This is a genomic window from Rhodocaloribacter sp. (assembly GCF_056451265.1).
The window spans coordinates 1-51,828 of the sequence record NZ_JBWOPL010000005.1; the positions used below are offsets into that span (position 1 = coordinate 1).

45 protein-coding genes, 1 tRNA gene and 1 pseudogene are annotated in these 51,828 nt (G+C 65.7%); 22 read left to right on the forward strand and 25 right to left on the reverse strand.

Annotation, left to right across the window (positions count from 1 at the left end):
- The 7 genes from AC1HIY_RS00275 to AC1HIY_RS00305 form a co-directional block, all read right to left on the reverse strand.
- On the reverse strand, positions 1-695 hold a 695-nt coding region (locus AC1HIY_RS00275; RefSeq protein ID WP_479574701.1), incomplete at its 3' end, for a four helix bundle protein.
- Between the two features lie 22 nt (positions 696-717).
- The gene (locus tag AC1HIY_RS00280) at positions 718-1,563 is read right to left on the reverse strand and encodes a purine-nucleoside phosphorylase (protein ID WP_479574743.1); all 846 of its coding nucleotides are present in this window, start codon (positions 1,561-1,563) and stop codon (positions 718-720) included.
- A 55-nt stretch (positions 1,564-1,618) separates the two neighbouring features.
- Entirely contained in the window at positions 1,619-2,581 is a 963-nt protein-coding gene (locus AC1HIY_RS00285) for a DivIVA domain-containing protein (RefSeq protein WP_479574702.1), read from the reverse strand.
- Between the two features lie 39 nt (positions 2,582-2,620).
- Positions 2,621-2,896, reverse strand: coding sequence for a hypothetical protein (locus tag AC1HIY_RS00290; protein ID WP_479574703.1), 276 nt, complete (start codon positions 2,894-2,896; stop codon positions 2,621-2,623).
- Between the two features lie 62 nt (positions 2,897-2,958).
- A complete protein-coding gene (locus AC1HIY_RS00295) occupies positions 2,959-3,720 on the reverse strand; it encodes a YggS family pyridoxal phosphate-dependent enzyme (protein ID WP_479574704.1) in 762 nt (253 codons plus the stop codon).
- A gap of 122 nt (positions 3,721-3,842) precedes the next feature.
- Complete coding sequence (locus tag AC1HIY_RS00300; protein WP_479574705.1) at positions 3,843-6,380, reverse strand: ABC transporter permease; 2,538 nt, start codon at positions 6,378-6,380, stop codon at positions 3,843-3,845.
- Entirely contained in the window at positions 6,377-7,096 is a 720-nt protein-coding gene (locus AC1HIY_RS00305; RefSeq protein ID WP_479574706.1) for an ABC transporter ATP-binding protein, read from the reverse strand. Before AC1HIY_RS00305 ends, AC1HIY_RS00300 begins: the two co-directional genes overlap by 4 nt.
- Before the next feature lie 165 nt (positions 7,097-7,261).
- On the opposite strand from AC1HIY_RS00305, the gene AC1HIY_RS00310 reads away from it, so the two are divergent.
- Positions 7,262-7,966: an arylesterase gene (locus AC1HIY_RS00310; RefSeq protein ID WP_479574707.1), complete on the forward strand. Its 705-nt coding sequence runs from the start codon at positions 7,262-7,264 to the stop codon at positions 7,964-7,966.
- Between the two features lie 311 nt (positions 7,967-8,277).
- Here the strand turns inward: AC1HIY_RS00310 and AC1HIY_RS00315 are convergent, their stop codons facing one another.
- From AC1HIY_RS00315 to AC1HIY_RS00340, 6 genes are all read right to left on the reverse strand, one after another.
- Positions 8,278-9,738, reverse strand: coding sequence for an NAD(P)(+) transhydrogenase (Re/Si-specific) subunit beta (locus AC1HIY_RS00315; RefSeq protein WP_479574708.1), 1,461 nt, complete (start codon positions 9,736-9,738; stop codon positions 8,278-8,280).
- A gap of 107 nt (positions 9,739-9,845) precedes the next feature.
- Positions 9,846-10,118, reverse strand: a complete 273-nt coding sequence (locus AC1HIY_RS00320; RefSeq protein ID WP_479574709.1) for an NAD(P) transhydrogenase subunit alpha part 2 — start codon at positions 10,116-10,118, stop codon at positions 9,846-9,848.
- 68 nt (positions 10,119-10,186) lie between these two features.
- Entirely contained in the window at positions 10,187-11,323 is a 1,137-nt protein-coding gene (locus tag AC1HIY_RS00325; RefSeq protein WP_479574710.1) for a Re/Si-specific NAD(P)(+) transhydrogenase subunit alpha, read from the reverse strand.
- A gap of 91 nt (positions 11,324-11,414) precedes the next feature.
- Positions 11,415-12,530, reverse strand: coding sequence for a 3-phosphoserine/phosphohydroxythreonine transaminase (gene serC, locus AC1HIY_RS00330; RefSeq protein ID WP_479574711.1), 1,116 nt, complete (start codon positions 12,528-12,530; stop codon positions 11,415-11,417).
- Positions 12,531-12,605: 75 nt separating this feature from the next.
- On the reverse strand, positions 12,606-13,808 hold the full coding sequence (locus AC1HIY_RS00335) for a 3-phosphoglycerate dehydrogenase family protein (RefSeq protein ID WP_479574712.1): 1,203 nt from the start codon (positions 13,806-13,808) through the stop codon (positions 12,606-12,608).
- A 164-nt stretch (positions 13,809-13,972) separates the two neighbouring features.
- Complete coding sequence (locus AC1HIY_RS00340; protein WP_479574713.1) at positions 13,973-15,187, reverse strand: DUF1015 domain-containing protein; 1,215 nt, start codon at positions 15,185-15,187, stop codon at positions 13,973-13,975.
- Between the two features lie 368 nt (positions 15,188-15,555).
- Here AC1HIY_RS00340 and AC1HIY_RS00345 point away from each other — a divergent pair.
- Positions 15,556-15,628, forward strand: a tRNA-Met gene (locus AC1HIY_RS00345).
- 159 nt (positions 15,629-15,787) lie between these two features.
- Here AC1HIY_RS00345 and AC1HIY_RS00350 read toward each other — a convergent pair.
- The 3 genes from AC1HIY_RS00350 to AC1HIY_RS00360 form a co-directional block, all read right to left on the reverse strand.
- Entirely contained in the window at positions 15,788-16,888 is a 1,101-nt protein-coding gene (locus AC1HIY_RS00350) for a hypothetical protein (RefSeq protein ID WP_479574714.1), read from the reverse strand.
- A 78-nt stretch (positions 16,889-16,966) separates the two neighbouring features.
- A complete protein-coding gene (locus tag AC1HIY_RS00355) occupies positions 16,967-18,454 on the reverse strand; it encodes a hypothetical protein (protein ID WP_479574715.1) in 1,488 nt (495 codons plus the stop codon).
- A 440-nt stretch (positions 18,455-18,894) separates the two neighbouring features.
- A complete protein-coding gene (locus AC1HIY_RS00360; protein ID WP_479574716.1) occupies positions 18,895-19,446 on the reverse strand; it encodes a GbsR/MarR family transcriptional regulator in 552 nt (183 codons plus the stop codon).
- A 316-nt stretch (positions 19,447-19,762) separates the two neighbouring features.
- Between AC1HIY_RS00360 and AC1HIY_RS00365 the strand changes: the two genes are divergently transcribed.
- Together AC1HIY_RS00365 and AC1HIY_RS00370 are read left to right on the forward strand one after the other, a co-directional pair.
- Positions 19,763-20,566 carry an SAM hydrolase/SAM-dependent halogenase family protein gene (locus AC1HIY_RS00365; RefSeq protein ID WP_479574717.1) on the forward strand — a complete coding sequence of 268 codons (804 nt, stop codon included), beginning with the start codon at positions 19,763-19,765 and terminating at the stop codon, positions 20,564-20,566.
- A 53-nt stretch (positions 20,567-20,619) separates the two neighbouring features.
- Positions 20,620-21,882 carry an RNA polymerase sigma factor gene (locus AC1HIY_RS00370; RefSeq protein ID WP_479574718.1) on the forward strand — a complete coding sequence of 421 codons (1,263 nt, stop codon included), beginning with the start codon at positions 20,620-20,622 and terminating at the stop codon, positions 21,880-21,882.
- Positions 21,883-21,895: 13 nt separating this feature from the next.
- Here the strand turns inward: AC1HIY_RS00370 and AC1HIY_RS00375 are convergent, their stop codons facing one another.
- The 6 genes from AC1HIY_RS00375 to AC1HIY_RS00400 all read right to left on the reverse strand — a co-directional run bounded on the left by AC1HIY_RS00375 (position 21,896) and on the right by AC1HIY_RS00400 (position 28,925).
- Positions 21,896-23,368, reverse strand: a complete 1,473-nt coding sequence (locus AC1HIY_RS00375; RefSeq protein WP_479574719.1) for a sensor histidine kinase — start codon at positions 23,366-23,368, stop codon at positions 21,896-21,898.
- Between the two features lie 12 nt (positions 23,369-23,380).
- Entirely contained in the window at positions 23,381-24,658 is a 1,278-nt protein-coding gene (locus AC1HIY_RS00380; protein WP_479574720.1) for an adenylosuccinate synthase, read from the reverse strand.
- Between the two features lie 207 nt (positions 24,659-24,865).
- Entirely contained in the window at positions 24,866-25,213 is a 348-nt protein-coding gene (locus AC1HIY_RS00385) for an STAS domain-containing protein (RefSeq protein ID WP_479574721.1), read from the reverse strand.
- Between the two features lie 113 nt (positions 25,214-25,326).
- On the reverse strand, positions 25,327-26,241 hold the full coding sequence (gene secF / locus AC1HIY_RS00390) for a protein translocase subunit SecF (protein ID WP_479574722.1): 915 nt from the start codon (positions 26,239-26,241) through the stop codon (positions 25,327-25,329).
- Positions 26,242-26,319: 78 nt separating this feature from the next.
- Positions 26,320-28,185, reverse strand: a complete 1,866-nt coding sequence (gene secD, locus AC1HIY_RS00395) for a protein translocase subunit SecD (protein ID WP_479574723.1) — start codon at positions 28,183-28,185, stop codon at positions 26,320-26,322.
- Positions 28,186-28,394: 209 nt separating this feature from the next.
- Positions 28,395-28,925 carry a hypothetical protein gene (locus AC1HIY_RS00400; RefSeq protein WP_479574724.1) on the reverse strand — a complete coding sequence of 177 codons (531 nt, stop codon included), beginning with the start codon at positions 28,923-28,925 and terminating at the stop codon, positions 28,395-28,397.
- Between the two features lie 211 nt (positions 28,926-29,136).
- Here AC1HIY_RS00400 and AC1HIY_RS00405 point away from each other — a divergent pair, with 211 nt between their 5' ends.
- The 8 genes from AC1HIY_RS00405 (at position 29,137) to rlmN (ending at position 37,230) form a co-directional block, all read left to right on the forward strand.
- Positions 29,137-30,150, forward strand: coding sequence for a glycosyltransferase family 2 protein (locus AC1HIY_RS00405; RefSeq protein ID WP_479574725.1), 1,014 nt, complete (start codon positions 29,137-29,139; stop codon positions 30,148-30,150).
- Between the two features lie 25 nt (positions 30,151-30,175).
- Positions 30,176-31,726 (forward strand): hypothetical protein, encoded by a 1,551-nt coding sequence (locus tag AC1HIY_RS00410; protein ID WP_479574726.1) that lies wholly within the window; start codon positions 30,176-30,178, stop codon positions 31,724-31,726.
- A 101-nt stretch (positions 31,727-31,827) separates the two neighbouring features.
- The gene (locus AC1HIY_RS00415; protein ID WP_479574727.1) at positions 31,828-32,034 is read left to right on the forward strand and encodes a hypothetical protein; all 207 of its coding nucleotides are present in this window, start codon (positions 31,828-31,830) and stop codon (positions 32,032-32,034) included.
- A gap of 207 nt (positions 32,035-32,241) precedes the next feature.
- Positions 32,242-33,198 (forward strand): COX15/CtaA family protein, encoded by a 957-nt coding sequence (locus AC1HIY_RS00420; protein ID WP_479574744.1) that lies wholly within the window; start codon positions 32,242-32,244, stop codon positions 33,196-33,198.
- 64 nt (positions 33,199-33,262) lie between these two features.
- A complete protein-coding gene (cyoE, locus tag AC1HIY_RS00425) occupies positions 33,263-34,219 on the forward strand; it encodes a heme o synthase (protein ID WP_479574728.1) in 957 nt (318 codons plus the stop codon).
- A gap of 99 nt (positions 34,220-34,318) precedes the next feature.
- Complete coding sequence (locus tag AC1HIY_RS00430; protein ID WP_479574729.1) at positions 34,319-35,269, forward strand: ABC transporter ATP-binding protein; 951 nt, start codon at positions 34,319-34,321, stop codon at positions 35,267-35,269.
- A 33-nt stretch (positions 35,270-35,302) separates the two neighbouring features.
- On the forward strand, positions 35,303-36,079 hold the full coding sequence (locus tag AC1HIY_RS00435; RefSeq protein WP_479574730.1) for an ABC transporter permease: 777 nt from the start codon (positions 35,303-35,305) through the stop codon (positions 36,077-36,079).
- 62 nt (positions 36,080-36,141) lie between these two features.
- Entirely contained in the window at positions 36,142-37,230 is a 1,089-nt protein-coding gene (rlmN, locus tag AC1HIY_RS00440; RefSeq protein ID WP_479574731.1) for a dual-specificity RNA methyltransferase RlmN, read from the forward strand.
- Between the two features lie 12 nt (positions 37,231-37,242).
- Here the strand turns inward: rlmN and AC1HIY_RS00445 are convergent, their stop codons facing one another.
- Positions 37,243-37,686, reverse strand: coding sequence for a DUF1569 domain-containing protein (locus AC1HIY_RS00445; protein ID WP_479574732.1), 444 nt, complete (start codon positions 37,684-37,686; stop codon positions 37,243-37,245).
- 268 nt (positions 37,687-37,954) lie between these two features.
- Between AC1HIY_RS00445 and AC1HIY_RS00450 the strand changes: the two genes are divergently transcribed.
- Positions 37,955-38,815 carry a DUF547 domain-containing protein gene (locus tag AC1HIY_RS00450; RefSeq protein WP_479574733.1) on the forward strand — a complete coding sequence of 287 codons (861 nt, stop codon included), beginning with the start codon at positions 37,955-37,957 and terminating at the stop codon, positions 38,813-38,815.
- A gap of 144 nt (positions 38,816-38,959) precedes the next feature.
- Entirely contained in the window at positions 38,960-39,364 is a 405-nt protein-coding gene (locus AC1HIY_RS00455; protein WP_479574734.1) for a hypothetical protein, read from the forward strand.
- Between the two features lie 17 nt (positions 39,365-39,381).
- On the opposite strand, the gene AC1HIY_RS00460 is transcribed toward AC1HIY_RS00455, so the two are convergent.
- Positions 39,382-41,355: a CBS domain-containing protein gene (locus AC1HIY_RS00460; RefSeq protein WP_479574735.1), complete on the reverse strand. Its 1,974-nt coding sequence runs from the start codon at positions 41,353-41,355 to the stop codon at positions 39,382-39,384.
- Between the two features lie 273 nt (positions 41,356-41,628).
- On the opposite strand from AC1HIY_RS00460, the gene AC1HIY_RS00465 reads away from it, so the two are divergent.
- The 7 genes from AC1HIY_RS00465 (at position 41,629) to AC1HIY_RS00495 (ending at position 50,097) form a co-directional block, all read left to right on the forward strand.
- Positions 41,629-43,347: a tetratricopeptide repeat protein gene (locus tag AC1HIY_RS00465; protein ID WP_479574736.1), complete on the forward strand. Its 1,719-nt coding sequence runs from the start codon at positions 41,629-41,631 to the stop codon at positions 43,345-43,347.
- An 83-nt stretch (positions 43,348-43,430) separates the two neighbouring features.
- Positions 43,431-44,228 (forward strand): lipoprotein insertase outer membrane protein LolB1, encoded by a 798-nt coding sequence (gene lolB1, locus AC1HIY_RS00470; protein WP_479574737.1) that lies wholly within the window; start codon positions 43,431-43,433, stop codon positions 44,226-44,228.
- 8 nt (positions 44,229-44,236) lie between these two features.
- The gene (locus AC1HIY_RS00475) at positions 44,237-45,436 is read left to right on the forward strand and encodes a murein hydrolase activator EnvC family protein (RefSeq protein WP_479574738.1); all 1,200 of its coding nucleotides are present in this window, start codon (positions 44,237-44,239) and stop codon (positions 45,434-45,436) included.
- A gap of 79 nt (positions 45,437-45,515) precedes the next feature.
- A complete protein-coding gene (rpiB, locus tag AC1HIY_RS00480; RefSeq protein ID WP_479574739.1) occupies positions 45,516-46,187 on the forward strand; it encodes a ribose 5-phosphate isomerase B in 672 nt (223 codons plus the stop codon).
- Between the two features lie 141 nt (positions 46,188-46,328).
- Entirely contained in the window at positions 46,329-47,747 is a 1,419-nt protein-coding gene (lpdA, locus tag AC1HIY_RS00485; protein WP_479574740.1) for a dihydrolipoyl dehydrogenase, read from the forward strand.
- Between the two features lie 300 nt (positions 47,748-48,047).
- On the forward strand, positions 48,048-49,400 hold the full coding sequence (locus tag AC1HIY_RS00490; RefSeq protein WP_479574741.1) for a sialidase family protein: 1,353 nt from the start codon (positions 48,048-48,050) through the stop codon (positions 49,398-49,400).
- Positions 49,401-49,626: 226 nt separating this feature from the next.
- On the forward strand, positions 49,627-50,097 hold the full coding sequence (locus AC1HIY_RS00495) for a RidA family protein (protein WP_479574742.1): 471 nt from the start codon (positions 49,627-49,629) through the stop codon (positions 50,095-50,097).
- A 114-nt stretch (positions 50,098-50,211) separates the two neighbouring features.
- On the opposite strand, the pseudogene AC1HIY_RS00500 reads toward AC1HIY_RS00495, so the two are convergent.
- A pseudogene (locus AC1HIY_RS00500) lies at positions 50,212-50,415 on the reverse strand (hypothetical protein); the annotation flags it as partial.
- On the opposite strand from AC1HIY_RS00500, the gene AC1HIY_RS00505 reads away from it, so the two are divergent.
- Positions 50,415-51,788, forward strand: coding sequence for a multicopper oxidase family protein (locus tag AC1HIY_RS00505; protein WP_479574745.1), 1,374 nt, complete (start codon positions 50,415-50,417; stop codon positions 51,786-51,788). The pseudogene AC1HIY_RS00500 and the gene AC1HIY_RS00505 overlap by 1 nt on opposite strands.
- Positions 51,789-51,828: the final 40 nt, after the last annotated feature.

A 51,828-nucleotide genomic window follows, 5' to 3' on the forward strand; every position in this document is an offset into this window, starting at 1 on the left:
CCGAGGTCGAAGCGGCGGCGGAGGTCCTGAACGTAGAGGCCGAGTTCGTTGCGCACCTCGAAGGCCTGTTCGTAGAGCCGCCGGTACACGTCCTCCGGGAGGTACGGGACGTGCTTCATCTCACGGAGGAGGTCGAGCGCCTGGTTGGCCGCCTTCAGCCCGCGCTTGGCGCAGGCGATGTTGCCGCCGAGCATGTCGCGCTCGAAGCCGATGCCGTATCCCTTGGCGATGTTCGCCGGGATCTGCGTGACGTACGTGCAAAACTGCACGAGCGTGCTGTCCTTGGTGTCGCCGGGGAGCGCATGGGCCCAGTCGAGCACGTCGTTGGCCAGGGCGAAAGCGCGCTGATAGACCGGCAGTTCGCGAAAGCCGTCGAGGTCCTCGTCGAAGAAGTCCTCGTCGTCTTCGTAGGCGTCGGCGCCGAGCGAGAACCACTCGGGCGCGTCGTCGTCCGGCTCTTCCTCGTCGTCGAAGAGAAAGGCGATGGCCTGATCTTCGGGTAAATAGCCCTGCCCGTCGAGGAACCTCCGGAGGCTCTCTTCCCACGCATTGCGGGCGGCGGCGTCCTCCTCTTCGGGCAACGGGTGATCGGCGAGAAACGTGAAAAGCAGGTCCATGAAGCGATCCACGCGTCTGTCATTTTCGCGGAGAAAGGCTTCCCACCGGTCCTCATCCCAGATTTCATCGTCGTACATAAGCCGGCACGTCCGTTCCTTGTTAAGCTGATCCCGCCACCGGGGCGCCGACCGTTTCCACGACGGCTTTCATGAGGGCCGTCAGGTTGGGTTCGGCTTCGGCGGCGGCGGCGAGCACCTCCTCGATCGTCACCGGTTCGAGGGCGTCGGGGAAGCACTCGTCCGTGATGACGGAGACGGCCATCACCCGGAGGTCCATGTGGCGCGCGGCGATCACCTCGGGCACGGTGCTCATGCCCACCACGTCGGCGCCGATCTGCCGGAGGAACCGGTACTCGGCGCGCGTTTCGAGGTTCGGCCCCACCACGGCGGCATACACGCCCTGTTGCAGCTTGATCCCGCGTTCGAGCGCCCGTTCCTCGGCGATGCGCCGGAGTTCGAGGTCGTACGGCTCGCTCATGTCGGGGAAGCGTGGTCCCCATGCGTCGACGTTCGGACCTTCGAGGGGGTTGTGTCCCTGAAGGTTGATGTGGTCGGTCAGGAGCATGAGGTCGCCGCGCCGGAAGTGGGGGTTCATGCCGCCCGCCGCATTCGAGATCAGGAGGGTGTCGATGCCGAGCACGCCCATGACCCTGACGGGAAAGACCACCTCGTGGGCGGAATAGCCCTCATACAGGTGGAAGCGCCCCTGCATGGCGAGCACCGGCACGCCGGCGAGCGTCCCGGCGAGCAACCGCCCGTGATGCGACTCCACCGTGGAGAGGGGGAAGTGCGGGAGGTCGTCGTACGGGATCGAGACGGCCACGTCGATCTCGTCGGCGAGCGCGCCGAGGCCGGTGCCGAGGATGATCCCGAGGCGGGGCGCGAACGGGAGCTTTTTCCGCACTTCGGCGGCCGCTTCGTCTACGCGCGCCCGGTAGGCTGTCATGTCAATCATCGTGGAAAATCAGGTTGCTTCCGTGGCAGGGGAACGAGCGCCGGACTCATTCGAGGTCGTCGAGGATGCGGCGTATCTTGGCGATCTCGTCGGCGGGGATGTGCTTGCTTTCGACGTGCGAGGCCTCCTCGCTCGCGTCGTCGGTCCCACCTTCGGGCGAGACGAGCGGGCGGACGACCCACGGACGCTCATACGACGGCGCTCCGTGCTCGGCCTCGAACGGTTCGGACGCCGGCGCCTCCACGTCTTCTCCGGCAGGCGCGTGCAGCTCCTCGAACGGCGGCGACGTTTCCGCTTCGCGAGCGCCCTCCGCTTCGGGCAAGGCCTCTTCCCCGCTCTCGGCCTCCGCCTCCCCGGCGATGTCTCCGGCGTCTTCTGCTCCGCCCATCGTCGGTTCGAGCGAGGCGATCTCGTCGGCGAGTTCTTTGAGCACGTCGTCCTCCTCATAGGCCACCCCGGCCTCGGGCGCCTCCTCGAGGGTCGGCGCGGACTCCGCGAGCATCCGTCCGCTCGTCGCCTCGCGGCTCTCGCCGGGCAACAGCTTGATGAAGCCGATGGGGTCGTCGCCCTCATAATGGGCCAACAGTTCCATCTCGGACATGAGGAAGGCCCGGAGCCGCGCCACGATCTCATGCCGTCGGCCGGTGATCTTCGCGGCTTCGCGTTTGATCTGATGGCGCTCCTCCTCCGCCTCCCGCTTGATGTCTTCGGCGCGCGCCTCCGCCTCTTCGATCATCATCCGCGCCTTCCGCTCGGCGTTCTCGATGGCCTGCCGCGAACTCTCGCGAGCCGTCTGGAGCGCCTGTTCGAGCGCCTCCTCCACCTTCATGTAATGCTGGAGCTTCATCTCCTGCTCCCGCATCTTTTCCTCCAGCCGGGCCTTCTCGTCCACGAGCTCCTGCCACTGGTTCGAGAGCATCTGAAGGAACGCGTGCACCTCGTCCCTGTCGTAGCCGCGAAAAGCGCGACTGAACTCCTGCTTGCGGATGTCGAGTGAGGATAATTTCATACCGGTCTCGCGGGCATCGAGTGGATAAGCGATGGAAGGTCAGGGGCGGACGGGGGGGCGTCTTCCGGAAGATACGGAATCCGGTTCACCGACGACGCGCTCGGGTTCTTCGGGCAAAACGGGCGGCAGCTCCTCGTCGGCGGCCGCGATGGCTTCGAGGGCCTGCACCCGCAAGCGCAGCTGATCGAGCTCTTCGCGCAGGGCGGTCACCTGTTCGAGCGCCGCCGTCGCACTCTCATGTTCGTACTTCCGCAAGGTCGAAAGCAGCCAGGCCAGTATCGCCGTCGCCGCGAGTACGAAGGCCATCCAGATCATAGTCGGCAGGGGATTGGGCTTGAAGGAACGGTTGAGCGCGTTTGCGGCGGGAAAAGGAGCATTCAACCCCGGTGATCCGTGGAGGTCGCGGCCGCGCGCCTCGGGCCGAAGATCGCGCTTCCGACCCGCACGTGGGTGGCGCCCTCCTCGACGGCGACCTCGAAGTCGCCGCTCATGCCCATCGAGAGCGTCCGGAGGCGCGCCGTCGGATGGGCGCGGGCATCGTACGTCTCCATGAGCCGCCGGAGCAGACGGAACTGCGGGCGCACGTCTTCGGGATGATCGGCGGGCGCCGCCAGGGTCATTAGCCCTTCGATGCGCAAATGCTCGAAACGCGCCAGCGCGTCGAGGAACGGGTGTACGGCGTCGGGGTCGAGGCCGAACTTGGTCGCCTCGCCGGAGACGTTGACCTGCACGAGGCACGGCAACACACGCCCCGCCGCCTCGGCGCGCCGCTCGAGCGCTTCCGCCAGCCGGAGCCGGTCGAGCGCGTGGAACAGGTCGGCGTGGGCGACGACCTCCTTCGCCTTGTTCCGCTGAAGATGCCCGATCATGTGCCACCGCACCGCACCGCCCTCGTGACGCCCGGGCATCCGCCCCGCCTTCGCGACGAGTTCCTGCACCTTGTTCTCCCCGAAATCACGCAGCCCCTCCGAAAAGGCCGCTTCCACCACTTCGACCGGGAACGTTTTCGTCACGCCGATGAGGGTCACTTCTTCGGGCGAGCGCCCGCTTCTCCGGCACGCCGCCTCGATCCTCGCGCGCACGGCGGCCAACCGTTCGGCGAGCGTCCGCACGTCTACCTGCGTCTCCATTTCAGTCATCGGGAAGGCTGCGTTTCGGTTCGCGCGGAAAGATACGCCTCATGCACAGGTTAATCACCTCACCCGCGCTTTTGATCCGATCTTTTATACAAGCCCGCTTTGACGACGAGCACCACGAGCCGTCACCCCTCGGCCCGGAGCACTTCGAGGGCCGGGCGTTCGTACACGCCCCGGCTGTTGAGCAGCCCGATGCCCAGCGTCAGCCCGGTGACGACGGCGAGCGCCAGAAGCAAAGCAACGGGCGAGACCACGAGCGGCGTGTCGAAGACGAAGAACGCCAGCGCCCAGCTTCCGAGCACGGCAAGCGTCAGCCCCGTGATCGTGGCAAAGAGACCGAGGAACAGGTATTCGACGGCGACGATGCGAAGCACCTGCCGCCGCGACGCCCCAAGCGTCTTGAGCAGCACCGTCTCTTCGATGCGCTGAAACCGGCTCACGATGACCGCGCCCGCGAGCACGATGAGGCCGGTGAGGATGCTGAAAAGCGCCATGAACCGCACGACGAACGCAATCCTCCCGAAAATCGCTTCGAACACGCTGAGGATGAGCGAGAGGTCGATGGCGGAGACGTTCGGGAAAGCATGCACGACGGCGGCCTGCACCGCGCCGGAAGCGTCGTCGTCGGGCGCGCGCGTGAGCACCACGTCGAACTGAGGCGCGTCTTCGAGCACGCCCGTCGGGAACGTGAAGAAGAAGTTCGTCTGCATCCGCCGCCAGTCCACCGCTCGCACGCTCGCGATGCGGGTGGGCATCGGCACGCCCTGCACGTCGAAGACGACGGTGTCTCCGAGCGCCACGCCGAGGTCCCGCGCGATGTCTCGTTCCACCGACACCGGCACGACGTCCTCGTTCTCGGGCATCACGCCGATATACGCCCCTTCGACGAGCGTCTCGGCATCGGTCAGGTGGTCGCGGTACGTCGAGCGGTATTCACGCGTGTGCGCCCATGTGAGGCGGGCCGTCGAGTCGGCGCGCAGGTCTTCGATGGAACGCCCCTTGAGCGCGGCGATCCGCATGGTCACGATGGGGACGCGGTCGATCACGGGGAGGCCGTTCGCCCGGATGATGCCGGTGACGCCCTCGACCTGATCGGGCTGAATGTCGAAGAAGACGAGGTTGGGCCGCCCCGCGCCTCCCGAGAGCTCGACCTGCCGGATGAGCGTCCGTTGCACGAGGAAGAGCGTCATGATGAGGAACGCGCCGAGGCCGAGCGCGAGCATGAGGATGAGCGTCTGATTGTTCGGGCGGTACAGGTTCGCCAGCCCCTGCCGCCACACGTACGGCCACGACGACGGGAAGTACGTTCGCGCGAGCGTCATGATGAGTTTTGCCACGGCGGCCAGGAGCCCGAAGACGACGGCGAGCCCCACGGCATAGCCTACGCCGACGAGAGGGCGCGGCGCCTGCACCACGGCGAGAAGAGTGACGCCTCCGGCGAGCAAGCCGTAGAGCGCCCACCGCAACGGATCCCGCCGCTTCTCACGCTCCGGCTCGTAGGACGAGCGAAGCGCGCGAAGCGGCGACACCTTCCGCACACCGATGAGGGGGAGGAGCGCGAAGAGCACCGTCACCCCGAGCCCGATGCCGACGCCGAGCGCGACCGACCCCCACGACACCGAAAAGGCCACGTCTACGGGAAGGAAGTCGGCAAGGAGACGGGGAATGAGCACCTGAACGCCGAGGCCGAGGAGACTGCCTGCGAAAGCGCCGAAGAGCCCCATGCTCACCGCCTGCGTGAGATACACGCCGAACGTGGGCCACGCGCGCGCACCGAAGCACCGCAGCACCGCCACCGTCTCCACACGCTGCCGCACGTAGACGTGGACGGCGCTCGCCACACCGACGCTCCCGAGCAAAAGCGACATGAAACCGACGAGACTGAGAAAACGGTACAGGTTCGTCAACCCCTCGTCCCAGTTGTCCCGCACCTCTCCGACGGTGTCCAGGCCGACGTCCATCCGGCGCAGGCGGGGGCGGAGCGATTCGCCGAGCGCTTCCACGTCGCGGCCGTCGTCAAACTTGAAATAGACTTCGAAATCGGCGCGGCTGCCCCGGCTGAGCAGCGTCGAGTCGAGCCCGGCGATGGGCAGGTAGATGCGGGGGCTGAAGAGCATGGCCGCGTCGGCCTCACGAGGCGTCTTGAGCAGCTGCCCGGCAATGCGATACATGCGCCGCCCGATGCGAACGGAGTCGCCTACCTGTACGCCGAACTGCCGCATGAGCGTGCGGTCGACGAGGGCGTTCGGGCCGTCGAGGTACGTTTTCGCCGCTTCGGGCGGATCCGTTTCGACGGCGCCGTAATAGGGGTAGTCGCCCTCATGGGCCCGCACGGTGACGAGCCGAAGCCCTTTCGTTCGGGGGAAGTAGGCCATCGAGGCGAACGAGATCCGCCGCGACTGCCGCCCTCCGAGCGAGTCGATGAGGGCTTCGACCTCCGGCGGGAATGCCGCGTCCGCTTCGAGGCTGAGGTCGGCTCCGAGGAGCGTGCGCGCCTCTTCGTCCACGGCGCGCCGGAGGTTGACGCCGAAGGAGTTGATCGCCACGAGCGCCGCCACGCCGAGGACCATCGCCGAGACGAAGAGGAGCAACCTGCGACGGCTGCCCCGGCTGTCGCGCCACGCCATGCTCAGAATCCAGCCGATGCCTCCGCCCGTTTTCATGCGCCTGCCTCCTTCTCCACGGCCGTCGGCTCGGACCGGAGGCGCTCGTCGGAAGCCACCTCGCCCCCGCGCAGGCGAAGGATGCGCCCCGTCCGCCGGGCCAGTTCGTGATCGTGCGTGACGAGCACGAGCGTCGTGCCGGAAGAGGCGTTGAGCTCGAAGAGCAGACGGATGATCTTCTCGCCCGTCTCCGTGTCGAGGTTGCCCGTCGGCTCGTCGGCAAAGAGGATGCGGGGACGGTTGATGAAGGCGCGGGCAAGCGCGACGCGCTGTTTCTCACCGCCGGAGAGTTGCGCCGGATAGTGCGTGAGCCGGTCGCCGAGGCCGACCTGACCGAGGAGATCCACTGCATGCGCCCGCGCCCCCCGGTTGCCCCGGAGCTCGGCGGGGACCATCACGTTCTCGAGCGCCGTCAGCGTCGGGATAAGGCGAAACGACTGAAAGACGAAGCCGACGTACTGGTTTCGCACCTGCGCGCGGGCGTCCTCGTCGAGCGCGCCCAGATCCACGCCGCACAGCCGGACGCGGCCCGAGGAGGGACTGTCGAGCCCGGCGCAGAGGCCGAGAAGCGTCGTCTTCCCGCTCCCGGACGGCCCCACTACGGCGCACGTGTCCCCGTCTTCGAGCATAAACGTCACGTCCCGGAGCACCGTGAGCGCCCGCCCCGCGCTCGGGTACGCCTTCGTGAGTCGATCCACTTCTAATACTTCCGGCATGTGCAAGGTCTTTCCGGCTTAAAAAAAACGCAGGGGCTCCTACGCGCTCCCGCGTCGTTCGGAGCGTTGGCATGGGACCTCTTTCCCGGCAAAGCCCTCGCCGCGCCCCGGAAACCTCGGGAAGCGTTCACCGGTAGAGAAGCGATCCACTCAGCCCCCTCGCCGATGCGCGCCTGCCCGCTATACCCGCTGCCCCTCCTCTGTGTTCTTCTCTTCGCAGCCTGCGCTTCGGAGCCTTCGCGTCCCGCGCCCCGGGCCGTCGAGCGCGCGGCCCCTGCCGAGACGCCCGCGCCGGAGCGCCGCACGATCCTCTTCCTCGGCAACAGCCTCACGGCGGGCCTCGGCCTCGATCCGAAACAGGCGTTCCCGGCCCTCATTCAGGACAAGATCGACGCCCTCGGGTGGCGCTTCGAGGTCGTCAATGCGGGCCTCAGCGGAGAGACGACCGCCGGCGGCCTCCGCCGCATCGACTGGCTCCTCCGCCGTCCCGTGGACGTGCTCGTGCTCGAACTCGGCGGCAACGACGGGCTACGCGGGATCCCGCCGGAGGTTACGAAAGCCAACCTCCTGGCGATCATCGACAAGGCGCGGGCGCAGAACCCGAACCTTCGCATCATCCTCGCGGGCATGCAGGCTCCGCCGAATCTGGGAGAAGCATTCACCGGTCCGTTTCGGAACCTCTTCCCCGAAATCGTCCGCGAACGGGACGTCGCCCTCATCCCTTTCCTGCTCGAAGGCGTCGGCGGCGTGCCGGAGCTGAACCAGCCCGACGGCATCCACCCGACCGCCGAGGGCCACCGGATCATCGCCGAGACGGTGTGGCAGACGCTTCGCCCCATCCTCGCCGCCATGAACGAGACGGCGGAGTAATACCGGCTCAGTCTGGGAATGTCCGTATTGCGAGGACGTACATCGTCGCGCGCCGGGAATCTCTGCCGGTCCTTCCCGCTCCCTTCTTCAGGTTTTTCCGAGTCCGATTGCTCCTCCCCCGCAAGCTGAAGCATGCGGCTGCATCTTCTTTACAAACCCTCACAAAGCCGCAGCCTTCAGGCGGCGCAGGCGATAGCGCCGAGCCCCCCTCCGGCTAAAGGTTGAACATCACACCTCCCTCACGCGCTACGAAAGACGTACCCGATCGGAGGACCGTCCCGAGCCAAACCGGCACAACCTCGCTTTCCGCCTCAGAGCGCCTTCACCTCGGAGATGAGTTTCGTGAGAGAATCTTTCGCGTCGCCGAAGAGCATCCGCGTGTTCTCGTTGAAGAAGAGTTCGTTCTGGATGCCGGCATATCCCGGGCGCATGCTTCGTTTGAGGACGATCACCGTCTTGGCGTGGTCCACGTTGAGGATCGGCATCCCGTAGATCGGGCTGTTCTTGTCGTGCCGCGCCGCCGGGTTGACGACGTCGTTCGCACCGATGACGAGGGCCACGTCCGTATTCTCGAACTCCCCGTTGATCTCGTCCATCTCATAGAGCTGGTCGTACGGCACGTTGGCCTCGGCCAGCAGCACGTTCATGTGCCCCGGCATACGCCCGGCCACGGGGTGGATGGCGAACTTGACGGTGACGCCCTTTTCCTGAAGCAGGTCGGAGAGCTCGCGGACCTGATGCTGTGCCTGCGCCACGGCCATCCCGTAGCCCGGCACGATGATCACCTGCCGGGCATAGCTGAGCAGGATCGCCGCGTCTTCGGGCGAGGTGGTGTTGACCGTCCGGCCCTCGATGGCGCCCGCCGGCCCGCCGCTGTCGAGCGAGGACTCCCCACCGAAGCCGCCGAGGAGCACGTTGAAGAGCGACCGGTTCATCGCCACGCACATGATGTTCGTCAGGATCAGCCCCGAGGCGCCGACGAGTGCGCCGCTGATGATGAGCGCCGTGTTGTCGAGCACGAAGCCCGTGGCCGAGGCGGCCAGCCCCGAATACGAGTTGAGCAGCGCCACCACCACCGGCATGTCCGCCCCGCCGATGGGGATGACGAGCAGAATACCGAGGAAGAAGGCGCACACCGAGAGCGCGATGACGCCATAAACGACCGGGTCCGCCACCTGAGGAAACTCCGGCGCGCCGATCATCATGTAGATAATCCCGGCCAGCGAGCCCAGCGCGAAGAGCAGCGTCAGCAGGCGCATGCCGGGGAACGAGACGGGGTTGCCGGTGATGCGTCCCGAGAGCTTGCCGAAGGCGACGAAGCTGCCGGTGAAGGTCACCATGCCGATGAGCACGCTCAGCCCGATGGTGAGCGCCAGCACCATGTCGAACGTTTCCGAGACGCCCGCCATCTGCGCGGCCGGCCCGGCCTCATTGCCGCTGAGCGTGATGAACTTCGCCACCTCGGCCGTGGCCACGACGGCCGAAGCCAGACCGCCGAAACCGTTGAAGGCCGCCACCAGCTCCGGCATCCCGGTCATCTCCACCCGCCGCGCCAGCACCGCCCCGATGACGCTGCCGATGAGCAACCCGCCCACCATTTCGGCAGGCGTCAGAATCTTGTGCGTGAAGAGCGTCGCCACGACGGCGATCAACATACCGATGGCGGCAAGCTGGTTTCCGGCACGCGCCGTTGCCGGCGACTGGAGCCGTTTCAGTCCGTAGATGAACAGCACGGCGGCGAGCAGGTACGCGAGTTCGATAACTGTCTGCATGATCGATTGCGGATTGCGAAAGGCAAAATGGTGAGCGCGTCGTCACGCGGCGGCCGTCTCCTCACGACCTCTCCGCCCACCGGCGACGACGATGATCCGGAGGCCGCTTACTCTTTCTTCTTGAACATCTGCAACATGCGGTCGGTGACGAGGAAGCCGCCGACGACGTTGATCGTCGCGAAGATGACCGCGGCGAACCCGAGCCACTTCGCCCACTCGCCGCCCACCATGCCGGCCACCACCAGCGCCCCGACGATCGTGATGCCGCTGATGGCGTTCGACCCGGACATCAGCGGCGTGTGCAGCGTCGCCGGCACCTTGCTGATGACCTCGCGACCGATGAACATGGACAAGACGAAGATGATCAGATTGTCAATCATGGCTTTTCAGGTATGGGAAGATCATTCGTGGGAGGTCCGTCGCTTCGCGAGGTGCGCGCAGGGATCGCTCAGCTCGCCGCGAGCAAGCCTTTCACCCGCTCGTTGACCACATTCCCGTTGTGCGTCACGCACGCGCTTTTGAAGATCTCGTCTTCGAAGTCGAAGTTGAATCCGTCCTCGCCCACGAACTCGTTGACCATCGCCAGGAGCGTGCGCGAATAGAGCTGGCTGGCGTGCACGGGCATGGTGCTCGGCAGGTTGAGCGGGCCGACGATCTGCACCCGGTTCACCTCCGCCGTCTCGCCGGGCTTCGTCAACTCGCAGTTGCCCCCGCTGACCGCCGCCATGTCGATGATGACCGAGCCGGGCTGCATGGCACGGACGGCCTCCTCGGTGATGAGGATGGGCGCGCGACGTCCGGGAATGAGCGCCGTCGTGACGACGATGTCGGACTTGGCGATGAAGGGCACGAGCAGCTTCGTCTGCTGCTTCGCCTTCTCGGCGGCGAGCGCCTTGGCATAGCCGCCCGAGTCCTTGTCCTCCTGCATCTCGATCTCGAGCTCGACGAACGTCGCGCCGAGGCTCTGCACCTCCTCTCGGACGGCCTCGCGGATGTCGTAGCCGGAGACGCGCGCGCCGAGCCGCTTCGCCGTGGCGATGGCCTGCAATCCGGCCACCCCCGCGCCGAGCACGAGCACGTTGGCCGGACGCACCGTCCCCGCCGCCGTCGTCAGAAGCGGGAGGAACTTCGGCAACATCTCCGCCGCGATGATGACGGCCTTGTAGCCGCCGATGGAACTGAGGGCCGAGAGCGCGTCCATCGTCTGGGCGCGGGAGATCCTCGGCACGAGCTCCATGCTGAGCGCCGTCACGCCGCGCGCGGCCAGCTTCTCCGCGATCTCGGGATGATCGAGCGGACGAAGGAAGCCGATAAGGATGCTTCCTTCGTGCATGAGGCCGATCTCCTCCTCGTCGGGCGGCTGCACCTTGAGCACGACGTCCGCGCCGAAAGCCCCGGCCCGGTCGACGATCTTCGCTCCGGCAGCCTCATATTCGGCATCGGGGTGGAAAGACGCCTCGCCCGCGCCGGACTCCACCCGCACCTCCATGCCCTTCTTGACGAGACGCGATACGACCTCCGGAACCTGCGCCACGAGGCGTTCCCCCGCAGCGGTTTCTCTGGGAACTCCAACAGATAAGGCCATAGTCTCCTGATCTGGTCAAAAATGAACGGCCCTTATATACGGAAGAAGGACGTTGTTTGCAATTTGAGCGCATGCCGGCCCGAACGCGCACTCACCCGTATTTGCGTTCGAAGGCGTCCATGAAGTCTACGAGCGCATCGACGGCTTCCGGCGGGCACGCGTTGTAGATCGAGGCCCGGATGCCGCCGACGGAACGATGTCCCTTGAGCGCGAGCAGCCCCTCCTCCTTCGCCTCGGCGACGAACCGTTGCTCGAGGTCCTCGTTCGGCAACCGGAACGTGACGTTCATCTTCGAGCGCGAGGCGCGATCGGCCGTGCCCCGGTAGAAGTCTCCGGCGTCGATGCGGGCGTAGAGCTTCGAGGCCTTCGCGTCGTTGATCTTCTCGATGGCCGGCAGCCCGCCGAGGTCGAGCAGCCACCGAAGCACCTTCTCGACGGTGTACACCGCGTACACCGGCGGCGTGTGGAAGAGCTTCGCCGTGTGCGTGCCGTAGTCGAGCAGCGTGGGCAACGGCTGGTTGCGGCGCTGAAGGAAGTCGTCGCGGACGAGCACCACGGTCACCCCCGCAGGCCCGACGTTCTTCTGCGCCCCGGCATAAATCAACCCGTACCGGTCTACGTCGATGCGACGGCTGAGGAAATCGCTCGAAGCGTCACAGATGAGCGGCGGCTCGACGTCCGGCTCCGTGGGGTATTGCGTGCCGAAGATGGTGTTGTTCGACGTGAAATGCACGTACGCCGCCTCCGGGTCGAGGTCCCACGTGGCCGGGTCGGGGATGTGCGAGAAGTTCCGGTCCTCGCTCGAAGCCGCCACACGCACGTTTCCGACGAACCGGGCTTCCTTCAGCGCCTTCTTCGACCACGCGCCCGTGACGAGGTAGTCCGCCGAACCACCTTCGGGCAGAAAATTGAGGGGGGCCTGGTAAAACTGGAGCGACGCGCCGCTCTGAAGAAAGAGGATGTGCCACGCGTCGGAGAGCCCGAGCAGCTTCCGCAGGTGCGACCGCGTCTGCTCTGCAATTTCGGTGTATTCCGGCGAGCGATGGCTGATTTCGAGCACCGAAGCCCCGGCGCCGCGATAAACCGGCAGTTCCTCTTTCATTTCGAGGAGCACCGGCTCGGGCAACGCGCCCGGCCCCGCCGAGAAGTTGTACAGTCGCCCGGGCGTCTGAACCCCCGGCAACGTCTTTGCTCCGACCGTTTGCATCATGATTCCCTCCGAAGTGAAAAAGATCGCGTGTAAAATCGGTCCCGACCGGGCAGGCGACCGGGCGGGCGCTTCTCAAAGATCGATGAGCGTGACGGCGAGCACGTCCGGATGCGACTCGATCCGGTGGACGGTCTCCTCGTTGGGCGCTCCGGCGAAAGAGATGTAGGCGCAGGCGGCCTTTGCGCCGGCGAAGATGAGGTTTTGCATCTTCTGCACGTTCCACCCGGCTTTGCGCATCTCGTCGAGCACGGCGGCAAGCACACCCACCTTGTCGCGGTGCCGCACCGTGAGCTGATGCGTGGCGGGCGTCCGGTCGGCGAGGTTGACGCAGTTGGGCGCCTCGCCCGTCTCGGCATAGGTGTTGACCACGCGCACCGCCTCGTCGGCGATGGCGTCCTGCGCCTGTTGCGTGGACGCGCCGATGTGGTGCGTGAGGTAGAGGTTCGGATGATAGGCCAGCGGATGGGAGAAGGTCCCTTCCTTGTACGCCGGCTCGTTCGAGATCACGTCGAGGGCGGCGCGGATCCCCTCCTCGTCCATCGCCCAGCGAAGCGCCTCCTCGTCCACGACCGAGCTCCGCGTCGTATTGACGAAGAACGCGCCCGGCTTCATCGCTTCGAAGAAGGCTTTGTCGGCCAGCCCGCGGGTCTCCGGCGTGGCGGCTACGTGCAACGTCACGACGTCGGCGTTGGCGGCCACGTCGAGCGGGCGCTCCATGCGGGTCACGCCGAGCGCCGCCGCCCGCTCGTCGGTGAGCGAGCGGCTCCATGCGATCACGTTCATGCCGAAGCTCTGCGCGCGCCGGATCACGGCCCGTCCGATGTTGCCCGTCCCGATAACCCCGAGCGTCCGCCCTTTCACGCCCGCCGCCTTCGAATATTTCGCCTTGTTCCAACGCCCCTCCCGGGCGTCGATCACGTTGTCGGGGATCGAGCGGTCGAGCGCGAGGATCAGCCCCATGGTCAGCTCCGCCACGGCGGCGGCGTTCTTGCCGGGACAGTTCGAGACGAAGATGCCCCGTTCGGAGGCGCCCTGGATGTCGATGGTGTCGTACCCCGCCCCGGCGCGGACGATGAGTTCGAGCTTCGGATCGGCGTCCATCGCCTCGCCGGGCACTTTCGTCGAGCGCACGACGAGCACCTCGGGCCGCTCGGCGCGCAACGTTTCCACGAGCGCCTCCCCTTTGAGGCTCGGCTCGTTGACAACGACGTGCCCGGCTTCGCCGAGTGCGGCGAGCGCCCGGGGGGAAAGCTTGTCGGCCAGTAAAATTTTCATCGGTTCCGTTCGGTCGGTTTCGTCATGACGACGGCGGGTCGGGTCGCGTCAACGCCCCGAAGAAAGGACCCGCCGTCGTGGCGGTTTGTCGTGCGGCTTCCGCAAACCTGCGTAGGGCGGTTTCGGCTTCTCGGGTAAGGGAACCCCTTACGCCGGCCGCGGGATCATTCGAAAAGGTGAACGAGCAATCCGCTCCGTAATTTGGGTTCGAACCAGGTCGACTTCGGAGGCATCAGGAGCCCGGCATCCGAGACGGCGACGAGTTCCTCGATGCTCGTGGGGAACATCGAGATCGCCATCTCCGCCTTCCCTTCGTCGACGAGGCGTTTGAGTTCGGCCGTGCCCCGGATGCCGCCGACGAAGTCGATGTTCGGATCCCGGCGGGGATCGGTGATGCCGAGCATGGGTTCGAGAATATACTCGGTGAGCCGCCCGACGTCCAGGGCGTCCGCCACGGTTCCCCGCTTCGTGGGCGGAAGCGTGACCCGGCGCCACTCGCCGGCGAGGTAGACACACACCGTCCCCTTCTCCTCCGGTTCCGCCGCCACGCCGCTCGTCACGTCGAACCGCTCGCGGAGCCTCGCCAGGAACGTCTCCGGGGCCACCGGCAGCTTGCGGATGATCCGGTTGTAGGCCATGATGCGCATCTGCCCCATCGGGAAAAGCACCGCCGGGAAGTATTCGGCTTCGGGGGGCGGGCTCGCCTCCGTACGGCGGAGCGTCTCGGCGGCGCGGCTGGCCGCCTTGCACCGGTGATGCCCGTCGGCCACGTACATCTTCTCGATGCGCCCGAACGCCTCGACGAGCCCCTCGGCGTCGGCGACCTTCCAGAGCGTGTGGCGCACCCCGTCCTCCGCCGTAAAGTCGTAGAGCGGCTCGCCCGCCTGCGTCTCCGCCAGGATCTGCTCGACGGTCGCCTCGTCGCGGAAGGTGAGCATCACCGGCTCGGCGTGGGCGCGCTGCGTGAGGATGTGACGGGTGCGGTCGTCCTCCTTGTCCGGGCGGGTCTTTTCGTGCTTGAGGATCGTGTCGTCGTCATACTCGGCCACGGCCACGCACCCGAAGATGCCCGTCTGGGCACGCCCCTCCATGACGAGGCGGTAGACGTAGAGCGCGGGGCGATCCTCCTGCAAGGCATACGAACTCCGGGCATAGGCGCGGAGGTTCTCCGCCCCTTTTTCATACACCGCGTCGTCGTGCTCGTCGATGCCTTCCGGCAGGTCGATCTCAGGTCGGATCACGTGGAGGAAGCTCAGCGGCTTGCCGCGCGCCAGGGCGCGCGCCTCTTCCGTGTTGATCACGTCGTAGGGCACACACGCCACTTCCTCGACCTTTTCCGGAACCGGGCGAAGCGCCCGAAAGGGATGCAGAGTCGCCATCTATTCAAAGAGTATTGGTTGGAACAATCGTCTCGCGGGAACGAGCCGAAGTTACGCAATCTTGCCTCCCGTCCGGAAGGGCTTCCGGACGATTGACGTGGAGTTAACAGAAAAGCCACGGGGAGCCCCTTGACGCCAGGAGAAACGGCCGTTTCGCACACGCCATCTCTCGATATCTTATTATTTTTAAACCGAATACAAGGCTTCACCCCCCGCCGTTCTTCGGGCCGGCTTGCCCGTGGCCCATCCTCCGGACCGCTCCTTCCCCGTGCAGATTTGATGATTTTGCGAAAAGTGGTCTCCCGTCCCGACGCGGCTCTTGACAGGGATCCTTTATTGCCCTATCATCGTTTCCCTTTCAAATACATCGCGGGGTGGAGCAGCTGGTAGCTCATCGGGCTCATAACCCGAAGGTCGCGGGTTCGAATCCCGCCCCCGCTACTAAAAAAGACGCCGGTCCCTTTTCAGGGGTCGGCGTCTTCTGGTTTATGCCGTCTTCCAAAGTTCCAGACGAGAATCTCGCATCAGGGTCGAGACGTCCGCCGCTCCGGCGTGCCCCGGGAAAGCGCCCGTAGAAACCGGGAGTCCCCGGGCCGAGCGTCATTTCCGGAGCCCGCACCCGACGCACACCTGAAAGAGCACGCCGGCGTCACGTTGGCCCGTGTTGTCGTCGTATTCGAGGTAGGGATTGATCCGGAAGCGCGCGTCGCGGTACAGCACGTACGACACCGTGCCGTAGAGCGTCCCTTTGAATGGACGAACGCCCGTATCCCCCCGATCCCCTTCGAGGTGAAGCGCGTGCGTCATGCCCAGCCGGAACTTGCGGTTATAGAACAGTTCCATGCTGTTGAGCACGTTGAGGACGCCCCACGACCCGAATTCCGACAGGTAATTCGTGCCGACGGCCACCTGGTTCACCATCTTCCACCGCTCTTTCCGTTTGACGACCCACTCCCCGCCGAGGCGGGCCACCCGCACCATCGGGCGGTCGAAGTCGTGCAGCGTTCCGGCCACGGCAAAGAGGCCGTACTCGTTGTCTTTGAAGGTAGGCGTCCCCACACGCACGCTCCCCAGCCAGCTTCCCCGATAGTTCAGCTTCGTGTCGAACCGCGCGCCTTCTCCGGTCCACTGCACGTAGAAGGGAGCGCCGGAAAGGAAGCCGCCCGCCGTGGCTGCCAGCTCGAGGTCGAGCCGCTCCGAGAGCGGGGTCTTGAAGAAGAGACCCGTGTCGCGTCCAAAGCCAAGGTCGAGGCCCGCCTGATTCGGCAAGAAGCTCATCGTCCCGTCGATGCGGGGGTTGTGGCCGTAGGGCAACGACTTGTGGCCGATCCGGAGCGAGGTGCGGTCCCACTTCGTGCTCACGTTGATCCACGTGTCGAGCAGCCGGAAACCGACCTTCATGTCCCGGAAACCGCCCGCCTGCGGCATCATCTCCAGGGCAAACTTGACGTTCCACGCATTGGGCGTGAGCAGCCGGGTATACCCCCGTTGGATGCGCCGCTCATCCTTGACGAACCACTCGAAACTTACCTGCGTGCGCGGCCCCCGGGTGGCAAGGCCGTACCCGCCCGGCGCGTGTGCGTCAAAGCCGCTGTGGAAGTTCAACTGGTAGTAGAAAAACGTGTGATCGGGCTTATAGAGCCGGGTCTTGAACGCCTGCCCCGGCGCCGGACGGACCTGCAACATTCCGGCGGACAACATGACGAGCAAGCAAACTTTCTTCAATGTTTTCATCGTTTTATACAGGCTATTTTTTTCGTTCTATCGTCGCGCAAGGCATCAATAATTGTACATGTTGCGCCGCACGCGAATCATGTCGGCCATCGCGTCGCTGATTTGCACCCGGGCCATCCAGATCGGCGTGATCCGCTCATAGGACAGGAGGTAGATCTCGAGCACGTTCTTCTCGATGGACTCCCAGCCGATGTAGACCTTCTCCACGCCGTAATTGATGTTGTTCACGAAGCGTCCCGTCTCCTTGTCGGTCAGAAAGAGGTAGGGCTTGATCCGGTCCGGGCGCAGTTCCGGATCATAGGCGATGGTCGATTGCACGGGGTTGTACCGGCGCGCCTTCGGATAGGAGTTGAACCCGAAGCCGAACGTGAGGAACTGTTGCTCGTTGAGCATCGCCATGTCCAGATTCCCGAGCGTGAGTTTGAACGGCAGTTCCTCCCCATCCAGAACGATTTCCACATAGCAATCCGAATCCGGCTGATCGATCCGGTAGAAGGACACCCGGTCCATCTTCCCGGTCCACCAGTAGTTGAAGACCTTCGGGTGGTCGGGCTGATAGAAACCGCGATCGGCAAACTGCGCCACCTTCGCCGGCTCCTTCGTCAGATCGGCATAGGTCTCGAAGCGGTCGCGGTTGACGAAGAGGCCGAGGTCCCACTTGTAATACTGCTCCGCCACGATCGGCTCGATCTTCCTTCCGGTCTGATGCCCGACCTCGATCACGTGCGTGTCCAGTTTGCCGTGGACCCTGCGGATGCGGTCGAAGTCGATCACGGCGTCTTCCACCTGATCGGCGAGCTTCATGTAGTCCAGCGCGAGGGCGGGGTCGATCTCGAGGTCGGGGTTCTTGAGGCGCATCAGCGTCATATAGAGGTCCCTGTCGAGATAGAACCAGCTGTGCGAGAGCGTCCGGTTCTGATTCAGATAGAGGTCGCTCTCCAGGCGCGCGTCGAAATCGCTGTAATCCTCCGTGGTGAGCGTCATCTCCCACTTGGTCGGGTCGAGGCAGTTGTTGAACACGCCGAGGCGATAAACCCGACCGGCCGCCTGACGCATCTCCGGGCTCGCCTCCTCGGCCAGAGCAATCGTGAACTCGTCGTGCTCGCGACGGAACGTGAGCCCGAACCGCCCATATTCTTCGAGCAAGAGTTCGGGCTTCTGCATCTCGCCCGGCAAATCAATGCGCGGAATCAGGCGCATGAGATCGACCGTCCGTGCTTCGACCTTCGTGCCGGCATCGTCGATGAAGGAGAGGTCCACGAGCACCTGCCCCGGCGGCATGCGGTCGCGCAGGCGCATCTCCACGCGTCGGAAGCGCATCTGCCGTTCGTCCACGGCATACGCCGCGTCTTTTTCGCCGGGATCGAACCGATAGTCCCGGCCGGGATCCTCGAGCGCCATGACCAGCGTCCCTCCCGGGGCGGCTTCGAAGATTTTCGCCACCGGCGCCGGCGGCGCCGCCAGACCACGCTCCGCCTTCGAAGCCGTCCATTGATAAGAATAGCAACCCGATACTACTCCGGTCGTCAGCATCAAAGCCAGGGCGACGAACAGGCCGGAAAAAAGCCTCTGCGTATCCGCGCCCTTCGCGCATAGGAATCCCCTTCGTGTGCTCATCATTGGGTCCTCAACGTTCGTATTTCCAAAAAATAGACGGACTCATTCGCATCCCGATCAGGCCTGCTCCGGAACGATCAGATGCAATCGACCTAATTAGGACATCGAGATCTTAATTAAGAAGTACGCAGCATCCAAACACGTTGGGGAAGGAAAGGGGACTAATCACAACATTGGAACATATTTCCTGGAATTGTAACCGGTCGGAGCTTCTTTCGCTGGAGCAGAAATGCTTGAAAACGACGCCCCGGAGCGGCTTTTTGGGGCCACGGGGGAGCTTATCCGGAGTGCAGTGCGCCGCACCGTGACGGAGGGCCGAGCGGTCGATACGGGCGCAGAGACGCCGGGCAAGTCGCCTATTCGCGTGACGACGAGGCGCCGTGGAACTCCTCGGCAAACTGAATGAACTGCTTGATCATCGGCGCATTGCGTTCTTCGAGGAAGGGCAAGAGCGCGCGAGAGAATCCCTCGAACACTTCCATGAGGCGCACCAGATTATCGATGCGAAGGCAGAGTTGTCCCTCGAGCGCATCGAGGTCGGCGCAGGAGCGCTCCGCCTGCCCGCCGGTGAGGATGTCGCGGCACTCCTGGAGTTGCTGTTTCACGGGCTTGATTTCCCGCCGCTCGCGCTCTTTGATGATCTGCGCGGTGATCTGCCAGACGTCTTTTTCCGCGGTATAATAATCTTTTCTCGAACCGGGCTGATGCACCTTGCGCACGAGGTTCCAGTTCATGAGTGCGTGAAGGTTCATGTTGGCGTTTCCCCGGCTGATCCGGAGGCGCGCCATGATTTCGTCGGTGTCGAGGGGTCCTTCGCAGGCGTAGAGCAGGGCGTGGATCTGCGCCATCGTGCGGTTGATGCCCCAGTTCGAAGCCATCTCGCCCCAGAACAGGACGAAGCGTTCCATGGCCTCGTGGTACCGGCGCGACGGCTCGGTCGGATCAGCGGGCCCCGGTGTAGGCGAAGGCTGCTCACGCGGATCACTCATCATCGACGCCGGGTTTCGCTCGGACAAAAGACAGGGTGCTTATGACTGACGCCGTGCATCGCTGTTCCGAGGCGTTTCAATTATTGCCGGGCTCCCGTCTGGTGGACGGAAAGGGCGCAAGCGCCTTATTAATTTTTTCCGGAGCGGGGAAAGCGGGAATCTTCTCCCGCCGCCGAAGTATGAAAGACGCCCCCGGATCGTCACTGTGAGCGCAGCGCCCCATCCCACCCGACGCATGAGCACCTCTCCATCCCCTCTGCTCACCCTGACCACCGACTTCGGCACGCGCGATGCCTACGTGGCCGCCATGAAAGCCGTCATCCTTCGGATCGCGCCGGAGACGCGTATGGTCAACGTCACGCACGAGATCTCGCCGCAGGACGTGATGGAAGCCGCCTTCGTGCTCCGGGACGCCGCGTTCCTTTTCCCCCCGGGAACGGTTCACCTCGTCGTCGTCGATCCGGGCGTGGGGACGGAGCGGCGGCCCGTGGCCGTGCGCAAAGGGACGCACCGCTTCGTGGGTCCGGACAACGGCCTGTTCCCCCTCCTCTTCGACGGCGAGCCTCCCGACGAGGGCGTCGTGCTGGACCGCCCGGCGTTCTGGCGCACGCCCGAGCCGAGCGCCACGTTCCACGGGCGGGACATCTTCGCGCCGGCGGCGGCGCACCTCGCCTCGGGCCGCCCCCTCGCCGACCTCGGTCGTCCCCTCGACGCGCTGACGCCGCTCCACTGGGCGCTCCCCATCGTCGACGGACGCGGCCTGCAGGGCTGGGTCGTCCACGTCGACCGTTTCGGCAACTGCATCACCAACATCCCCCGCACGGCGTTCGAAGCCGCCCGAGAGGGCCGCCCCGTCAAGATTTTTGCGGGCAACACCATTCTCCGAACCGTCCATCGCACCTATGCCGAGGTGGCGCGCGGCGAGCCGGTGGCGCTTTTCGGGAGCAACGATTATCTCGAAATAGCCGTCCACGGCGGGAACGCATCCGAACTGCTGGGCATTCGAAAAGGCGCGCCGGTGAACATCGTGTTTTTATAAACGCCCGTTCCGAACGTTCGCCGCGACGCTCTCGACACGTATGAGCCCGATCCATGCCCGACCTTTCCGCATCCCGCCCCAACCCCCTGCTCCAGCATCTGGACAGCCTCTACACGTTCGCGCAGATCCTGACGCCTGACCCCGGGCAAGCGGCCGACCTCGTGCTCGAGACGTACCGGCGGGCGGCGGAACGCTCGCCGTCGGAGCGGCTCCTGACCGACGAGAAAGCCTGGCTCTTTCAGTTGATGCAGGAATGCTACCGGGAGCGGGCGGGGAAGGACGGCTCCGGGGACGAAGCGGAGACGTCCGGAGCCTCGGCGCTGCGTGAGCTGCGCCTCCGGCTGTGTCGGCAATACGTGGACCGCGCGCTCCCGGTCGCCTTTGCCACGCTCCCCCACGAGCACCGGCTGCTGCTGACGCTGTGCGACGTCGAGAACCTCTCGTGCGTGGAGGCGAGTGTGGTCGTCGGTCTCGACGCCGTGACGGCGTGCGCCCGGCTCGAGGAGGCGCGCCGCACCCTCTCGCGCATCGTCCGCAATCCCGTCTCGAGCGCCGAGCGCCGCCTGCTGTACCTGCTTCCCGAAGAGCCGTCGGAGTGGATGCCCGCCGCGCTTCAGCGCATGATCGCCGACGAGCTCTCGCCTCTGCCGCCGACGCTCCCCCCCGCCGTGGCCGCCGCGCTCGAACCGGACGCCGCCCCCTCCGAAGCCTCTACGCGCGATGCCGTCCCCGTCGCGCGGGGCGGGTCGGGGCCGCGCCGCCCGCGACGCCGGCCGCTGCGCGGGTTCCTCACCGGGCTCGCCATCATCGTCTTCACCGGCCTGGTCGGCTACGGCATTACCGCGCTCATTCCCGAGCCGGAGACCGACTTCAACATCATCACCCTCTCCGCCCGCCACGCCGACGAGGTCCACCCCTCGTTCCGGACCGCCAGTCCCGAACAGGCCGAACGGTACGTGCGCGACCGTCTGGGGCGTCGCATCACCATCCCGAACATCGATCAGGTCCTGTTCCTCGGCGTCGGCTCCGGCGCGATCATCCCGGGCGCCGAGGTGCCGGTGCTCCTCTTCGAAGACCCCGCCACCGGCGAACGGATCACCGTCTTCACGTACAGTTACGCCTTCCTCGAACGGAACCGGGGACGCGTGCAACTCGAACGCGACATCCTCCTCCAGATCGAGAGCGACGACCGTTTCGATCTCCACGACCTCGGCGAACGGAAGGTGCTCGTGTGGCGCAACCGGGACGACATCTTCGTGGCCGTCACCTCCGGAGACGCCGACCTCCTCCGAAGCCGCATCCACTTCCCCTCCTGAGCTCGCGACCGTCTCAAGCCGACGGAAGCTCGATGCGAAACGTGCTGCCCTGACCGGGACGCGACTGCGCGAGGGTGAGCGTGCCGCCGTGGTAATCCTCGACGATGCGTTTGGCCAGGCTCAACCCCAGCCCCCAGCCTCGCCGTTTCGTGCTGTACCCGGGACGGAAGACGTTTTTCCAGTTTCGCCGGTCGATGCCCTTTCCGGTGTCCTTCACTTCTATGACCACCTTCCCGTGTTCCCCCCACGCCTTCACCTCGATCCGCCCCTGCTCCGTCTCGATGGCGTCGAGCGCATTTTTCAGCAGGTTCTCGATGACCCACTCGAAAAGCTCGGCATTGAGCGGCGCGCGGAGTTCGGGCGGCGCTTCCACGTCGAGCGTGATGCCCTGTTGCGGCATCCGGCGACGGATGTAGTCGGCGGTGCGGGCGATGACGACGGCGGGCGACATGGGCTCCAGCTTCGGAAGCGACCCGATGTCCGAGAAGCGATTGGCGACGCGATGCAGGCGGTCGATGTCGTGCTCGATCTCGTTGAGGGCGGCCTCCACCTGCTCGGGCGGCAGGTCCGGAATGCGGAGCACTTCGAGCCACCCCATCAGGCTGGAGATCGGCGTGCCGAGTTGATGGGCGGCCTCTTTGGCCATGCCCGCCCACAGGCTGCTCTGCTCGTTTCGACGCACGTAAGAAAAGCCGAGATATCCGACAAGGATGAACAGCCCGACGAAGATCAGCTGGACGTACGGGAAGATACGGAGCTGTTTGACGAGGTTCGACTCGTCGAAATAGAGGAGCTGGTTCAGTTGCTGATCCCCGTAATCGATCTCGATGGGGATGGGGTCGAACGCCTTCGCCATATCCTCCAGCCGCCTTTCGAGCGTCTCCACCACGCGGAGGGAATCCTCGGGCGAGAGCCCCGTGAAAGCGTCCGGCACGCCGTCGATGTTTCGCCAGTTGACCACGCGCTTCGTGTCGGCGTCGACGACGATGGCGGGGATGTCGAACGTGTTCGGGACCAGGATGGCGTCCGTGATGAAGCTGAGTTCGCTCGCCTCGGGCATACCCTGCGCCCAGAGCACCGCCTTGCGGTACGCCTCCAGACGCTCCGGCGGGAGCGCGCGCGCCCCGGCTCCCGCTTCCCATTCACGGAGCAATTGGTCGAGCTCCCGGAGTTCGGGGAGATACGGGTTGAGGGCCTGCGGCTGAGCCGCCTTCGAGAGCTGCTCATACGCCTTCCCCCAGAGCTGCATGATCGACTGTTCGCGTTCGCCCAGCCGCTTCACGAGCCGGTTCGTGTAGACGAGCGAGGCTACGGCGATAAGCACCGCAAAGACGATCAGCCCGAGCTTCAGGTTTACGGAAACGCGGTAGGCGCGCATCTTCGGGAGCCGGATGGTGGGGATAGAGACGAACGCGACGGGCGAGACGGACGCCTGCGCGCCCGATACAACGGCGAAGCCGCGCCCGGGTTCAGCCGCCGCCCTCACCGGGCGCTTCCGTCAGGGCTGCACGATGGTCTGGTCGCGCTTCGGCCCGGTGGAGACCATCCGGACGGCGACGCCCGTCTGCTCGGTGATGAAGCGAAGGTAATCCTGAGCGGCGGCGGGCAGGTCTTCGAAGCGCCTCACGCCCGTGAGATCCTCCGACCATCCCGGCAACGTCTCATAGATCGGCTCCACCTTTTCGAGGGTCTGCACCTCGCTCGGGAAGCGGGTCGTCTCCTTGCCGTCATACCGATAGCGGGTGCATACCTTGATCGTCTCGAAGCCGGTCAGCACGTCGAGCTTGGTGATGGCGTAGTCGGTGAAGCCGTTGACCATGGTGGTATAGCGGAGGGCGACCAGGTCGAGCCATCCGCAGCGACGGGGGCGGCCCGTCGTCGCGCCGAACTCGTGGCCGAGGCGCCGGAGTCGCTCGCCGTCCTCGTCGAGGAGTTCCGTCGGGAAAGGTCCGTTGCCCACGCGGGTGCAATAGGCCTTGACGATGCCGATGCTCCGTTCGACGGCAGTCGGAGGCACCCCGAGGCCGGTGCAACAACCGCCGGCGGTCGGGTGGCTGGAGGTGACGAACGGGTACGTGCCGAAGTCGACGTCGAGCAGCGCTCCCTGCGCGCCTTCGGCCAGCACGCGCTTGCCCTCCCGGAGCGCCCGGCAGAGATACTGCGTCGTGTCGGTCACATATGGGTCGATGAGCTGATCGAAGGCGACGTACTCCTCGATGATGGCCTCCACGTCGAGCCCCGCCTCACCGTAGATGTTCCGGAGGATCACGTTCTTCTCCTCGATGGAGCGCTTGAGCTTCTTGCGAAGCGTCTCCCGGTCGAGGAGGTCCACCACGCGGATGCCGGTGCGGGCAAACTTGTCCACGTATGCCGGTCCGATGCCGCGCCCGGTGGTGCCGATGGCGCCGGCGTCGCGCGCGCGCTCACGGGCCGCCTCCACCTGTTTGTGATACGGCATGATGAGGTGGGCGTTGTGCGAGATCAGGAGCCTCCCCTCCACCTCGTAGCCGAGCTCTCGGATCATCCGGATCTCTTCGAGCACCGCCGCCGGATCGATCACTACGCCGTTGCCGATCACGCACGTGACGCCCTCGTGAAAGATGCCGCTCGGCACGAGGTGCAAGACGAACGTCTGGTCTCCCCAGCAGATGGTGTGCCCCGCATTGGCGCCCCCCTGATACCGCGCCACGATGTCCACCTGGTCGGCCAGCAGATCGACGATCTTGCCTTTGCCCTCATCGCCCCACTGGCTTCCGATGACGATTGTAACCGGCATGATGCTTCTCCGGAACGTTTATGGTTTTCCGCGCGACGCCCGCGCCCCCGCGTACGGGCGAGGCGACGGGCACGGCACAAGAGAAGGCGGCGAGGCTTTCCCCGCCGCCTTCACGGTTGCTTTCACGGCGGGGGGCAAGGCCCGTGAGCCCGCGCGCGACGCCTGCGCCGCAACGACGGATCCGAACGACCGCGCCCCCCGAAGGGTTTATGCTTCCTCCTCGAAGCTCGCGACCGCTTCATCCACCGAATCATAGTGTTTGAACACGGTGATCAGCTTCGTAATCACGAGCAGCGACTGGATGCGATCGGCCACATTGGCCAGACGCAGGTCGCCGCCGGCATTGCGCATCGTCGTCAGCGCGCTGATGAGCATGCCCAGGCCGCTCGAATTCATGAACTTGACCTTCGAGAGGTCCACGACCACGTTGGTTTTGCCCTTTTTCTTGAGCTCGTGCAACGTCTCGTGCAGCTTGGCGCCGTCGGGACCACCCATGACGTTGCCTTTCAGTGTGATCACGACGGCGTTGTATCGCTCGTCCACGTTGAAGTTCATCTGTCCTCCGGACTTGAATGGGGGTAATCAGGGAAGGCCTGGACCTGTGAATCCATGCGCAGCACGCGCCACAGGTCATCTCGGTTCTATGTCCCGGGATGTCGCTTCGCGGTTCATTTGCGCCGTTTCTTCGGCATACGCGCATTCAACTCCACCACGATCGGCGACGCCACGAAGATGGACGAATACGTGCCGATAACAATGCCGATGATGAGCGCAAAGGCAAAACCACGCAACACTTCGCCCCCGAATATAAAGAGCGTCAGGACCACGAGCAAGGTCGTCCCGGAAGTGATGATGGTGCGGCTGAGCGTGTTGTTGATCGACCGGTTCACCACTTTGTCGTACGATTCCGTCTTGAACAGATTCGTGTACTCACGGATGCGGTCAAAGATCACCACCGTATCGTTGAGCGAATAGCCGACGATGGTCAGAAAAGCAGCGATGATCGTCTGATCGACCTGCAGCGAGAACGGCAGCACCCCATACAGGAGCGAGAACGCCCCGAGCGTGATGGTCACGTCGTGGAACAGGGCGACCACCGCCCCGACGCCGAACCGCCATTCGAAGCGAATCAGGATGTAGACGAAGATGACGAGCAGGGATCCGAAGACGGAATAGATGGCGCCGCGTTTCAGATCCTCCGCGAAGCGCGGCCACAAGGTGTTCGTCTTGACGACCTTGGGATTCGACTCGGGAAAAGCGGACTCGATACCCTCAACGATCTGATCCTTCCGCTGGGTGATGTCGCTGTCGGCGAGGGTGCGGATGAGCAGCGCATTTTCACCGAAGGCCTTCACCTCGGGCGCCTGCCCGAGCACATCGGACAACACCGAACGCACCTCGGTCGTCACCAGCGGCTGATCGGTCTCAATGACAAACTCCATACCGCCCTTGAAGTCGATGCCGAGTTCGAGGCCGTGGATGAAGATGGATCCGAGGCTGATCAGAATCAGAACCCCGGAGAATAAATACGCCTTTATCCGATTCTGGATGAAGTCTATTTTGGTGTTTTCAAAAATTCGCATGGTCGTTTCTCTCAATGCTTGTCGCCCGGAAGCGACGGATTCAACATCTTTTGCATGACCCGGTCGAGCGGGCGCGCTTTATCCGAAGCTCACCACCTTCCGACGCTCGATCACGAGGTAGTCGAAGATGATGCGAGTGAAGACGATGGCGGTGAACATCGAGGACAGGATGCCGGCCATCAGCGTGACGGCAAAGCCCTGAATCGGCCCGACGCCGAACGAGTACAAAATGACGCCCACAAAGAACGTCGTGATGTTCGCGTCGAAGATGGCGCTGAGGGCCTTGGCATAGCCCCCTTCGATGGACGCCTTGAGCGTCTTGCCGGTCGCCTGTTCCTCGCGGATACGCTCGAAGATGAGCACGTTGGCATCGACGGCCATACCGATGGTCAGCACGATACCGGCGATGCCCGGAAGCGTCAGGGTGGCGCGGAAGCTGGCGAGGATGCCCAGGATGAAGATGATGTTGAGGATGAGCGCCAGGTCGGCCACGACGCCGGCGGTGCGGTAATAGAGGATCATGAACAACGCCACGGCCAGCAACCCGACCATGACCGAGTTGAAGCCGGCGCGAATCGAAGCCCGTCCGAGGCTTGGCCCGACCGTTCGCTCCTCGACGATGTCCACCGGCGCCGGAAGCGCGCCCGATTTGAGCACCGTCACGATGTCCTGCGCCTCTTCCCGGGAAGCCAGCCCGGTGATGCTCGTGCGCCCGCTCGGGATGCGCTCGTTGATCACCGGATACGAGTAGACCACGCCGTCGAGCACAATGGCGACCTGTTTCCCGACGTTGGCCCCCGTCAGACGCGACCAGGTGCGGGCGCCCTCGGAGTTCATCGCCATCGAGACCTCCGGCTGGTTCGTGAACTGGTCGAAGTCCACCCGCGCGTCGGTGATGACGCTGCCGTCGAGTTCGACGTCCTTGCGCACCCCGAGGAGGTAATAGATCTCGTGTCCTTCCGGGGTGAACCCTTGCGGCGAGGCCGTATACATCAGTTCGACGTCGGGCGGAAGCATCTCGCGCACCTTCGGGTCGGAGAGCAGTCGGTTGACCTTCGCCGTGTCCTGCTCGACGACGCTTCCGAAGATGGCGCCCTGCCCGACCGGCGTCATCACTTCGAGCAGGCGGTTGCCCGTGCCCTGCTGCTCCTCGTCGATGAGCGCGTTCGGGTCGAAGGTCGAGTCGGCCTCGGCCACGGCGCTCGTATCGACGAGGCTGGAGTCGAGCCCGACCTCATAGTACTCGATGATGCGCTGGAGGGACCGCTGCAACTCCGCCGGGTCCGCCATCAGGTGAAACTCCAGGCGCGCCGTCCCTTTGAGCAAGCCGCGGATGCGGTCGGGGTCGTCGATGCCGGGCATCTCCACGACGATGCGCCGCGTGCCCTGCTTCTGGATCGAGGGCTCGGTGACGCCGTACCGGTCCACCCGGTCCCGGATGATCTCGATGGCCCGGTTGACGGCCTCGTCGGCCTGCTGGCGGAGGTACTGCGCGATCTCGGCGTTGCTCGAACGCCGCGTGATCCCCGCTTCGTCGTTCCGGAAATACCGCGACAGCCGCACATCGGGATCGCGCTTCTCGAACTCCTCCACGAAGGCGTCGATGATCGAGATGTCGCCGGTGGCGGCGCGTTCCCGGGCGGCGGCCAGCACTTCCTCGAAGGTCTGATCCGTATCGGTGGCGAGCGCGCGGATCAGATCTTCGACGCGCACCTCCAACGTCACGTGCATGCCGCCGAGAAGGTCGAGCCCGAGTTTGAGGGCTTTTTCTTTCGTTTCACGAATATCACTGAAATGCTCCTCCAGATAGGCCGACCGTTCCTCTTCCGTCATCGCGCTGAGCTTCTTGTTGATGTAGTAGCTCTTGACGGAAGGATACAGGTAGTAGCCGGAGAGCACCAGGAAGAAAACGGTGATGCCGATCTTAAGTCCGTTACCTTGCATGGTTCACTTTGAGAATGGTTGTGGTCGAAAGCGGAACACGCCGCCGATACGGGAGACGCGGGAAAGAGGCGCGCTTCGGCCCGGATGGCCGGGCGCTTTCCGGACAGGGAAAGGCCGCGAGAGCTAGAGGGGCCGTCCACGCCGGGAAACGTACGTCCCGGCACGTGGATGCGCGGAATGGGGTCAGCCGGTGAACCGGCAGTGAGGGGCTAGGGCCCGAGCGGCTGCGCCGTCACGATCCGGCGCAACGCGTGGGCGAAGGCTTCCGCATGGTTTGCCGAAGCAACGCGCGACAGGGCCGCCGTGCGGAGCAGGGCCTCGGCCTGCCCGGCGAACGCGGCAGGATTGTGCTCCGGGATTTTCATCTGCGGCGCAACCATCGCCGAGAGGGCCGTGGGAGGCAATACGGCCTCGCCGACCACCCGGTGATACCGGCACTGGAGCAAGAACAGAAGCGCCTCGGGAGAGAGCGACTGCCCGGTGAAGGCCTTCGCAAGCGCCTCGCCGGAGTGGCGCCCCGCATACGCTTCGAAGAAGACCGACAGGTACTCGTGAAACGTCCCGGGCGCGCGGACTTCCACGGCCGCCAGCGCTTCCTCGAAGGCTGCGCCCGCCGGCTCGCGCAACTGGCTCCGGAGCCAGTCGGCGAAAGGCAGGACGGAAGGCTGCGCCGACGTCGCCAGCGGCGCGACGAACGACGTGAACGTGCTGACGCCGATCACGAGCGTCAGCCAGCGCATTCCCCATTTCGAGCGCAATCGCCGCATCAGAAGCCGGTGGACAGGAGAGATGAAGACGGGTACATACAGACGGGAAAGTTAGAAAGTTCTCCTCCGCCGATCAACGCCCCTTCGTGAAACTTTGCGAGAGAACACTCACCCCGACGACGGCGCGCCCGCCGGTCTGTTTTTTTCGTAGATTGCCCGCAACGTTTCCCCCATCAGCGAACCGATGCGTCTTCCCGCAACCCCCCTGCTCTCGGTCGTGATCCCCTCCTATTGTGAAGGGTCGGGGGTGATCGAGACGCTCGACGTCGTCGCAGGCGTCCTCCGCAAGGCCGCGATCCCGCACGAACTCATCGTGATCGACGACGGCTCGACGGACGACACGTGGTCGTTCCTCGAAAACGCGTGCGCGACATATCCCCGGCTCCGCGCGGTGCGTTTCAGCCGAAACTTCGGCAAAGAGGCCTCCATCTGGGCCGGTCTCCGGCACGCGAGCGGCGGCGCCGTGCTCGTCATGGACGCCGACCTCCAGCACCCGCCCGGGCTGATCCCGGAAATGTACCGGATCTGGCGGGAAGCGCGCGTGGACGTGGTGGAGGCGGTAAAAACGCACCGGAGCCGGGAGCCGCTCCTGAACCGGCTGGGCGCGCGCCTCTTCTACACGCTCATGAACCGACTCTCCGGCTTCGACCTCGACCGCGCCACCGACTTCAAGCTCCTCGACCGCCGCGCCGTGGACCTGCTCCTCCACCTCGAAGAGCGCAACCTGTTTTTTCGCGGCATCGTGGCGTGGATGGGCTTCGAGCGGGCGCAGGTGTCGTTCGAGGTCCCCGAACGCGCACACGGCCGCTCGAAATGGACCTTCGTCAAGCTTGCCGGGCTCTTTACCCGTTCCCTCACCGCCTTCTCGACGCTCCCGCTCCAGTTGATCACCCTCGCCGGTGTGCTCTTTCTCCTCTTCTCGCTGATCCTCGGGACGAAGGTGTTCGCGCAATGGTGGATGGGCGAGGCGGTGGAGGGGTTCACGACGGTTATCCTCTTGCTGGAGATCATCGGGAGCCTGCTCATGCTGAGCCTGGGCATCCTCGGCACGTACCTGGCGCGGATCTACGAGGAGGTGAAACGTCGACCGCTCTACGTGGAAGCCGCCGTCCTCGCTTCGGAGCCGTCGGACCGGCCGCCCATGGTCGACCCGGATGAGGCCCCTGCCGGGTCTCGGCCTCCTGAGACCAGCGCGTAAACCTGCCCTTCCCCCGACCACGCCCATGCCCTTCCTCGCCCCCGTCACACCCGACTCGCCTCCTCCATCCCGGCGGATGCTCCGGCGCACGTGGGCCGCTGCGCTCGCCGCCGCCGCCCTCGTGCACGTGTTGACGCTGGACATCTCGCCCATCTACTGGCAGGACGAAGTGCAGCAGGTGGACTTTGGGCGGCTCACCCTCGAACCGGAGAGCGAGTGGTCGACGAAGTGGTCGCCGCAGACGGGGCGGCCCGTGCGAGCGTGGTCGTACGCGGGACCGCTGGCGCACGAGTTGCTCTACCGCGCTGCCGGAGAAACACCGCGCGCCGTGCGGCTGGCCGCCCTCTTCGGCGCGATGCTCGCGGCCACGACGATGCTCGGCTGGCTGCTTGCGCGGGGGACGAGCCCGTGGCCGGCCGGCGCGCTGAGCCTGGCCTTTTTTCTCGATCCACTCTTCGTCAAAAGCTACAAGGGCGGGCGCGTAGACGGGTGGGCCTTCGCGGCGGCGCTCGCCTCGTGCTGGATGCTCCGCCGCGCACGGGCGGCTCCCGCGCAAGCCCGTACGTATGCCGCCCTCGCCGGGGCGCTCGCCGCCGCCGCCGCCATGACCTGGCAGTCTGCGGTGTTCCTCTACCCGCTCATCCTCCTCGAACTGGTCCATCTCCTCCGGGAAGGCCCCGGCACGGAACACGGGCGGCGCCGGGCCCTGACCCTTTCCGCCGCTTTCCTGGCCGGAAGCGTGGCGGTCGCCGTCGCGCTGGCGATCCCGCTGCTTCCGCATGCGAGCCGCCTCGTCGAAGACACCCGCATCTTCTTGTCCTCCAGCGCAGCCACGGGCGCCCCGATGACGGCCAGACTCCGCAAACTCCTTCGCTTCGGTGCGGTGGCCGGCACGCTCAACCTCTCGGTCGTCGTTCTGATCACGGCTTTCCTCGCCGCCCTCATCCGCCGGGAAGCCGGGCTGCTCCTGGCCACCCTCGCCGGATACGCCCTCATCGCTTCGACGCTGATCTACAGCGCGCGGGTGTTGTACCTGATCCCGTACCTCTTCGCACTTACGGCCGGGCTCTTTCTCGTCCCGCCTCGCCGCACGTCTCCCGTATGGCCTCGATGGGCGAGCGTCGGGCTGCTGAGCGTCTTGCTCCTCTGGACCGTCGGGCTTTCCCTCGTCGCACGGCCTGCGGTGGCGCTGAAGGAGCGCCGGGAACGCGATCCGGAGGGGCTGTTTCGGCTCGCCGCCGAAAAGATCGGCGCAGGTCCACACGAGGTGTATCTCGGCAGAACGTTCGAGTTCTACTATCCCGGTCGTCCGCTCGGGTGGAAAATCTATGCGCCGAACTGGGAACCCGTCGCGCAAGGCTCCCTTGCCCGAAAAAACAGACGCGCGCTCTTCAGAAGGGTGCACTTTGCCATCTATCGGGAACGCGACCTGTCCGGAGATGCGAACGAGGGGTTTCGGGAACTCGGCCTGCAGTACCTCGGCACGTTTTGCCCGAACGCGCCCGACTTCTCCTGTGAGGCAGACGCCCCCCCTTCCGCCTATGGTCCCTACGTTCTGTACGGCCGCCGGCCTTGAGGACTTATCGCAATCATCCGGGCGGATTTTCCGGAATGACACACGGCTGACACCCCGCGCGTTTATTCTGACGGCGCATACGAAACTTCCTTTGAGAACCCATGAAAACCGGCCTCTTTCACATCTCCGAGGTCCTGCCGGTCGCGTTGTCCGATTTTGCCGCCACGCTTCCGGGAAGCCCTTCACCGGCCGTTCCCGGATGGAAGACCGCGCCGCTTCCCGACGTCCCCGGCGCACAAGCAAAGCGCCCCTCATCCATGAACGGACTGCTCCTCTCGGTCATGCACCGCATGCTCCCCCTCCGCTGAGCCGCCCCTCGGCGCATTTCTCGTGAAGCGCGGCGCAGCGCCGCATCTCCGGCTCCCGCACGTCCACTTCGAGCACTTTTAACGGAACAGCCCAAACCCGCCTCCGTTGGTCTGCCCACATGCATGCGCGTGTCTCTTACCCGCATGCTTTTTCGTACCTTGGACGATCTTCGCCTTTTCACCCTCCGGGTCCTCGAGGCCCCCGGCATGCAGACGAACAAGAGATTTGCCCGGTACGCCTGGGCCGTGCTCGCGTACAACCTGCTCGTGATTCTCTGGGGCGCTTTCGTGCGCGCCACGGGATCGGGCGCAGGGTGCGGAAGCCACTGGCCCCTCTGCAACGGCGAAGTCGTGCCGCAGGCGCCGGAGGTGGAAACGCTGATCGAACTCACGCACCGGCTGACGAGTGGGCTGGCCGGCGTCTTCGTCGTGATCCTCTTCATCTGGGCGTTCCGGGCCTTCCGGAAAGGCCACCCCGTGCGCCGGGCCGCCACGCTTTCGCTGATCTTCATCATCACCGAAGGGCTGGTCGGAGCGGGACTGGTGCTCTTCGAATGGGTGGCCGACGACGCCTCGCTGGGGCGCGTCCTCTCGATGGCCGTCCACCTCGTCAACACGATGCTCTTGCTGGCCTCGTTGACGCTGACCGTGTGGTGGGCCGGTGGAGGGCCGGACGTCGACCTCCGCCGACGGGGCGAAGCGCGGTGGCTGGTCGGCGCCGCACTGCTGGGCATGCTCGTGCTCAGCAGCGCCGGAGCCCTGACTGCGCTCGGCGACACCCTTTTTCGACCGGACACCCTCGCCGAGGGGTTTCGGCAGGATTTCTCCGCCGCCGCCCATTTCCTCGAACGTCTCCGCATCGGTCATCCCCTCCTGGCTATCCTCTTCGGCGTCTATCTCCTTTTCGTCACGCGCCACCTCGCGTCGCTTCGACCGTCCCCCGCCGTGAAACACTTTGCCCGCATCGTCCTGACGCTCTTCGTCGTCCAGTTTCTGGCGGGGCTGCTCAACGTCTTTCTCCTGGCGCCCGTCTGGATGCAGCTCGCGCACCTGCTCCTCGCCGATTTTCTCTGGATTTCGATCGTATTGCTCGGCGCTTCCGGGCTTGCCGTCACGGCCGCCGAACCCGTGCCGGAGGCGTTGCACCCTCAACGCTCCGGTTGACCGCCTCTTTCACCTTGGGTGAAGGATCCGTACCTTTAGCGTTTACTCCACACCCCGCCTCTTAATGTTGACTTCCCCGCACCGTTCCCTGCTTCGTTCGCCTCAGGCCGAGGCCGCCGCACCCGTCCCGGTCGAGGCCGCGCGCGTCTCCACACCCTGGCGCGACTATCTGACGCTGACGAAGCCCGAGATCTCCTTTCTCGTGGCCGTCACCGCGCTGGCGGGCTTCCTCTTCGGCTCCCCGGACGGCCTCGACGGGTGGAAGCTTCTGGCCCTGCTCACGGGCGTCGTCCTGACGTCGGCGGGCAGCGGGGCGCTCAATCATTATTATGAACGCGACCTCGACCGGCGGATGCGCCGCACCGCGCGTCGCCCCCTGGCGACGGGACGGATCAGCCCCGACGCGGCCCGGAACTTCGGCATGGGCCTCGTCGCCCTCGGTCTGGCGATCCTGTGCCCGCTGACGACCCCGCTCACCGGCGTCCTCGCCGCGGTCACGGTTGCGCTCTATCTGTACGTCTACACGCCGCTCAAACGAAAGACGAAGCACAACACCCTCGTGGGCACGATCCCGGGCGCGTTGCCGGCGCTGGGCGGCTTCGCAGCGGCGACCGGCACGCTCGGCGCGGGCGGGTGGGCGCTCTTTGCCGTGCTCGTCTGCTGGCAGATGCCCCACTTCTTCGCCCTGGCGTGGATGTACCGGAAAGACTATGCGCGCGCGGGGTACGCCATGCTCCCCGTCGTCGAGCCCGACGGCGTATCGACCGTGCGACAGACGGTGTTCTTCTCCGTGCTCATGATCGCCGCGAGCCTCGTGCCGACCGCGCTCGGCATCGCCGGGTGGCTCTACTTTGCCGGAGCGCTGGCGCTCGGGCTGTGGTTTCTGCGGCCCGTGCTCCGTTTCTTCTACTACCGCACCGTTCAGGATGCCCGCCGTGTGCTCATGGCGACGATCATCTATATCCCGGTCCTCGTCGCGCTCATCGGCCTCGACAAACTCGCGACATGGGTGTTCGAATGATCTACGGGCGGGCAGAACGCGCCATCGGATCCCCCCTCAAACGCCGCACATCCGATGGCTGAGCGCGCGGCATCATCCGCTGTTTCAAAAAGATCATCAATGGCCGAACCGGCAGTATCCGTCCAGAGAGTCACCCACCGATACGGTGATCACGTCGCCCTTCGCGACGTAACGTTCGACGTGGAAGCGGGGTCGTTCTTCGGCCTCCTCGGGCCGAACGGCGGAGGCAAGACGACCCTTTTCCGCATCCTCTCCACGTTGCTGCGCCCCACGGAGGGCGCGGCGGCCGTCTTCGGCGCGGACACGGCGCGCGCGCCCCACGCCGTGCGCCGGAAGCTCGGTGTCATCTTTCAACAGCCCGCCCTCGACGACGAGCTTACGGTGTCCGAGAACCTCCGTATCCACGGTGCGCTCTACGGCCTCGGCAAGCGCGACCTGACCCGCCGCATCGGGACGCTTCTCGAACGCTTCGGCCTCGAAAAGCGCGCGCGCGATCGGGTGAAGGCGCTCTCCGGCGGGCTTCAGCGCCGCGTCGACCTGGCGCGCGGCCTGCTCCACAGCCCCCGCCTGCTCCTGCTCGACGAGCCGACCACCGGCCTCGACCCCGTCGCCCGGCGGTCGTTCTGGGATGCGCTCGAACCGCTCCGCCGCGACGAAGGCGCGACGATCATTGTGGCCACCCACCTGCTCGACGAAGCCGACGCGTGCGATCGTATCGGCATCCTCGACCGGGGGCGCCTCGTCGCGCTCGGCTCGCCGGAGACGCTCAAAGCTGAACTCGGCGACGCCACCCTCTGGCTCTCCGCCGACGACCCGCGCGCGCTCGCCGAGAGCATCCGCACCCGGCTCGGCTTCGAAGCCCGCATCATCGGCGCGCAGGTGCAGGTGCGCCACCCCGACCCCCCGGCGATCCTCCCGGCGCTCTACGAAACCTTCGGGGACGCGCTCAAGAGCGCCACCGTCCGCACGCCGACGCTCGAAGACGTGTTCATGGTCCACGCGGGCCATGCCCTCGACGAGGCCGCCCACGGAGCAACGCTCCCTGCCTGAACAGTCCTTTTTCCGCCTCATCCGAAAGACGTCATGACCGCCCTCACCGCGCTGTGGAAGCGTGAAATCATCAAGTTCGTCCGCGACCGGAGCCGCATCATCGGCGCGCTCGGGCAACCGCTCGGCTTCTGGCTCCTGCTCGGCTTTGGTTTTCAGGGGACGTTCCGCATGCCGTCGAACGGGGATGCTGCCGTGGGCTACATGGAGTTCCTGTTCCCCGGCGTCATTGCCATGGTGCTGCTCTTCACGGCCCTTTTCTCGACCATCTCCATCGTGGAAGAGCGCAAGAGCGGCTTCCTTCAGGCGGCCCTCGTCGCGCCGACGTCTCGGCTCTCGCTCGTCCTCGGGGCGACGCTCGGCGGAGCCACCCTTGCGCTCCTTCAGGCGGTGCTCTTTCTCTTCCTCTTGCCCCTGTCCGGTCTCCATCCGACCCTGCTCGGCCTCGTGATCCTCGTCGGCGTATGCGCGCTCATCGGCATCTCCTTCACGGCGCTGGGCGTGCTCTTCGCCTGGCGCATGGAGACCACGCGCGGCTTCCACGCCGTGATGAACCTCGTCCTGCTGCCGATGTGGCTGCTCTCCGGCGCGGTCTTCCCTCTCACGGGCGTGCCCGCCCCGCTCCGCTGGGTGATGACCCTCAACCCGGTGACGTACGGCGTCTCGGCGCTCCGGCAAAGTCTGTACTGGCCCGCCTCCGCACCCGACGCCTCCGCGCCGCTCGGCCTCTCGATCGCCGTGAGCGCGGTCTTCGCCGCCCTCATCCTCTATCTCACGGCCCGCGCCGTGCGCAGACCCCTCTTCGGCGACTGACGGCGCGCGATCTTCATCCTCCCCGCCGAAACGCAGGCCGTGCGACGTCGTTCAAGGGCCTCATGGACACGAAGCCCTCCGATATCGCCACCGACCCCATCGATCTCAAAGCCATGAGCCGGGAGGAGCTCGAAGCGCTCGCCGAACGGATGGGACAACCCCGCTTTCGGGGACGACAGCTCTTCAAATGGCTCTTCGGCAAAGGCGCGACCACGTTCGCCGAGATGACCGACCTGCCCCGATCGTTCCGGGAGGCCCTCGCCGAAACGGCCGTACTCGGGACGATCACCCCTGTCGCGATGCAGACGGCGCGGGACGGGACGGTCAAGCGCCTCTTTTCGCTCGGCTCGGGCGAACGGATCGAGACGGTGCTCATCCCCGATTTCGACGCGGACGGACGGGCGAAACGGCTCACGGTGTGCGTCTCGAGTCAGGTCGGATGCGCCATGGCGTGCTCGTTTTGCGCCACGGGGCAGATGGGCTTCCGGCAAAACCTCACCGCCGGCGAGATCGTCGATCAGGTCCGGTTCATGAATGACGAAGCGCTCGAACGCTTCGGCCGGACGATCACGAACGTCGTGTACATGGGCATGGGCGAGCCGCTGCTCAACTACGACCACGTGCTCCGGAGCGTGGCCCTCCTCACCGACGCCGACGGCTTCGGGCTCTCGCCGAAGCGCCTCACCGTCTCCACCGTCGGCCTCGCCCGCCGCATCCGGCAGTTCGCCGACGACGCGCCGCGCGTCAACCTCGCCGTCTCGCTCCACGCGCCCATCGACGAGAAGCGGAGCGCCATCATGCCGGTCAACCGCCGCGCCGCCACGGACCTCGGCGCGCTCCGGGAGGCCATCCGGTACTACACCCGGCAGACGGGCCGCCGCGTCACGTACGAATACTGCATGTTCGCCGGGTTCAACGACACCGACGACGACGCCCGCGCGCTCGCCGACGTGGCGGCGTGGGCCCCGAGCAAGGTCAACCTCATCATGTACAACCCCGTCGAGGGCCTCGGCTTCTCCCGGACGAGCGAGGAACGGCTCGACGCCTTCATCCGCCTCCTCGTGCGCCGGGGCGTCACCGTCACCGTGCGCCGGAGCCGAGGTCAGGACATCGACGCCGCCTGCGGACAACTGGCCGTGAAAAACGGCTGACCCGCTCCCCGCTCACACGCCGAACTGCCGGAGGTGATGATCGAGGTGTCGATAGGCGAGGCGGCCCCACTGCGCGCCGGAGAGGGCGCCGAGGAGCGGGTGTGGATCGAACGCGCCCTCCGGCCCGCGTGCGACGAAGCGCTCGATGACCCCCTCGAGTTCCGCCACGTCCTGCGCAAAGTCTGCGGGCTCCGTCGTGAGCATGACCGGCGCCGTCGGGAGGCCGCGGGGCCACGGCATCACCTCGATGGCGAACCACTGTACGGGCGCCCACGTCATCGGGCCGCCGCCGCGCCCCGCATCGAGGTCGCCCAGGGCCGTTCGGAGATGGTCGGCGAGGTGGCAGATCATCCGGCCCGCCGACATCTTCCCCCACCGGCGAGGCGTTTCCGGCGTGAGGCGGCCGAGGCGGTCGAGCACCTCCCGATGGGTCTCCGGATCGAAAAGGGTCTTCATGAGCGGTTCCTCGAAGAAAGGCGGCGTGGATCGTTTCCGATAATCTACGCATGAAACGGATGCGAATCGAACATCGGTCGAGACGCGCCCCGCCCTTTGTCCCGGCCGGAGCATCCCCCCTCGAATTTTTCTCTTCGAAAAGTGACTGAGACGTAACAATGGATTGCCCGCCATAACTTATTTTATCATGAACGCCATCGGTTTCACTCGCGCGTCCTCCGGTTGCCTCCGCGACGGCAGGCTGCCTCGCACGCGCCATCCTTCCGCCATGACCGCCATCCTCTGTTTCGCGCTCCTCTTCGGCTGCGAGTCTCAGGTGGTGCGCCCCCTCGACGACGCTCCCACCGAGAGCCGCGCCGGGGACGTCGCGCCCGCCGCCGACTACGCCGCGTCGCTGACGACGCTCCTCGCGCGCGTCGTCACGGGCGAGGGACTCGTGCGGTACGACCTCCTCCGGGGCGAGCTCCGGGACGACTTCCGCCGCGTGCTCAAAGCCGTCGAGGACTTCGACGCCTCCGGCCTGCTCACCCGCGAGGAACGCCTCGCCTTCTGGCTCAACGCCTACAACGTGCAGATGCTCGAAAACGTCATCGAGACGCCGGAGGTGAACGACATCGTGGCCGACGGCTTCGTGGAGGCCTTCTTCCGAACCCCCTACCGGACGGCCGGCCTCGACGTCACGCTCGACCAGATCGAACACGTGATCCTTCGCCGGAGCGACTTCGACGAGCGGCTGGCCGTCTTCCGCCTGCCCGAGCTCGACCCGCGCATCCATGCCGGGATCAACTGCGCCGCCGTCTCGTGCCCGAGCCTCCGCCGCCGGGCGTTCACCCCGGAGAACGTCGACGCCGAACTCGACGACGCCATGGCCGACTTCGTCAACCGCCCCCGACACTTCCGCGTCGAGGGCGACGGCTTCGTCCTCTCCGCCTTGCTCGACTGGTTCGGCAGCGACTTCGACCGGCAGGGCCTGCCCGCGGGCGATTACCTGCTCGGGTTCATGTCGCCCGAACGTCCGGACTACGACCGGCTGAAGACGCTCCTCGAAGGTCGCACCGCCGCCGAGATCAAAGCCCGACCGAACGTCCGGTTCGAGTATCTCTGGAAGGTCAACCGCGCCGAAAGCTAACGCCCCTCGCGAGGTCTTTTTTCGCACGGCCGCTTTAACCTCTGCCGGCCCGGTCCGATGCTCTCCCCCAAATCCCCGCCCAATAGACGGCCGTACGCAACCTCCACCGTCGATTGGTCCACCTGAACACCGCGTGTACGTCTCATGGAAGCAAAAAACCTCACCCCCATCCCGACCGTAACGAAGGAAAAATGGGCCGCCCACGCGCGCTCGAAGCTCTCCCGCGGTTACGTGCTCATCGTGGGACGGGAACGTCGGAACGCGAACTTTTTCAAGCCTTCGAAGGGGTACGAGATGTGCCCGTACAAGATCGCCCGGCGTCTCATCGACGAGGGCATCGTCAAGCCGGCGGACCGGACCCATCACCTCGGGCCGGTGTACGTGCTCTCCACCGACACCGTCCCGCCGCCGCCCCCGCCGTCGATCCCCGACGATGACGACGAGACGGCTCCTCCCGTAACCGAACTGGACGACCTCCTCGATCAGATCGACGCCGAGGAGATTGAAGAGGAGCAGGACGAAGCGGCCGCGGACGAGGAAGAGGACTGAATCGCCGCAGGCTCAGGTCACGCCTCGGACGAAGCGTCGGGCGCGCCCGAGTCTTCGTCGGGCATGCCGAGGGTATCGTCGAGCAGATGTCCGGCGATGCGGATGAAATCTCCTTCGGTGATGATGCCCACGAGCTGGCCGTCGCGCACCACCGGCAGCGCCCCGACGCCGTGCTTGCGCATGAGTTGAATGGCCTCCACGTTCGAGGCTTCGGGCGAGACCGAGATGGGGTCCGGGATCATGATGTCTTTCACCGGCACGTCGGTGGCGGCGTGCTCCGGGTTGACGGCGCTCTTCTCGGCGAGATAGCGAAGCAGGCGGCGATGCGTCACCAGCCCCACCAGGCGATGCTGATTGTCCTCGACCACGACGTGCCGGATGCGTTGCCAGTCCATGAGCACGGCCACGAACTCGACCAGCTCCTCCTCGTGCACCGTGAACAGGTCGGTGGACATGTAATGCTCCACGCGCGTGCCCATGATGCTCCGGACGCCCATCTTCTTGTCGAAGGCGGCAAGCTCCCAGGTGTGGCCGGGCTTCCCTTCCGTCTGCGCCTCGATCATTTTCTCGACGAGCGCCGAGAGCCGTTCGGCGCGGGTCGTCTGTTGTCGTTTCATCCGGGCCAGCGAATGGATCTGCCACTGCGCGCCCGTCCGGTTCCGCTCCACCCGTTCTTCGACGACGTCGAGATACCGGCTGATGTCTTCCGGATCGATGCCGGCGGCGGCCAGCCCTTCCCGGGCCACGGGCAACAGCTCGTCACAGATCAGTTCATCGACGGGGACGCTCTCGCCGTGGAGCCACGCCATCTGTGAGGACAGGCCCAGCCGCGCCGCCGCCACGAAGTTGCTCTTCGCCAGATCAAAATCCATGATCGAAGGGATGTCGTGATATTTCCGCGCGAGCCCGTGCACGGCTCCGAACCAGAACGCGGCGTTGGCCACCTCGTCGATGACGCTGGGGCCGGCGGGAAGGATGCGGTTCTCGATGCGCAGGTGGGGCTTGCCGTCGGTGATGCCGTAACAGGCGCGGTTCCACCGGTAGACGGTGCCGTTGTGGAGCTGAAGCGCGCGCAGGCTCGGCACCCCGCCCGCCTCCAGCGTGGCGAACGGATCCTCGTCCAGCTCGGTGGTGAAAAGCATCCGGAAACGGGCGATGTCCTCCTTGTAGATGTCCGTGACCGAGTTGCGGCACCAGTCCGTTCCGAAGTTCACCCGCGGGCTCATCTCGCGGAGGTAAAGGTTGCTGCTCCGCGTATCGACGGCCTGCTGAAAGAGCGCGATGCGGGTCTCGCGCCAGAGCCGTTTGCCGAAGAGCACGGGCGAGTTCGTGGCGGCGGCCAGGCACGGCCCGGCGATGAGTTGCGCGATGTTATAATAGTGGGGAAACTCGTCGGGCGTGACCTGGAAATGCGTCTGAAAGCTCGTGTTGCAGCCTTCGACGAGGATGTTGTCGTGCTGGAAAAAAAGTTCGTCCACGCCCCGGATCTGATATTGCGCCGGCCGTCCCTCGCGCTGTCCCATGATGGCGTCGTTGAGCGCGAAGTACCGCGGCATGGGGGCCATGTTGTCGAGGCCGAGATCGGAGAGATGGATCGTGGGGAGGATGCCCACCATAACCACCTCGGCTCCGGCCTGATGCGCGAGGCCCCGCACGTAGCCGAGCATCTCGTTGATCTGTCGCTCCATCTGCCGGAAACAATTCCCGGCGAAGACATAGGGATCGAGGTTGAACTCGAGGTTGAACCGCGTCAGTTCCGTCACGAGGCGCTCGTCGTCGCTGCGTTCGAGCACTTCCATCGAGACGGGCGCGGGCTGCCAGCGATCATCGACGAGGAAAAGCTCCTGTTCCGCCCCGATGCGGCGCACGTCCGTCTCGAACATGCCCTCCCGAAGCATATATTCGAGCGCCTGTACGTCCTGCATCACCTGACGTGTGAACCGGCGCATCGCCGCCGCATCCTTTTGCTGTCGGATATCCTGTGTGCCCATCGCCGTGAATCCCGCTGTTCGTTGATCCTGATCCCTCACGCGGCAGCCACCAGCCCGAATCCGGAGGGGCGACGCGCACGTTCTGCGGGTAGAGAGTAATTCCGGAAGCGCAAAGAATCAACCGCCCCCGCCATTTGCCGGAGCAATCCTCGTCCTCGTCCGGCGTCGCGGGCGCGTCCCGCCCCAGCATCGCCCTCCCATTCCGGGGCGCGGGGAAACCTCCCCCGGCGCATCACGTTTTCTGTCTCACCCTCAACCTTCGGGCTTTTCTCTATGCGGCGTGTCCGGATCTGTGACGTATGGCGGTGGCGAGCCGCTTTTCTGCTGGCCGGCCTGCTTCTGATCCCGGCCGCGCACCATGCCGCGGCCCAGACGCCGGAGGAGATGCAGGCCGAGCGCCTCTTCGTGCGCGGCATGACGCGCGCCTATCTCGACGACCACGAGGCCGCGCTCCGGTTCTACCAGGAGGCGCTCCGCCTGACGCCGAACCGGCCCGCCGTCCTCTCCGCCGTCGCCGCCTCGTACGCCGCGCGCGACGACGTGTCCACGGCCATCTTCTATGCCGAGCAGGCGCGCGCGCGCGACCCCTCGAACGTCGCCTATCACCGGCAGGTGGCCGAACTGTACGCGCGGTCCGGGGACGTGGCGCGCGCCGCCGCCGCCTACGAGACGCTGCTTGCCGCTCACCCCGGCGACACGCAGGCGCTGCTCGCGCTCGCCCGTCTGCAGGCCGCCCGGGGACGCCTCGAAGACGCCCTCGACGTGTACGAACGCCTCCGCGCCCGCACCGGCGACGACCCCGACGTGCTCGCACGGATGCTCGAGCTCTATTCCCGCCTCGGCCACCGGAAGGGCCTCGAAGAGACGCTCCGCACCCTGATCCGCCTCGCGCCCGACCCCGCCTACCGGCGCATGCTCGGCGAACTGTACGTGCGAGAGGGTCGCATGGACGACGCCGCCGCGCTCTACGAGACGCTCCTCGCAGACGATCCGACCGACGTGGAGACGCTGCTCGCGCTCTCCGACCTCTACCGTCGGACGGGGCGCGCAGCCCGCGCCGACAGCCTCCTCGACCGTTCCCTGCGCGACGCTAACGCCACGGCGGACCAGATCCTCGCCCGCGCCGAGCCTTTCCTCGAACGCGCCGCCGCGGACCCCGCCGCCGTCGCCGCCGCGCGCCGCCTCCTCCACCGCGCCCTCGCGCGGGAGCCGGAGCACTACGAAGCGCTTCGCGCGTACGGCAACCTGCTCTTCGAGACGGGCGACTATGCCGAAGCCGAGGCGCGTCTGTCCGAAGCCCTCCGGCAGAACCCCCGCGACCCGGCCCTGTGGACGCGCGCCGCCACTGCCGCCCTCTTCGCCGGTCAACCGCTCCGAGCCACCGAGATCGCCGACGAGGGGCTGATCCTCTTCCCCGGCCGCGTCGACCTCCTCCGCGCCGCCGCCCTCGGCTATCTCGACGCCTACCGGAACGATGACGCCCTCACGCGCTTCGAGGAAGCCCTCGACCGCCTCGACGAAGCCCCGAACGACGACCCCCGCCTCCGGGCCGACCTCCTCGCCGGGCTCGGCATGATCTACACGCGCCGCCGGAACTTCCACGCCGCCGACAGCCTCTACGCCCGCGCGCTCGCCGTCGCCCCCGACCACGCCGTCGCCCTGAACAACCTGGCCTACAGCCTCGCCGAACGCGGGCAGGATCTCGACCGCGCCCTCGCACTGGCCCGGCGCGCCCTCGACAACGCTCCGGAAAATCCTTCCTTCATGGACACCCTCGGATGGGTGTATCTCCAACGGGACGACCTCGACAACGCGGAAAAATGGCTGAGCCGGGCCGTCGACGCCGGAGGGGCGCTCGCCCTCGAACACTACGGCGATCTTCAGGCGCGTCTCGGCCGTCTCGACGCCGCCCGCACGTACTGGCAGCGCGCCTTCGAGCGCCGTCCCGAGAGCGCCGCGCTTCGAAGCAAACTCGAACGGCTCCGGAACTGACCTGCCCGCTCCCGCGGGGCGCGTCTCCACCCCCCGCGCAAACCCGCCGCGAACCCGCGAAAAGACTCCGCATCCCCGCTCTCATGAATCGCCTTCGACGCGCCCTCCCACCCCTCGCGCTTCTGAGCCTCCTGCTCTATGCCGGTTGCTCGGGCACGCGACCCCGCGCCGAACTGCCGACCGAACTCCCCGACGCCTTCCCGCACCATACGGCCGGGGAAATCATCGCAAAGCTCACGCTCACCCCCGACACGCTCCGCACGTTCACGGCCAGAGCGAGCATCTCCATGGACCTGCCGGAGAACACCGGCAGCTTCACCGCGCACATGCAGGCCCGCCGCGACGACTCGCTCTTCATGAGCGTCCGCGTGACGTTCGGCATCGAGGCGGCGCGCGCGCTCGTCACGCCGGACAGCTTCTTCCTCTATGATCGGATCAACAAGCGGCTCCTCTACGGACCGATCGATGCGGCGAAAGATTTCCTCCCGGCCCCGCTCATCTCCGGCGAACTGTTTCCCGGCCTCCTCGGCCTCCTCGCGCCCGAGCCGGGCGTCTCCTGGCAAGTCGAGGCCGACAGCGCCTTCTATTACCTCCATGATCCCCGCCGGGGCCTCACCTATACGGTGGACCCGATCCTCTGGCGCGTCGTTCGATACGAAGCCCGGTCCCCTTCGGGCACGATCCTTGAAGAACGCGTCTATTCAGACTTCGACCGGTTCCGGAACCTCTACCTTCCTCGCCGGATCGTCTATCGCCGCCCGCTCGAGGCGACCTTTGCTTCGATTTTTTACCGTGAACTGACCCTCAATCCGAAAGCCCTGACGTTCAAGCTGAACGTCGGCGAGGACGTCGAGCGGGTGCCGGTGTATGCCTTGAACTGAACGTGTCTATGCGACCTGCGACCGTTTTCTTCGTCGTGTTTATCCTTACCCTCGCGCCGTCACGACCGGCGGGGGCGCAGGAGGTTGCCCGGGACCGTTCCGCCACGGAGCGTCGGCTCGAAGAGCTTCAGGAGCAGATCGCGCGGGACGAGGAGAAACTGGCGAAGACGAGCGAGGCCGAGCAGGCTTCTCTGGAGACGCTCCGCAACCTCGACCGTCAGATCGCCCTTCGCGAAGAGCTCGTCCGCAACTATCAGCTCCGGCTGAACCAGCTCCGGCACGAGCGCGACTCCCTCCAGACCTCGCTCTCCGATCTCGAAGCGTCGCTGGAAGCTTTGAAGGAAGAATACCGTCGCCGGGCCACGCACGCCTACAAATACGGCAGGCTGCACGACCTCGCGCTCATCCTCGCGGCGCAGTCGATCAACCAGATGCTCATCCGGGTGCGGTATCTCCACCGGTTCACCGAGCAGCGGCGGCGGCGGCTCACCGAGATCAACGCGGCGGCCGATGCGCTGGAGCACCGGCGCGCGGCTCTTCAGGAGAAGGTCGCCCGAAACAACCTCTTGCTTCGCGCGGCCGAGAGCGAGCAGCAGAAGCTGGCGCGGCAGAAGGAGCGGCGGGCCCGTCTGATCGCCGACCTCCGGAAGCAGCGTTCGTCGCTCGAAGCCTCACTCACGGAAAAGCGCTCGCTGGCCACGGAACTCGCCGCCCAGGTTCAAGCCCTCATCGCCGAGGAGATGGCGCGCCGGGAACGCGCGCCCGATGCCGCCGCGAGCGCCGAGTTCGTGCGCCTGACGGGCTCGTTCCGACAGAACGAGGGCAGGCTCCCCTGGCCCGCGAACGGGACCGTCATCGAACCCTTCGGCGAGAAGGTGCATCCCGTCTACGGCACCACGACGCCTAACCCCGGCATCCTCATCGCCACCACGCCCATGGCCGAGGTCCGCGCCGTCTTCGACGGAACCGTCAGCAGCATCGACATCATGCCCGACATCGGGCGGTTCATGATCATCGAGCACGGCGAATACCACAGCGTCTACGGCAACTTCGCCATCATCAACGTGGGCGAGGGCGAGCGGGTGCGCGCCGGACAGATCATCGGGCGCGCCGGCACCGACGCCGAGCCGAAGGGCGAGGGGCTGTTCTTCGGCCTCTTCAAAGACGGGAAGCCCATCGATCCGGTCCCGTGGCTCCTTGCGCACTGACGCCGCCTCTCCGCGTTTCTTCCCCCGATGCGTCCCCGTTCCGCTTGAATCGACGCTGCTTCGCGCGTAGTTTGCAGGCATGGCACGGAAGACTCTCATCACCGAAGCGAAGGTGCTCGAAGCGCTCGCCGCCGGACGCCGGACGCTCGCCGTCCCGCCCCGCGCGCTCATCACCGCCCTCGCCCGCGACACCGCCCGCGCGCGCGGCCTCACCTTCGTGACCGCCGCGCCCGAGGCGGAGGCCGAACCCGCCCCCGGCTGCGGCTGCGACCACGCCCCCACCCACGTCGTCGCCTTCGGAAGCGACCACGGCGGCTTCGGCTACAAAAAGACCCTCACCGCCTTCGTCCGCGACCTCGGATGGGGCGTCCTCGACCTCGGCGCCGACGATGAGCAGAGCTGCGACTACCCCGACTTCGCCTATGCCGTCGCCCGGGCCGTCGCGCTCGGGAAGGCCGACTTCGGCGTCATGATCGACGGCGCCGGTCTCGGCTCGGCGATGGTGTGCAACAAGGTGCCGGGCATCCGCGCCGCCGGTGCGTACAACTCTTTCACGGCGTGGAACGCCCGCGCCCACAACAACGCCAACGTCCTCACCCTCGGCAGTCGCACGCTCGGCATCGAGGTCTGCAAACGCATCGTCCGGACGTTTCTCGACACCGACTTCGAGGGCGGCCGCCATGCCCGGCGCGTCGACAAGATCGCCGACATCGAGGCCCACTTCGCGCGGGACGACCGGCCCGCGCCGTGACCGTTTGCGCCGACCCGTGCCCCTTTTTCACACAAGCTTACCCGGCTCCGTCCGGGGCGGTTTGGCGAGGCGTGAGGCGGCCCCGTATTTTGGCGTGATCCCCGCCCATCGTATCCACCCGGAACTCAGCGATAGATTCTCATGGCAACTACCCAATATGACGTTATCGTCCTCGGCTCGGGGCCCGGCGGCTACGAAACCGCCATCCGCGCCAGCCAGCTCGGCTTCAAGACTGCGATCATCGAGAAAGACAAGCTCGGCGGCGTGTGCCTGAACATCGGCTGCATCCCGACGAAGGCCCTCCTCAAAAGCGCCGAACTGATGGAGTACGCCTCCCATTTCAATCAGTACGGTCTCCAGGCCGACGGCGTGACGCCCGACTTCCCGAAGGTCATCGAACGCAGCCGCGGCGTGGCCGACAAGATGAACAAGGGCGTTCATTACCTGATGAAGAAGAACAAGATCGACGTCATCGAAGGCTATGGCCGGCTCACGGGCAAGGGCGTCCTCTCCGTGGAACCATCGGTGAACATGGACGGCGTAGAGATCGGCAAGCCCACGACCGTCGAAGGGAAGCACGTCATCATCGCCACGGGCGCGCGCGCCCGCCAGATCCCCCCGCTGCCGGTCGACGGCGAAAAGGTCGTCACGTACCGCGAGGCCATGCTCCAGACGACCCCGCCGAAACGCCTCGTGGTCGTCGGCGCCGGAGCCATCGGCGTCGAGTTCGCGTACTTCTACCGGCACATGGGCGCAGAGGTAACCGTCATCGAAGTGATGGACCGCATCGTCCCCATCGAGGACGCCGACATCTCGAAGGAACTCGCCCGGAGCTTCAAGAAACAGGGCATCAAGGTGATGACGAGCGCCGAAGTGCTCGGCGTCGACACGAAGGGCAAGGACGTCACGGTGCGGGTGAAGACGAAAAAGGGCGAAGTGTCGATCGCGTGCGACCAGGTGCTCTCGGCCGTCGGCGTCGTGGGCAACGTCGAGAACATCGGCCTCGAAACGCTCGGCGTGAAGACCGAGCGCGGCGCCATCGTGATCGATGCGTTCGGCCGGACGAACGTGCCGGGTATCTATGCCATCGGCGACGTGGCCGGCCCGCCGTGGCTCGCGCACAAAGCCAGCCACGAAGGCATCCTCTGCGTCGAGAAAATCGCCGGCCTCGACGTGCATCCGCTCGACAAAAACAACATCCCCGGCTGCACGTACTGCCAGCCGCAGATCGCCTCCGTCGGATACACCGAAGAGAAGGCGAAAGCGGCGGGCTATGAGATCAAGGTCGGCAAATTCCCCTTCACGGCGTCCGGGAAAGCCTCGGCGCTCGGACACACCGAGGGCTTCGTGAAGGTGATCTTCGACGCGAAATACGGCGAATTCCTCGGCTGTCACATCATCGGATACGAAGCCACCGAACTCATTGCCGAGGTGGTGACGGCCCGCGTCCTCGAAACGACCGGCTACGAGATCATGGAGGCGATGCACCCCCACCCGACGCTCTCGGAGGCGATCATGGAAGCCACACGCGTCGCCTACGGCATCCCGATGAACATCTGACGGTTCGGCTCCTCGAATCCCCCGCCCCGGCGTCGATCTCGGCGCCGGGGTTTTTTTGTGGCTCGCGTTCTTTCGCCGGCGGAGCATGCATCCGGATCTGACGTTGGCGCGCAAACGCCGGGCCGTCGCGGAACCACAATTCCGCGCGACATTTGCGTTAATTGCCCGAATGTATTTTCATGTGGACAGGAAAGCGGAGCGATGCCGCGAAGGTTCTGCGCCCGCGCCCGGCTCCCGGCACTCCGAATAATGGTGAACGACATGCATCGATTTTTTCGAACAGGCCCCCGGGGCTTAGCCGTGATGCTCCTGATTGTGATCGCCATCGGGTGCGAGGTCCTCTCACCCGAAACTCGGACGACGCCGGAGACGGAAAGCCCGTCGACGGACCTCCGCACGACGATGCCCCCGGTGAACGGCCTCGAGATCGCACTCAGCCCTTCCCCCTCACGAAAGGCAAGCGGTTTCGATCAGGAACGCGTTTGGAGCCCCTTCATCGACTGGGAACCGGCGCTCGCCGCCGACCCATACACTTCGGACGTCTATCAATTGACCACCCGTTTCAACGGTCCTCGTCCCTGTGAACAATGCCAGGCGCCCTATGTCATCTTCCGGCATTCGTCCGACGGAGGCGCCACCTGGGGTCCGGACCAGTTTCTGAAGAGCCGGAAAGACCAGAACGACCCCCAGATCGAAGTGGCCGATGACGGAACCGTCTTCATCGTCTGGCTCGACGACGACTGGATGCTTCGGCTGATCAAATCCACCGATCACGGCGCGACCTGGACGAAGCCGGTTCCCGTGCTGAGCCGGGTGGCCCTGCCGGCCTGGGGCGACAAGCCGCTCCTGGTCGTCGCGCCCGACGGACGGGATGTCTACGTCGCGTTCAACGCTTACGAAAGCTACGTCGCCGTTTCCCACGACGGCGGAGTGACCTTCGAAGCGCCCGTGCAGACGAGCAACAACAACCGCGGCTGGTATCACACCGGCGGCGCCCTCGCCCCCGACGGGACCGTCTATTTCGTCGCCGGAGACTACAGCCTCAACTTCCTCGGCGACGCCGGCGTCCGCCTGATCCGATCCACGGACCGGGGATCGACGTGGCAGACCCTCACCGTGGATCGGTCGAAGCAGGCGCCCGATTGTCCCGACGTTCCCGGATGCTATACGGGGTTCCTCGGACCTTCCCCTTCCGTAGACGTGGATGACGCCGGATTGCTGATGGTGGCCTACAACGCGGGCGACGCACCGGGCGCCCCGCAACCCATGTACATCCGCACTTCGACCGACGGCGGGCGCACCTGGAGCCCGCGCCGGAAGGTTTCGGAGGACGGCCCCATCGACAACGCCTTTCCCGTCGTTCGCGCCGGCCCTTCCCCCGGCGACTTCCGGCTCGTCTGGCAAGACAACCGGACCGGGCGATGGAACACCTGGTATCGCAGCACCACCGACTCCGGGGCAACGTGGACCCCGGCCGTGCGCCTCTCCGACCTGGAAGGTGGAGCGCCCTATAAAGACGCCGACGGCTACGACTTCGTCTATGGCGATTACCTGGAAATGGAGGTCGACGGCGCGGGCATGAACCACGTCATCTGGGGAGCCGGCAAGGATCTGTACGACATTGGAGGAACCTGGTACACGCGCGGGGAATGAGGGTCCCTGCACCTTTTGGCGTTCAGGAAGCTCCCTCTCTCGTTCTTTTGCCTGTCCGATACCGCCGCCTACTTTTGCCTGCCCGATACCGCCGCCCGGCGCGCGCTCCGGCGATTGACCTCGGAACGCGCGAGACGACGCCTCTTGCCTCTGATGCTCCGCTCCGCGTACTTTGACCCGCCCCTTCCGGGCACAGGTCCCCTTCCCCTTTTTCGAGGAACGTGCCATGACGAAACTGCTCCCCCTTCTGCTTCTGCCCCTCCTCGCCGCGTGCGCGCCTCCCGAGACGCCCGCACCCGACGCACCGCCGGAAGTCGCCTACCTCAGTTCTCCGGAGATGCAATCGCTCGACCTGCCGTTCTCCGAAGCCGTCCGAGTGGGCGATCTGCTCTTCCTCTCAGGGCAGGTCGGCAACGAGCCTGGCGTGATGGCCGTCGTGCCCGGCGGCATCGGCCCCGAGACCCGGCAGACGCTCGAAAACATCAAGGGCACGCTCGAACGCTTCGGGTCGAGCCTGGACCGGGTCGTGAAATGCACCATCTTCCTGGCCGACATCGACGAGTGGGGCGCGATGAACGAGGTATACCGGACGTTTTTCCCCGAGCATCCGCCTGCGCGAAGCGCGGTGGCCGGGAGCGGGCTGGCGCTCGGCGCGCGCGTCGAGATCGAATGCATCGCCACGGTGGGAACGGACTGACGGCGGCGCCCTGGCCGTGAAAATGACCCGTTCGGCGGTCTGGCGACGTGTTATAGAGTGAGTGTGTGATGGACTTTCTGTGCGGACGCTCCTCTTTTCCACCAGACCGCACCGTCATGAAACGTCGAAACTTCCTCCGCCGCGCCGGCGCCGGATCGGCCGTGCTCCTCGGCGGACTGCCCGGCCTCTCGCTCTCCACGCCGGTCCGATCCGCCGTCCCTTCCCCCTCGCGAGCCGTCGGCGTACCGGACGTCGAACTGGCCCTCTACGCCTTCGCGAGCCGTCAATCCTTCCTGCCGGGCACGCCCACCCGCACCATGACCTTCCGGGGAGAAGTGCTCCGGGGCGACCCGGCTCACCTCTCCACCCTCGGAAGCTGCTTTTTCGGCCCCACGCTGCGCTTCCGCCGGGGCCGACGGGTGCGGATCCACTTCCACAATCACCTCGATAAACCGACCATCATCCACTGGCACGGCCTGCACATTCCCGAGGCCGCCGACGGGCATCCCCGGCTGGCCATCGAGCCGGGCGCGACGTACGTGTATGACTTCACCGTGGACAACCGCGCGGGCTCATACTGGTACCACACCCATCCGCACGGTCGCACCGGCGAGGAGGTCAACCACGGCTTGTGCGGGCTCCTCCTCATCACCGACGACGAGGAAGAGGCGCTCCCGCTTCCCCGGGGACCGTACGACCTGCCCATTGTCCTTCAAGACCGCGCCTTCGACGAAGAGAACCAGTTCGTCCTCGGAGAATTCGGGATGGGAGACTGCATGCTCTGCAACGGCGCGTTCGAGAAGCGTTTCTCCGTCTCGAGCCGCCCGTACCGCCTCCGGCTGATGAACCTCTCGAACGACCGTTTCTTCAAGCTCGGGTGGCACGACGGACGGCCGCTGACGGTCATCGGCGTCGGCGGGGGCCTGCTCGAGCGCCCCCTCGAGAAGGACTACGTCATGCTCGGCCCCGCCGAACGCATCGACGTGTGGGCCGACTTCAGCCATGACCCCGTGGGGACCGAACTCGAGATGCTCAGCCTGCCGTTTCTCACCGGTCCCGCCACCACGTTCTCGAACCGGTTGTGGGTGGCCAACGTCGAAGAGTTTCTGGAGCTGGTCGAGCGCACGGAAGGCGGTGAAGAACTCCCGGAGTGGAAAGGATTCCCCCTGTTCAAGCTCGGCGTCGACCGCGAGGAGCGCGTGGACCTGCCGCTGCCCGGGCGCCTGTGCACGATCCCCCGCATCCCGGCGACGGAAGCCGTCAACCGCGAAGCGCCGAAACCCTTCCGCTTCGCGGTGGATGAGACCGAGAACGGCTTAGTTTTCGGCATCAACGGTCGGGAGTTCGAGATGACGGCGACGGCTCCGGACGAGGTCGTCCGCCTGAACACGACGGAGATCTGGGAACTCACCTCGCCCGGCTTCCACACGGCCCACATCCACGGCCTTCAGTTTCAGATCCTCGAACGCGCGCTCGTCGGAGACGTGGACGAGGCGACGCTCCGAGACTGGGAGACCGTGAAAGACGGCTTCATCGATGACGGCTGGCACGACACCGTCGCGATGTTCCCCGGCACGCGCACGCGGGTGATCATGCGCTTCGAGGATCACACGGGGCTCTTCCTCTATCACTGCCACAACCTGCACCACGAAGACGCCGGGATGATGCGCAACTATCGCGTGATCGCCTGACGCCCCCGCTCTCCACGAGCGAAAAAGCCCGCCCGGAGGC

Excerpts from the sequence above, each read along its gene's own strand:
- AC1HIY_RS00280 (WP_479574743.1), bottom strand. The coding sequence starts at position 1,563 with ATGACAGCCTACCGGGCGCGCGTAGACGAAGCGGCCGCCGAAGTGCGG.
- AC1HIY_RS00285 (WP_479574702.1), bottom strand. The coding sequence starts at position 2,581 with ATGAAATTATCCTCACTCGACATCCGCAAGCAGGAGTTCAGTCGCGCT.
- AC1HIY_RS00290 (WP_479574703.1), bottom strand. The coding sequence starts at position 2,896 with ATGATCTGGATGGCCTTCGTACTCGCGGCGACGGCGATACTGGCCTGG.
- AC1HIY_RS00295 (WP_479574704.1), bottom strand. The coding sequence starts at position 3,720 with ATGACTGAAATGGAGACGCAGGTAGACGTGCGGACGCTCGCCGAACGG.
- AC1HIY_RS00300 (WP_479574705.1), bottom strand. The coding sequence starts at position 6,380 with ATGAAAACGGGCGGAGGCATCGGCTGGATTCTGAGCATGGCGTGGCGC.
- AC1HIY_RS00305 (WP_479574706.1), bottom strand. The coding sequence starts at position 7,096 with ATGCCGGAAGTATTAGAAGTGGATCGACTCACGAAGGCGTACCCGAGC.
- AC1HIY_RS00310 (WP_479574707.1), top strand. The coding sequence starts at position 7,262 with ATGCGCGCCTGCCCGCTATACCCGCTGCCCCTCCTCTGTGTTCTTCTC.
- AC1HIY_RS00315 (WP_479574708.1), bottom strand. The coding sequence starts at position 9,738 with ATGCAGACAGTTATCGAACTCGCGTACCTGCTCGCCGCCGTGCTGTTC.
- AC1HIY_RS00320 (WP_479574709.1), bottom strand. The coding sequence starts at position 10,118 with ATGATTGACAATCTGATCATCTTCGTCTTGTCCATGTTCATCGGTCGC.
- AC1HIY_RS00325 (WP_479574710.1), bottom strand. The coding sequence starts at position 11,323 with ATGGCCTTATCTGTTGGAGTTCCCAGAGAAACCGCTGCGGGGGAACGC.
- serC (WP_479574711.1), bottom strand. The coding sequence starts at position 12,530 with ATGCAAACGGTCGGAGCAAAGACGTTGCCGGGGGTTCAGACGCCCGGG.
- AC1HIY_RS00335 (WP_479574712.1), bottom strand. The coding sequence starts at position 13,808 with ATGAAAATTTTACTGGCCGACAAGCTTTCCCCCCGGGCGCTCGCCGCA.
- AC1HIY_RS00340 (WP_479574713.1), bottom strand. The coding sequence starts at position 15,187 with ATGGCGACTCTGCATCCCTTTCGGGCGCTTCGCCCGGTTCCGGAAAAG.
- AC1HIY_RS00350 (WP_479574714.1), bottom strand. The coding sequence starts at position 16,888 with ATGTTGTCCGCCGGAATGTTGCAGGTCCGTCCGGCGCCGGGGCAGGCG.
- AC1HIY_RS00355 (WP_479574715.1), bottom strand. The coding sequence starts at position 18,454 with ATGCTGACGACCGGAGTAGTATCGGGTTGCTATTCTTATCAATGGACG.
- AC1HIY_RS00360 (WP_479574716.1), bottom strand. The coding sequence starts at position 19,446 with ATGGAACGCTTCGTCCTGTTCTGGGGCGAGATGGCTTCGAACTGGGGC.
- AC1HIY_RS00365 (WP_479574717.1), top strand. The coding sequence starts at position 19,763 with ATGAGCACCTCTCCATCCCCTCTGCTCACCCTGACCACCGACTTCGGC.
- AC1HIY_RS00370 (WP_479574718.1), top strand. The coding sequence starts at position 20,620 with ATGCCCGACCTTTCCGCATCCCGCCCCAACCCCCTGCTCCAGCATCTG.
- AC1HIY_RS00380 (WP_479574720.1), bottom strand. The coding sequence starts at position 24,658 with ATGCCGGTTACAATCGTCATCGGAAGCCAGTGGGGCGATGAGGGCAAA.
- AC1HIY_RS00385 (WP_479574721.1), bottom strand. The coding sequence starts at position 25,213 with ATGAACTTCAACGTGGACGAGCGATACAACGCCGTCGTGATCACACTG.
- secF (WP_479574722.1), bottom strand. The coding sequence starts at position 26,241 with ATGCGAATTTTTGAAAACACCAAAATAGACTTCATCCAGAATCGGATA.
- secD (WP_479574723.1), bottom strand. The coding sequence starts at position 28,185 with ATGCAAGGTAACGGACTTAAGATCGGCATCACCGTTTTCTTCCTGGTG.
- AC1HIY_RS00400 (WP_479574724.1), bottom strand. The coding sequence starts at position 28,925 with ATGCGCTGGCTGACGCTCGTGATCGGCGTCAGCACGTTCACGTCGTTC.
- AC1HIY_RS00405 (WP_479574725.1), top strand. The coding sequence starts at position 29,137 with ATGCGTCTTCCCGCAACCCCCCTGCTCTCGGTCGTGATCCCCTCCTAT.
- AC1HIY_RS00410 (WP_479574726.1), top strand. The coding sequence starts at position 30,176 with ATGCCCTTCCTCGCCCCCGTCACACCCGACTCGCCTCCTCCATCCCGG.
- AC1HIY_RS00415 (WP_479574727.1), top strand. The coding sequence starts at position 31,828 with ATGAAAACCGGCCTCTTTCACATCTCCGAGGTCCTGCCGGTCGCGTTG.
- AC1HIY_RS00420 (WP_479574744.1), top strand. The coding sequence starts at position 32,242 with ATGCAGACGAACAAGAGATTTGCCCGGTACGCCTGGGCCGTGCTCGCG.
- cyoE (WP_479574728.1), top strand. The coding sequence starts at position 33,263 with ATGTTGACTTCCCCGCACCGTTCCCTGCTTCGTTCGCCTCAGGCCGAG.
- AC1HIY_RS00430 (WP_479574729.1), top strand. The coding sequence starts at position 34,319 with ATGGCCGAACCGGCAGTATCCGTCCAGAGAGTCACCCACCGATACGGT.
- AC1HIY_RS00435 (WP_479574730.1), top strand. The coding sequence starts at position 35,303 with ATGACCGCCCTCACCGCGCTGTGGAAGCGTGAAATCATCAAGTTCGTC.
- rlmN (WP_479574731.1), top strand. The coding sequence starts at position 36,142 with ATGGACACGAAGCCCTCCGATATCGCCACCGACCCCATCGATCTCAAA.
- AC1HIY_RS00445 (WP_479574732.1), bottom strand. The coding sequence starts at position 37,686 with ATGAAGACCCTTTTCGATCCGGAGACCCATCGGGAGGTGCTCGACCGC.
- AC1HIY_RS00450 (WP_479574733.1), top strand. The coding sequence starts at position 37,955 with ATGACCGCCATCCTCTGTTTCGCGCTCCTCTTCGGCTGCGAGTCTCAG.
- AC1HIY_RS00455 (WP_479574734.1), top strand. The coding sequence starts at position 38,960 with ATGGAAGCAAAAAACCTCACCCCCATCCCGACCGTAACGAAGGAAAAA.
- AC1HIY_RS00460 (WP_479574735.1), bottom strand. The coding sequence starts at position 41,355 with ATGGGCACACAGGATATCCGACAGCAAAAGGATGCGGCGGCGATGCGC.
- AC1HIY_RS00465 (WP_479574736.1), top strand. The coding sequence starts at position 41,629 with ATGCGGCGTGTCCGGATCTGTGACGTATGGCGGTGGCGAGCCGCTTTT.
- lolB1 (WP_479574737.1), top strand. The coding sequence starts at position 43,431 with ATGAATCGCCTTCGACGCGCCCTCCCACCCCTCGCGCTTCTGAGCCTC.
- AC1HIY_RS00475 (WP_479574738.1), top strand. The coding sequence starts at position 44,237 with ATGCGACCTGCGACCGTTTTCTTCGTCGTGTTTATCCTTACCCTCGCG.
- rpiB (WP_479574739.1), top strand. The coding sequence starts at position 45,516 with ATGGCACGGAAGACTCTCATCACCGAAGCGAAGGTGCTCGAAGCGCTC.
- lpdA (WP_479574740.1), top strand. The coding sequence starts at position 46,329 with ATGGCAACTACCCAATATGACGTTATCGTCCTCGGCTCGGGGCCCGGC.
- AC1HIY_RS00495 (WP_479574742.1), top strand. The coding sequence starts at position 49,627 with ATGACGAAACTGCTCCCCCTTCTGCTTCTGCCCCTCCTCGCCGCGTGC.
- AC1HIY_RS00505 (WP_479574745.1), top strand. The coding sequence starts at position 50,415 with ATGACCTTCCGGGGAGAAGTGCTCCGGGGCGACCCGGCTCACCTCTCC.